At 68.6% G+C, this 54800-nt stretch carries 56 protein-coding genes (1 of these 56 running past the window's edge); 34 read left to right on the top strand and 22 right to left on the bottom strand.

What is annotated here, in order from left to right:
* Positions 1-173: the beginning of a recombination-associated protein RdgC gene (locus K0H49_RS18555; RefSeq protein WP_219215639.1), read on the bottom strand. It extends 802 nt beyond the left edge of the window; only the first 173 of its 975 coding nucleotides appear in the window; the start codon lies at positions 171-173; its stop codon lies off the left edge, out of view.
* Positions 174-290: 117 nt separating this feature from the next.
* Between K0H49_RS18555 and K0H49_RS18550 the strand changes: the two genes are divergently transcribed.
* From K0H49_RS18550 to K0H49_RS18540, 3 genes are read left to right on the top strand one after another with little or no spacing between them, the layout of a single operon-like run.
* Complete coding sequence (locus tag K0H49_RS18550) at positions 291-1229, top strand: branched-chain amino acid transaminase (RefSeq protein ID WP_219215637.1); 939 nt, start codon at positions 291-293, stop codon at positions 1227-1229.
* A gap of 2 nt (positions 1230-1231) precedes the next feature.
* Positions 1232-1441: a zinc-finger domain-containing protein gene (locus tag K0H49_RS18545; RefSeq protein ID WP_183029072.1), complete on the top strand. Its 210-nt coding sequence runs from the start codon at positions 1232-1234 to the stop codon at positions 1439-1441.
* 13 nt (positions 1442-1454) lie between these two features.
* Positions 1455-2255 (top strand): glycosyltransferase family 2 protein, encoded by an 801-nt coding sequence (locus K0H49_RS18540; protein ID WP_219215635.1) that lies wholly within the window; start codon positions 1455-1457, stop codon positions 2253-2255.
* 9 nt (positions 2256-2264) lie between these two features.
* On the opposite strand, the gene K0H49_RS18535 is transcribed toward K0H49_RS18540, so the two are convergent.
* The 6 genes from K0H49_RS18535 to K0H49_RS18510 all read right to left on the bottom strand — a co-directional run bounded on the left by K0H49_RS18535 (position 2265) and on the right by K0H49_RS18510 (position 9491).
* Positions 2265-3449 carry an ATP-binding protein gene (locus K0H49_RS18535; RefSeq protein ID WP_219215633.1) on the bottom strand — a complete coding sequence of 395 codons (1185 nt, stop codon included), beginning with the start codon at positions 3447-3449 and terminating at the stop codon, positions 2265-2267.
* Positions 3450-3468: 19 nt separating this feature from the next.
* Positions 3469-4191, bottom strand: coding sequence for a response regulator (locus tag K0H49_RS18530; protein WP_219215630.1), 723 nt, complete (start codon positions 4189-4191; stop codon positions 3469-3471).
* A gap of 126 nt (positions 4192-4317) precedes the next feature.
* Positions 4318-5991 (bottom strand): NAD(P)/FAD-dependent oxidoreductase, encoded by a 1674-nt coding sequence (locus K0H49_RS18525; protein ID WP_219215628.1) that lies wholly within the window; start codon positions 5989-5991, stop codon positions 4318-4320.
* 2 nt (positions 5992-5993) lie between these two features.
* Positions 5994-6797, bottom strand: coding sequence for a beta-ketoacyl synthase chain length factor (locus tag K0H49_RS18520; protein ID WP_219215626.1), 804 nt, complete (start codon positions 6795-6797; stop codon positions 5994-5996).
* Positions 6794-8020 (bottom strand): beta-ketoacyl-[acyl-carrier-protein] synthase family protein, encoded by a 1227-nt coding sequence (locus K0H49_RS18515; RefSeq protein WP_219215624.1) that lies wholly within the window; start codon positions 8018-8020, stop codon positions 6794-6796. The genes K0H49_RS18520 and K0H49_RS18515 overlap by 4 nt, the downstream gene beginning before the upstream one ends.
* Positions 8021-8123: 103 nt before the next feature.
* Complete coding sequence (locus K0H49_RS18510; RefSeq protein WP_219215622.1) at positions 8124-9491, bottom strand: AmpG family muropeptide MFS transporter; 1368 nt, start codon at positions 9489-9491, stop codon at positions 8124-8126.
* A gap of 37 nt (positions 9492-9528) precedes the next feature.
* Between K0H49_RS18510 and K0H49_RS18505 the strand changes: the two genes are divergently transcribed.
* Positions 9529-10380, top strand: a complete 852-nt coding sequence (locus K0H49_RS18505) for a M48 family metallopeptidase (RefSeq protein WP_219215620.1) — start codon at positions 9529-9531, stop codon at positions 10378-10380.
* 18 nt (positions 10381-10398) lie between these two features.
* Here the strand turns inward: K0H49_RS18505 and mntP are convergent, their stop codons facing one another.
* Both mntP and gcvA read right to left on the bottom strand, forming a co-directional pair.
* Positions 10399-10968, bottom strand: coding sequence for a manganese efflux pump MntP (gene mntP / locus K0H49_RS18500; protein ID WP_219215618.1), 570 nt, complete (start codon positions 10966-10968; stop codon positions 10399-10401).
* Between the two features lie 267 nt (positions 10969-11235).
* The gene (gene gcvA, locus K0H49_RS18495) at positions 11236-12132 is read right to left on the bottom strand and encodes a transcriptional regulator GcvA (RefSeq protein ID WP_219215616.1); all 897 of its coding nucleotides are present in this window, start codon (positions 12130-12132) and stop codon (positions 11236-11238) included.
* Positions 12133-12229: 97 nt separating this feature from the next.
* Here gcvA and K0H49_RS18490 point away from each other — a divergent pair, with 97 nt between their 5' ends.
* The 4 genes from K0H49_RS18490 to leuB are packed head-to-tail and all read left to right on the top strand — an operon-like array spanning position 12230 to position 16416.
* Positions 12230-13213, top strand: a complete 984-nt coding sequence (locus K0H49_RS18490) for a Bug family tripartite tricarboxylate transporter substrate binding protein (RefSeq protein WP_219215614.1) — start codon at positions 12230-12232, stop codon at positions 13211-13213.
* Between the two features lie 37 nt (positions 13214-13250).
* Positions 13251-14678, top strand: a complete 1428-nt coding sequence (leuC, locus tag K0H49_RS18485; RefSeq protein WP_374122379.1) for a 3-isopropylmalate dehydratase large subunit — start codon at positions 13251-13253, stop codon at positions 14676-14678.
* 34 nt (positions 14679-14712) lie between these two features.
* Positions 14713-15321, top strand: a complete 609-nt coding sequence (gene leuD, locus K0H49_RS18480; RefSeq protein WP_219215611.1) for a 3-isopropylmalate dehydratase small subunit — start codon at positions 14713-14715, stop codon at positions 15319-15321.
* A 21-nt stretch (positions 15322-15342) separates the two neighbouring features.
* Entirely contained in the window at positions 15343-16416 is a 1074-nt protein-coding gene (leuB, locus tag K0H49_RS18475; protein WP_219215609.1) for a 3-isopropylmalate dehydrogenase, read from the top strand.
* 68 nt (positions 16417-16484) lie between these two features.
* Here the strand turns inward: leuB and K0H49_RS18470 are convergent, their stop codons facing one another.
* Positions 16485-17288 (bottom strand): exodeoxyribonuclease III, encoded by an 804-nt coding sequence (locus K0H49_RS18470; protein WP_219215607.1) that lies wholly within the window; start codon positions 17286-17288, stop codon positions 16485-16487.
* A 13-nt stretch (positions 17289-17301) separates the two neighbouring features.
* Here K0H49_RS18470 and pyrE point away from each other — a divergent pair, with 13 nt between their 5' ends.
* Together pyrE and K0H49_RS18460 are read left to right on the top strand one after the other, a co-directional pair.
* Positions 17302-17982: an orotate phosphoribosyltransferase gene (gene pyrE / locus K0H49_RS18465; RefSeq protein WP_219215606.1), complete on the top strand. Its 681-nt coding sequence runs from the start codon at positions 17302-17304 to the stop codon at positions 17980-17982.
* 30 nt (positions 17983-18012) lie between these two features.
* Entirely contained in the window at positions 18013-18687 is a 675-nt protein-coding gene (locus K0H49_RS18460; protein ID WP_219215604.1) for a DUF4124 domain-containing protein, read from the top strand.
* Positions 18688-18705: 18 nt separating this feature from the next.
* On the opposite strand, the gene gatB is transcribed toward K0H49_RS18460, so the two are convergent.
* Genes gatB through gatC form a run of 3 tightly spaced genes read right to left on the bottom strand, consistent with a single transcriptional unit; the run spans position 18706 to position 21985 of the window.
* Complete coding sequence (gatB, locus tag K0H49_RS18455) at positions 18706-20196, bottom strand: Asp-tRNA(Asn)/Glu-tRNA(Gln) amidotransferase subunit GatB (protein ID WP_219215602.1); 1491 nt, start codon at positions 20194-20196, stop codon at positions 18706-18708.
* Positions 20197-20198: 2 nt separating this feature from the next.
* Positions 20199-21689: an Asp-tRNA(Asn)/Glu-tRNA(Gln) amidotransferase subunit GatA gene (gatA, locus tag K0H49_RS18450; protein ID WP_219215600.1), complete on the bottom strand. Its 1491-nt coding sequence runs from the start codon at positions 21687-21689 to the stop codon at positions 20199-20201.
* Positions 21686-21985 (bottom strand): Asp-tRNA(Asn)/Glu-tRNA(Gln) amidotransferase subunit GatC, encoded by a 300-nt coding sequence (gatC, locus tag K0H49_RS18445; protein WP_183029052.1) that lies wholly within the window; start codon positions 21983-21985, stop codon positions 21686-21688. Before gatC ends, gatA begins: the two co-directional genes overlap by 4 nt.
* A 222-nt stretch (positions 21986-22207) precedes the next feature.
* Between gatC and K0H49_RS18440 the strand changes: the two genes are divergently transcribed.
* The 4 genes from K0H49_RS18440 to mrdA all read left to right on the top strand — a co-directional run bounded on the left by K0H49_RS18440 (position 22208) and on the right by mrdA (position 26909).
* On the top strand, positions 22208-23251 hold the full coding sequence (locus K0H49_RS18440) for a rod shape-determining protein (protein WP_140844795.1): 1044 nt from the start codon (positions 22208-22210) through the stop codon (positions 23249-23251).
* A 118-nt stretch (positions 23252-23369) separates the two neighbouring features.
* Positions 23370-24353: a rod shape-determining protein MreC gene (gene mreC, locus K0H49_RS18435; RefSeq protein ID WP_219215598.1), complete on the top strand. Its 984-nt coding sequence runs from the start codon at positions 23370-23372 to the stop codon at positions 24351-24353.
* Positions 24350-24871 carry a rod shape-determining protein MreD gene (mreD, locus tag K0H49_RS18430; protein ID WP_219215595.1) on the top strand — a complete coding sequence of 174 codons (522 nt, stop codon included), beginning with the start codon at positions 24350-24352 and terminating at the stop codon, positions 24869-24871. The genes mreC and mreD overlap by 4 nt, the downstream gene beginning before the upstream one ends.
* A gap of 70 nt (positions 24872-24941) precedes the next feature.
* Entirely contained in the window at positions 24942-26909 is a 1968-nt protein-coding gene (mrdA, locus tag K0H49_RS18425; protein ID WP_219215593.1) for a penicillin-binding protein 2, read from the top strand.
* Positions 26910-26916: 7 nt separating this feature from the next.
* Here mrdA and K0H49_RS18420 read toward each other — a convergent pair whose 3' ends face one another.
* Positions 26917-27675, bottom strand: coding sequence for a TSUP family transporter (locus K0H49_RS18420; RefSeq protein WP_219215591.1), 759 nt, complete (start codon positions 27673-27675; stop codon positions 26917-26919).
* A gap of 370 nt (positions 27676-28045) precedes the next feature.
* On the opposite strand from K0H49_RS18420, the gene K0H49_RS18415 reads away from it, so the two are divergent.
* Both K0H49_RS18415 and K0H49_RS18410 read left to right on the top strand, forming a co-directional pair.
* Positions 28046-29347 carry an ammonium transporter gene (locus K0H49_RS18415; protein WP_374122378.1) on the top strand — a complete coding sequence of 434 codons (1302 nt, stop codon included), beginning with the start codon at positions 28046-28048 and terminating at the stop codon, positions 29345-29347.
* Positions 29348-29369: 22 nt separating this feature from the next.
* A complete protein-coding gene (locus K0H49_RS18410) occupies positions 29370-29672 on the top strand; it encodes a hypothetical protein (protein ID WP_219215587.1) in 303 nt (100 codons plus the stop codon).
* Between the two features lie 30 nt (positions 29673-29702).
* Here K0H49_RS18410 and K0H49_RS18405 read toward each other — a convergent pair whose 3' ends face one another.
* Entirely contained in the window at positions 29703-30608 is a 906-nt protein-coding gene (locus tag K0H49_RS18405) for an amino acid ABC transporter substrate-binding protein (protein ID WP_219215585.1), read from the bottom strand.
* A gap of 209 nt (positions 30609-30817) precedes the next feature.
* Between K0H49_RS18405 and K0H49_RS18400 the strand changes: the two genes are divergently transcribed.
* Entirely contained in the window at positions 30818-31717 is a 900-nt protein-coding gene (locus K0H49_RS18400) for a LysR family transcriptional regulator (RefSeq protein ID WP_219215583.1), read from the top strand.
* Between the two features lie 12 nt (positions 31718-31729).
* Here K0H49_RS18400 and K0H49_RS18395 read toward each other — a convergent pair whose 3' ends face one another.
* Both K0H49_RS18395 and K0H49_RS18390 read right to left on the bottom strand, forming a co-directional pair.
* A complete protein-coding gene (locus K0H49_RS18395; RefSeq protein ID WP_219215881.1) occupies positions 31730-33313 on the bottom strand; it encodes a GMC family oxidoreductase N-terminal domain-containing protein in 1584 nt (527 codons plus the stop codon).
* Between the two features lie 170 nt (positions 33314-33483).
* The gene (locus K0H49_RS18390) at positions 33484-34992 is read right to left on the bottom strand and encodes a CoA-acylating methylmalonate-semialdehyde dehydrogenase (RefSeq protein ID WP_219215581.1); all 1509 of its coding nucleotides are present in this window, start codon (positions 34990-34992) and stop codon (positions 33484-33486) included.
* A 123-nt stretch (positions 34993-35115) separates the two neighbouring features.
* Between K0H49_RS18390 and K0H49_RS18385 the strand changes: the two genes are divergently transcribed.
* The 5 genes from K0H49_RS18385 to K0H49_RS18365 all read left to right on the top strand — a co-directional run bounded on the left by K0H49_RS18385 (position 35116) and on the right by K0H49_RS18365 (position 39793).
* Positions 35116-36060: a LysR family transcriptional regulator gene (locus K0H49_RS18385; RefSeq protein WP_219215579.1), complete on the top strand. Its 945-nt coding sequence runs from the start codon at positions 35116-35118 to the stop codon at positions 36058-36060.
* Between the two features lie 80 nt (positions 36061-36140).
* Positions 36141-37316, top strand: coding sequence for an MlaE family ABC transporter permease (locus K0H49_RS18380; protein WP_219215578.1), 1176 nt, complete (start codon positions 36141-36143; stop codon positions 37314-37316).
* Entirely contained in the window at positions 37313-38140 is an 828-nt protein-coding gene (locus tag K0H49_RS18375) for an ABC transporter ATP-binding protein (RefSeq protein WP_219215576.1), read from the top strand. The genes K0H49_RS18380 and K0H49_RS18375 overlap by 4 nt, the downstream gene beginning before the upstream one ends.
* A 4-nt stretch (positions 38141-38144) precedes the next feature.
* Positions 38145-39125 carry an MlaD family protein gene (locus K0H49_RS18370; RefSeq protein ID WP_219215574.1) on the top strand — a complete coding sequence of 327 codons (981 nt, stop codon included), beginning with the start codon at positions 38145-38147 and terminating at the stop codon, positions 39123-39125.
* 14 nt (positions 39126-39139) lie between these two features.
* Positions 39140-39793 carry an ABC-type transport auxiliary lipoprotein family protein gene (locus K0H49_RS18365; protein ID WP_219215573.1) on the top strand — a complete coding sequence of 218 codons (654 nt, stop codon included), beginning with the start codon at positions 39140-39142 and terminating at the stop codon, positions 39791-39793.
* Positions 39794-39805: 12 nt separating this feature from the next.
* Here the strand turns inward: K0H49_RS18365 and K0H49_RS18360 are convergent, their stop codons facing one another.
* Together K0H49_RS18360 and K0H49_RS18355 are read right to left on the bottom strand one after the other, a co-directional pair.
* Positions 39806-40450, bottom strand: coding sequence for a MarC family protein (locus tag K0H49_RS18360; protein ID WP_219215879.1), 645 nt, complete (start codon positions 40448-40450; stop codon positions 39806-39808).
* Between the two features lie 16 nt (positions 40451-40466).
* A complete protein-coding gene (locus K0H49_RS18355; protein ID WP_219215571.1) occupies positions 40467-41216 on the bottom strand; it encodes an SDR family oxidoreductase in 750 nt (249 codons plus the stop codon).
* 85 nt (positions 41217-41301) lie between these two features.
* Here K0H49_RS18355 and K0H49_RS18350 point away from each other — a divergent pair, with 85 nt between their 5' ends.
* On the top strand, positions 41302-41907 hold the full coding sequence (locus K0H49_RS18350) for a 2-hydroxychromene-2-carboxylate isomerase (protein WP_219215569.1): 606 nt from the start codon (positions 41302-41304) through the stop codon (positions 41905-41907).
* Positions 41908-41953: 46 nt separating this feature from the next.
* Positions 41954-42637 carry a dienelactone hydrolase family protein gene (locus K0H49_RS18345; protein WP_219215567.1) on the top strand — a complete coding sequence of 228 codons (684 nt, stop codon included), beginning with the start codon at positions 41954-41956 and terminating at the stop codon, positions 42635-42637.
* 27 nt (positions 42638-42664) lie between these two features.
* On the opposite strand, the gene K0H49_RS18340 is transcribed toward K0H49_RS18345, so the two are convergent.
* Positions 42665-43603 (bottom strand): LysR family transcriptional regulator, encoded by a 939-nt coding sequence (locus tag K0H49_RS18340; protein WP_219215565.1) that lies wholly within the window; start codon positions 43601-43603, stop codon positions 42665-42667.
* A 278-nt stretch (positions 43604-43881) separates the two neighbouring features.
* Between K0H49_RS18340 and K0H49_RS18335 the strand changes: the two genes are divergently transcribed.
* Positions 43882-44232 carry an alpha/beta hydrolase gene (locus K0H49_RS18335; RefSeq protein ID WP_219215563.1) on the top strand — a complete coding sequence of 117 codons (351 nt, stop codon included), beginning with the start codon at positions 43882-43884 and terminating at the stop codon, positions 44230-44232.
* A gap of 93 nt (positions 44233-44325) precedes the next feature.
* Here K0H49_RS18335 and K0H49_RS18330 read toward each other — a convergent pair whose 3' ends face one another.
* The gene (locus tag K0H49_RS18330) at positions 44326-45462 is read right to left on the bottom strand and encodes a magnesium transporter CorA family protein (protein WP_219215561.1); all 1137 of its coding nucleotides are present in this window, start codon (positions 45460-45462) and stop codon (positions 44326-44328) included.
* A gap of 18 nt (positions 45463-45480) precedes the next feature.
* Complete coding sequence (hemB, locus tag K0H49_RS18325) at positions 45481-46488, bottom strand: porphobilinogen synthase (RefSeq protein ID WP_219215560.1); 1008 nt, start codon at positions 46486-46488, stop codon at positions 45481-45483.
* A gap of 378 nt (positions 46489-46866) precedes the next feature.
* Here hemB and K0H49_RS18320 point away from each other — a divergent pair, with 378 nt between their 5' ends.
* The 9 genes from K0H49_RS18320 to K0H49_RS18280 form a co-directional block, all read left to right on the top strand.
* Positions 46867-47295: a CopD family protein gene (locus K0H49_RS18320; RefSeq protein ID WP_219215559.1), complete on the top strand. Its 429-nt coding sequence runs from the start codon at positions 46867-46869 to the stop codon at positions 47293-47295.
* Positions 47296-47326: 31 nt separating this feature from the next.
* Positions 47327-48439: a VanZ family protein gene (locus K0H49_RS18315; protein ID WP_219215557.1), complete on the top strand. Its 1113-nt coding sequence runs from the start codon at positions 47327-47329 to the stop codon at positions 48437-48439.
* A gap of 9 nt (positions 48440-48448) precedes the next feature.
* Positions 48449-48820 carry a (2Fe-2S) ferredoxin domain-containing protein gene (locus K0H49_RS18310; protein ID WP_219215555.1) on the top strand — a complete coding sequence of 124 codons (372 nt, stop codon included), beginning with the start codon at positions 48449-48451 and terminating at the stop codon, positions 48818-48820.
* 16 nt (positions 48821-48836) lie between these two features.
* Entirely contained in the window at positions 48837-49472 is a 636-nt protein-coding gene (locus tag K0H49_RS18305) for an alpha/beta hydrolase (protein WP_219215553.1), read from the top strand.
* A gap of 16 nt (positions 49473-49488) precedes the next feature.
* The gene (locus K0H49_RS18300; RefSeq protein WP_219215551.1) at positions 49489-50658 is read left to right on the top strand and encodes a D-alanyl-D-alanine carboxypeptidase family protein; all 1170 of its coding nucleotides are present in this window, start codon (positions 49489-49491) and stop codon (positions 50656-50658) included.
* Between the two features lie 142 nt (positions 50659-50800).
* On the top strand, positions 50801-51178 hold the full coding sequence (rpsL, locus tag K0H49_RS18295) for a 30S ribosomal protein S12 (RefSeq protein ID WP_013543948.1): 378 nt from the start codon (positions 50801-50803) through the stop codon (positions 51176-51178).
* 146 nt (positions 51179-51324) lie between these two features.
* A complete protein-coding gene (rpsG, locus tag K0H49_RS18290; protein WP_007829591.1) occupies positions 51325-51798 on the top strand; it encodes a 30S ribosomal protein S7 in 474 nt (157 codons plus the stop codon).
* An 83-nt stretch (positions 51799-51881) separates the two neighbouring features.
* On the top strand, positions 51882-53981 hold the full coding sequence (fusA, locus tag K0H49_RS18285) for an elongation factor G (RefSeq protein WP_219215550.1): 2100 nt from the start codon (positions 51882-51884) through the stop codon (positions 53979-53981).
* A gap of 141 nt (positions 53982-54122) precedes the next feature.
* Positions 54123-54800, top strand: a 678-nt coding sequence (locus K0H49_RS18280) for a GTP-binding protein (protein ID WP_219215548.1), incomplete at its 3' end; no start/stop codon positions are given.

Below are 54800 nucleotides of genomic sequence, written 5' to 3'. Positions count from 1 at the left end.
TCGACCAGCGGTCCGTGCTCCTGGCCGCGGGGTTCGGTCCAGCCGGCCGACTTTTCCTGGGAGGGGGCGCAGGGCACGAAACGCTGTTCGGCCAGGGCGTTCTCGGCGTCGGTGAGCGACGGCGACCAGGGCGCTTCGATGCGATAGACGATGACGTTCTTGAATACGGACACTGAAACCTTCCTGGGGACTGATTGGCAAAACCGGCCATTGTGGGGGTGCCGGCTTCGGCCTCCATCGTAAAATCGAAAGCTTTTGCGACTTTCCGTTGCTTCAAAAGGACAAACAACATGAGCGTGCTCCCCCCCTCGCTGGATGACCGTGACGGCAAGATCTGGATGGACGGCCAATTGGTGGAATGGCGCGATGCCAAGATCCACGTGCTCAGCCACACCCTGCACTACGGCTGCGGCGCGTTCGAAGGCGTGCGTGCCTACAAGACCGTCGGCGGCACCGCGATCTTCCGCCTGCAGGAGCACACCGACCGGCTGTTCAACAGCGCCAAGATCCTGCGCATGAAGCTGCCCTTCACCAAGGAAGAGCTCAACGAGGCGCAGCTGCAGGTGGTGCGCGAGAACAAGCTCGAGAGCTGCTACCTGCGCCCGCTGGTCTGGATCGGCTCCGAGAAGCTGGGCGTGAACCCGCGCGGCAACACCATCCACGCGATGGTCGCAGCCTGGGCCTGGGGCGCCTACCTGGGCGAAGAGGGCATGAAGCGCGGCATCCGCGTGAAGACCTCGAGCTACACCCGCCACCACGTGAACATCACGATGACGCAGGCCAAGGCGGTCAGCAACTACAGCAACTCGATCCTGGCCAACATGGAAGCGCTGGACGACGGCTACGACGAGGCCCTGCTGCTCGACGCCAGCGGTTTCGTGTCCGAAGGTGCCGGCGAGAACGTGTTCGTGGTCAAGGACGGCGTGGTCTACACGCCCGACCTGTCGGCCGGCGCGCTCAACGGCATCACGCGCAACACCATCCTGCACATCTGCAAGGACCTGGGGATCGAGCTGGTGCAGAAGCGCATCACGCGCGACGAGGTCTACATCGCCGACGAGGCCTTCTTCACCGGCACGGCGGCCGAAGTCACGCCGATCCGCGAGCTCGACCGGGTCGAGATCGGCATCGGCTCGCGCGGCCCCGTCACCGAGAAGATCCAGGCGGCCTTCTTCGACATCGTGAACGGCAAGAATCCCAAGTACGCCCACTGGCTCACGAAAGTCTGAACATGGCCACCCAAGCTGTCGTCGAACTGCTCGCCACCGACCTGAACCACCAGGGCGGCGTCTTCTGCCCCAACCCCAAGGCCGACATGAAGCTCTGGAGCGGGCACCCCAAGGTCTACCTCGACGTGGCCCGCAACGGGGAAGCCAAGTGCCCGTACTGCGGCACCGTCTATCGCCTCAAAGCCGGCGAAACGGTGGCCCACGGCCACTGATCCGGTCCATCGCGTGACCCAGGCGCCTGCCGCAAGGCCCACGCTGACCATCGGCGTGCTCGCCAAGAACGAGGCGCATCGCATCGAGGCCTGCCTGCGCAGCGCCGCGTTCGCCGACCAGCTGCTGGTGATCGACAGCGGCAGCACCGACGCCACGGTCGCGCGTTCGCAGGCTGCGGGCGCCATCGTGGTGGACTACCCCGACTGGCAGGGCTTCGGCGTGCAGCGCAGCCGGCTGCTCGAACACGCCACCGGCGACTTCGTGTTCTTCCTCGACGCCGACGAGATCGTCACGCCCGTGCTGCAGGCGCAGATCGAGGCCGCGGTGCGCTCCAACGAGGCCGCGGTCTGGCGCGTCTGCTGGCGCATGGTGGCCTATGGGCACGAACTCAAGGCCTACCGTGCGGGCAAGGGTCCGGAGCGGCTGTTCCGGCGCGACATGCTCTCGGGCTACACCGGCGTGGTGCACGAAGAGGCGGTGTTCAGGCCCGGCTTTGCCGATGCGCCGCGCCATGTGCTGCGCGGCAAGCTGCTGCACCACTCGCGCGAGACGGTGCGTGGCAGCCTGGAAAAGCTCACCCAGTACGCGATGCTCGGGGCCGCCAAGCGGGCCGCGCTGGGCAAGCGCGGCGGGGTGCTTCGCGGCATGGCCGGCGGCACCGCGATGTTCCTGCGGCTCTACGTGTTCCGGCTCGGCTTCCTGTGCGGTGGCGCCGGTTTCCTGTACTGCTACTTCGTGGCGCTCGAGGCCTTCTTCCGCTACGCCGCGCTGCACTACGACCGCGCATCGCTGAGCAGCCAGGTCGGCCGCTAGGCTCGGATCTCAGTCAGCCGCGCGCATCGGCAGTTCGAGCACGAAGCTCGCGCCGCCGCCGGGCCGGTCTTCGCAATGCACGGTGCCGCCGTGGCGCTCGACGATCGACTTGACCAGCGCCAGGCCCAGGCCCACGCCGCCGTCGCGCTCGCTCGCGCCCGGCAACCGGTAGAAGGGTTCGAAGATCCGTTCACGCAAGGCCGGCGGCACACCCGGCCCGCGGTCGTTCACGCGCAGGCTCGCCTGGTCGCCATGCACCGCGAGCTGCAGGCTGATCTCGCCCGCGCCGTAGCGGCGCGCGTTCTCCAGCAGGTTGCGGATCGCCCGGCGCAGCAGGCGCGGCACACCGCGCACCTCCAGCGCCGCGCTGTCGGTGCCCTCGGCCAGGTCGAGCTCGGCCGTGGTGCGCGCGCATTCCTCGGCCGCCAAGCCCAGCAGGTCGACCGTCTCGACGGTGCCCATGTCGGCCTCGCTCGCATCGAGCCGGCTCGCCAGCAGGATTTCGTCGATCAGCTGGTCGAGTTCGCCGATGTTGCGCGAGATCTCGTCGCGTGCGGCAGGGCTGGCGCGTTCGCCGATCAGCTCCAGGCCCATGCGGATGCGGGTGAGCGGCGAGCGCAGTTCGTGCGAGGCATTGGCCAGCAGCGACTTGTGCGAGCGCACCAGCGTCTCGACCCGGGCCGCGGCGGCATTGAAGCGCTTCGACAGATCGGCCACTTCGTCCTTGCCGTCTTCGGGCACGCGCGCCGACAGGTCGCCTTCGCCCCAGCGTTGCACGCCGCGCTGCAGGGTCTCGAGCCGCTGCGTCAGGCGCCGCACGATCGGGAACAGACCGATCGCCACCGCCAGGCCGACCAGTCCCAGCAGCCAGAAGAATCCTTGCGGCCGAGACCAAGGCGGCGGGCCGCCCGCACGGTTCTGGCGCGGCCCGAACTGCATCTGGAAGTTCTGGCCGTCCTTGAGCGTGATGCTGAACTCCAGCCCTTCGCCCGGCCGGTTGGTGCGCAGCGACTGGCCGGTGCCGATCACCCGGTCCTGTTCGTCGCGCAGCACCACCTCGCGTGGCAGCGGTGCGCTGCGCTGCTCGTCGGCCATCTGCCAGGCCCAACCCGCGGCCAGCGTCACCACGGCCACGCCGGCCAGCACGGCCAGCCAGATGCGCACGTAGAGGTGGCGGGTGAAGAGCCGGATCATGGTCGTGGCAGCCTTCGCGTCAGTCCTGCTGCTTGGCGAACACGTAGCCCACGCCGCGCACCGTGAGGATGCGCTTGGGGTTCTTCGCGTCGACCTCGATCGCGGCCCGGATGCGGCCCATGTGCACGTCGATCGAGCGGTCGAAGGCCTCGAGTTCGCGGCCGCGCACGGCTTCCATGATCTGGTCGCGCGTGAGCACGCGGCCCGCGCGTTCGGCCATCGCGACCAGCAGGTCGAACTGGTAGGAGGTGAGGTCGGCCAGCACGCCGCCGACGGTCACGCTGCGCGCGTTGCGGTCGATCTCGAGCGTGCCGAAGCGCACCACCTCGGTCGCGGTCGCCTCGCTGGCGTTGTCGCTGCGCCGGCGCAGCACCGCGCGGATGCGCGCCAGCAGCTCGCGCGGCTCGAAGGGCTTGGGCAGGTAGTCGTCGGCACCGATCTCCAGGCCGATGATGCGGTCCATCGGATCGCCCTTGGCGGTGAGCATGAGGATCGACACCTTGGCCAGCGCGCCCGGCAGCGCCCGGATGCGGCGGCAGACCTCGAGCCCGTCGATGTCGGGCAGCATCAGGTCGAGGATCACCAGGTCGGGCGCATGCTCCTGCAACTGCGCCAGGCCGGCGCCGCCGTCCGCCGCGTGCCTGACGCCGAAACCCGATTGCGCCAGGTATTCGCTCACCATCTGCGCGAGGCGGGCGTCGTCTTCGATCATCAGGATCTGGGGTGTGCTCATGACAGCCATGATGTTCCGGTGCCGGCAAGCCGGCTTGAACGCTCCGTAAAGTTAAAGTAAACATGCTCACTCCCCGGTAGCGCGCACTCCGTGCCGCTTCGCCAACCCCCTGCCGGGGCACCGGTAACGGCCCGGCTAGGCCGGTTCCGCGCGGGTCCTGGAAGGGGACGATGGCGCGTCGAACAGCATGGCCGTCCCGGCGTTGGGACTGGTCTGCCTGTGCGGGGCGAGCAGGGCGCGCAGCGCGCTGTCGTCGATCGTCGGGTCGCAGGCCAGCGCGCGATCGCGGATCTCCTGCGCGAGCTGGTGCAGCTGGGCCACCGCGCCCTGGATGCGGGCCTTGAAGGCGGCGTCGTCGAGCGTGTCGTTCATGCTCCGGTTGAGCTCGGCGAACCAGGGCAACGAGGCCTGGTCGAGCATCACGGCCGCGTTGTGCTTGCCGCTGGCGGCCGACCAGGCGCGCATCAGCGCCTGCACTTCGATGTTGAGCGCCTGCGAGTGCTGCAGTTCGTCCTTGAGGCTGCCCAGCAGCGCCAGGTCGGTGAGCCGGTCGTGGAAGAAGATCTGCGCGAGCACGCCCCAGTAGTAGGTGTAGTCCCAGATCACCTTGACCGGCAGCACCTCGGGGTCGCCGAACAGCCCGTACTGGTCCTGGTAGAGCGCGAGCGTGCTCTCGTAGAACGAGTGGTAGAGCTGGTCGTAGAGCTGCGCGCGCGCGCTCAGCGAATGGCCGGCGCGGTCGTGGCCGATCAGGTCGGTGATGTAGGTGTTGCCGATGGCGATGAAGTCGCTGCCGGGCGAATAGAAGGGGTCGAGGAACAGGCCTGCCTCGCCCGTGAGCGCCCAGCGCCGCTCCGAGAACACCTGCTTGCAGCCGTACGAGAAGTTCTTGAAGAACGCGAAGTCCTGCAGCAGATGGCGCTTGCCGTCGAGTTCGTCGAACAGCCGTGGCTGGTAGCGCGCGAACCAGGCCATGGCCTTGTCGAAGCTGTCCATGGTGTCGAGCGGGTGGTACTTTGGGTCGGCCACGATGCCCACCGAATGCGAGCCCGAGGCCAGCGGGATCAGCCAGACCCAGTAGCCTGCGCCCACCAGGTGGTTGGTCGAGAGCCAGCGCGCCTGCGGCGTGCAGCGTGCGCGCCATTCGGGGTCGTCGCTCCAGTCGTCGAGCGTGATGCGATCGCTGATGCGGAACCACACGGCGTTGGCGTCGTGCGCGTTGGGCTCGGCCAGACCCAGCTTGCGCTTGAGCATGCCGGCGCGGCCGCAGGCGTCGATCAGCCAGCGGGCGGCGATGGTGTGGGTCTCGCCGTCGCGCGTCCAGCGCAGCGTGTGCGGCGTCTGCGTGTCCTCGGCCAGATCGATGCCGCGCACCAGCGCATGGTCGATGAACTTCACGCCGCGCCGTGCGGCCTCCTCGGCCAGGTAGTTCTCGAAGATGCCGCGGTCGATCTGGTAGCTGGGCACCGCCAGGTAGCGGCTGGCGCCGATCTCGGTCACCTGGTCGATGTCGCGCCGCCCCTCGCTGAAGAAGAAGCGGAAGCCGAACTTGCGCAACTGTGCGTCCTGCATGTGCGGCTTCAGGCCCAGCACCGTGTCGAAGTAGCGCGCGCCGATCTCCACCGACGACTCGCCCACCTTGTGTGCCGCATGGGGCACTGGGTGGGTCCGGCGTTCGAGCACCAGCACGTCGATGTCGGCAAAGCGCTGCTTAAGCTGCAGCGCCAGCGTGAGGCCGGCCAGGCCTCCGCCCATGATCACCACGTCGTGTTGTTGCGGCTGCTGCGAGCCGTTCGGCGTGGCGTTCATGGTCAGCCCTGCTGTCGAAGCTGCAGTTGCAGCGAGAGTTGCGCCGAGAGCGGCATCGAGACGGTTTCCGGGCGGCCGCCGGCCAGTGACTCGAACAGGGGCAGCGCATCGGCGATCGCATTGGCGCCGAGCGCCTGCGCCGCCTCGGAGCGCGGCGCCGCCAGCGCCGAGGGGCCGGTGGCCAGCGACCAGTCGAAGGCGGCCACCGTGCGCTCGGTGCGCGCGGGCGCGATCACCAGCGCCACCGCGAGCAGGCCGCGGCTGGTGGTCACCGAGGACAACGCGCCGACGGCGGGCATGTCGTAGCCCACCAGCAGCACGGCCTGGTCGTCGGCCGCGCACTGGGCCGAGGCTTCGAGCAGCGCCGAGGCGAAGGTGGCCTCGAAGGCCGAGACCGAGTTGCTCGCTTCCATGCAGCCGGTGCCGATGGTCCAGTAGCCCACCGCGGCGTTGTGCACCGAGTTGTGGAACTTGATCGGCGAGAGCATCGTCGGGTCAGCCGCCAGCGTGCCGCACATGTAGTCGTTGATGCCCAGGTCGCCGTGCGCCGAGGCGAACACGCAGGGCAGGTCCTTGGCTTCGCGCCCGGACGCGGCCACGGCCTGCGCCGCGACTTCGAGCGCCAGCGCCACGGTGTCGGGCGCGCGCCGGCGCTCGGCCGGTGCCAGCACCTGCGGCGCGGGCCGCTTGGCCGGCGGGTCGACCGGCGCGCCGGTGCCGGTGAAGGCCGCGCGGGCGATGTCCCAACCGGGCAGGGTGGGGGCCCAGAAGGCCGGGCCTTCGAGGTAGAGGGTGGGCGTGCTCATGCGGCGGCTCCCTTGCCGAAGATCAGCGCGCAGTTGTTGCCGCCGAAGCCGAAGGAATTGGACAGGGCGTACTTCACCGCGCCGCGCGCGGGCTGCAGCTTGATCTGCGGGCCGCAGTCGGTGTCGAGCACGGTGGTGTTCACGGTGCCCGGCATCAGGCCGGTCTCCAGTGCCAGCAGGCTGATGGCCGCCTCGACGATGCCTGCGGCGCCCAGCGTGTGGCCGGTGAAGCCCTTGGTCGAGCTCGCGTGGGTGCTCTCGGGGAAACGCCGCGTGATCAGCGCGCCTTCCACTTCGTCGTTCTTGGTGCTGGCCGTGCCGTGCATGTTGATGTAGTCGATGTCGTCGGTGCCGAGGCCGGAACGTGCCAGCGCGTCGTCGAGCGCGCGCTCGGCACCTGCGCCCTGCGGGTGCGGCGTCGACATGTGGTGGGCGTCGCTGGCTTCGCCGTAGCCCAGCAGGTAGAGCGCATCGGCGGACGATGCGTCGACCGGTGCACGTTCGACCAGCGCGAAGCCCGCGGCCTCGCCCAGGCTGATGCCGTCGCGCGCCGCGTCGAAGGGGCGGCAGGGCTGGGGCGACACCAGCTCCAGCGAGTTGAAGCCGTAGAGCACGCTGCCGCACAGCGTGTCGACGCCGCCGACCACGGCCGCGTCGACCAGGCCCAGGCGGATCAGCCGCTCGGCCGAGGCGAAGGCCTTGCCACTCGACGAGCAGGCGGTCGAGATGGTCTCGGACGGGCCCTCGAGCCCCAGCGCGGCCTGCACGAACATGGACAGCGAATGCGGCGTGTGGACCAGCGGGCGCTGCTGCGCGGGCGGGAACGTGCCGTCGGCCGTCAGCGCGGTATAGGCGTCTTCGGTCTCGCCGATGCTGGAGGTCGAGGTGCCGAGGATCACGGCCACGCGCGACGGGCCGTACTTGGCGCGGGCCGCGGCCACGGCCTCGGCGAAGCCGTCGGCCTGCAGGCCCAGCCAGGCCAGGCGGTTGTTGCGGCAGTCCCAGGCGGCCAGGGACTCGGGCAGTCTCAGTTCTTCGAGGCCGTCGACCCGGCCGATCCAGGTCGGCAGGCGCTGGCCGCTGGCCGGCAGTGCACCGAAATCGTTGGGCCGCAGCCCGCTGCGCGAGTTTTCGAGGGCGTCGAGCAGCGGCGTCTTGCCGACGCCGACGGCCGACGTCGCGGTGTACGCGCTGATCTGGAGGGGAGGGATGCGGGACGGCACGGTGGTGGGCTGGAAAGTGGCGAAGCGTGAACGATGCCACAGACTAGCAGCGGCCGGGTCGCCACCGCGTCGGCCAACGCCCCGTGCCCTGCGTGTCGGTGCCTCAACCGCCGTCGCCGACCCGCTGCCAGCGCGCGGCCAGGGCTACGAGCACCAGCACCGGCAGGCCCAGCGCCGCGGTCGCGACGAAGAAGGGCGCGTAGCCGTAGGCATCGACGAAGACGCCCGAATAGCCGGCCAGGAACTTGGGCAGCAGCAGCATCAGCGAGCTGAACAGCGCGTACTGCGTGGCCGAGTAGCTGATGTTGGTCAGGCTCGACAGGTAGGCGATGAAGGCGGCCGAGGCGATGCCGCCCGCGAGGTTGTCGGCCGACACCACGAAGACCAGCAGCCCGAGGTCGTGGCCGCGCATCGCCAGCCAGGCGAACAGCAGGTTGCTGCCCGCGCTGAGCACCGCGCCCAGCATCAGCACGCGCATCACGCCGAAGCGCATCGACAGCACGCCGCCGACGAAGGCGCCGACCAGCGTCATCACCACGCCGTAGATCTTGCTGACCGTGGCGACTTCGTCCTTGGTGAAGCCCATGTCCACGTAGAAGGGGTTGGCCATGATGCCCATCACCACGTCGCTGATGCGGTAGATCGCGATCAGCGAGAGGATCAGCGCGGCCTGCCACCTGTAGCGGCGGATGAAATCGGCGAAGGGCTCGATCAGCACGCTGTGCAGCCACTCGGCCGTGTTGCGGGCGGGCGGCAGCACGCGCCGGGCCGGCTCGGCCGACACCAGCACCGTCAGCATGCCCACGGCCATCGAGGCGGCCATGACGAAATAGGCGACGCGCCAGGCGCCGTTCTGGTAGCCGGCGGTGGCGGCCTCCGCCACCGACATTTCGGCCCAGGCCGCGATCCACAGCACGCCCGCGCCGGCCCAGATCATCGCCATGCGGTAGCCGGTCTGGTAGGCCGCGGCCAGCGCCGCCTGCTTGCGCGTCTCGGCCGATTCGATGCGGAAGGCGTCGAGCGCGATGTCCTGCGTGGCCGAGCCGAAGGCCACCAGCAGCGCGCACCACACCAGCGGCCGCAGCCCGGCGCGCGGATCGGCCATGGCCATGCCCACGAGGCCCGCGATCACCAGCACCTGCGCCAGCAGCAGCCAGCTGCGGCGCCGGCCCATGAGCCGGGTGAAGAGCGGGATCGGCAGCCGGTCGACCAGCGGCGCCCAGGCCCACTTGAAGGCATAGACCAGCCCGACCCAGCTCAGGTAGCCGATGTCGGTGCGCGCCACGCCGGCCTCGCGCAGCCGGAAGCTCAGCGTGCCCAGCACCAGCAGCAAGGGGAGCCCGGCGGAGAAGCCCAGCGCCAGCATGCGCAGCGTCGCGGGTTCGAGGTAGACCCGCAGCGAGTCGCGCCAGGACAGCGGTGCCTCGGGGGGTGCGGTGGAGGAAGCTTCGGCGGCCGTGGGTGGGGACATTGAGGGGGCGATCGGAATGGCTGCTTATTATTCCCGCATGTGTTCACGCTGCGAGTTTCTTCTGGGTCCCTGGCACGGCCGTCGCGCCTTTTTGCGGCTGGCCGGGGCCGGCGCCGCCGTATCGGCCGCGTCGGCCGTGCCGGCGCTGGCGCAGGTCGACGTGGGCGGCGCGTCGGTGGCGCGCAACCTGGTGCCGGCCGACACCATCGAGCAGGCCGGCGTGCAGCAGTACGGCGAGCTGCTGGCCAAGGCCAAGGCCCAGGGCGCGCTGGCACCCGACGGCCATCCGCAGCTGCAGCGCCTGCGCACGATCGCCGCGCGTCTGATCCCCTTCGTCGGCAGCTGGAACCCGCGGGCCGCGCAATGGAAGTGGCAGATCAACCTGATCGGCAGCAAGCAGATCAACGCCTTCTGCCTGCCCGGCGGCAAGATCGCCTTCTACACCGGCATCCTCGACCAGCTCAAGCTCAGCGACGACGAGGTCGCGATGGTGATGGGCCACGAGATGGCCCACGCGCTGCGCGAGCATGCCCGCGCCCGCATGGCCAAGAGCGCGGGCACGGGCGCGGCGCTGTCGATCGCCTCGCAGCTGTTCGGCCTGGGCGAGGTGGGCAACATGGTGGCGAAGGCCGGGACGCAGCTGCTCACCCTCAAGTTCAGCCGGGGCGACGAGACCGACGCCGACCTGGTCGGCCTCGAGCTCGCGGCACGCGCGGGCTACGACCCGCGGGCCTCGGTGTCGCTGTGGACCAAGATGGCCGCGGCCTCGAAGAACGAGGGCGGCCTGAACTTCCTCTCCACCCACCCCAGCGGCACCGACCGCATCCGGATCCTCGAAGCCAACGTGCCCAAGGTCGACGGACTGTACCGGGCGGCCAAGCGCGGCTGAACGACGCTGGGCTCGGCCTCAGCCCGCGGCCAGGTGCTCCCAGAGGATGGCCGTGCCGATGCCGAACAGCACCACGCCGCCGAAGATCTCGGCGCGCTTGCCGGCCACCGCGCCCAGCACCCGGCCCACCATCACGCCCAGCGTCACCATGAGGAAGGTGGTGAAGCCGATGGCAGCGGCCACCGGCAGGATGTCGACATTCAGGAAGGCCAGTCCCACGCCGACCGCCATCGCGTCGATGCTGGTGGCGAAGCCGGTCACGGCCAGCAGCCAGAAGCCGTGGCGGGTCGGCTTCTCGGGTTCCACGGCCTCCGGTGCAGCGAAGCCGGCCCACACCATGCGCAGGCCCAGCACGCCCAGCAGCACGAAGGCGATCCAGTGGTCCCAGGCTTTCACGTAATTGGCGGCGCTCAGGGCCAGGGCCCAGCCGGCGATGGGCGTCAGCGCCTCGATCACGCCGAAGATCGCGCCGGTGCGAAGGGCTTCGCTCCAGCGGGGTTTTTGAAGCGCAGTGCCTTTGCCGACGGCCGCGGCAAAGGCGTCGGTGGACATCGCCAGCGAGAGCAGCGAGATGGAAACAAAATTCATCGGGGGTCTTTTCCCGGCCGGGCGAACGCAACGGCGCGCCACCACTGCCCGACCTGTTGTCGTGCTGACGCGCCGATGGTCTCGCCAACCCGAAAGGTTGCCGGCGCCACAGCCCGCGAGGCGGGCCGAGTGTGTTGACGCAGGCGCTTCCACCAGGAGGCGGAAGCCGGCTACTCCCCATAGGAGAGCTGCGAGTCTAAGGCCTGGTCACGGCCGAGACGGAGATGGCCTTGGTGAAGCGGGGCCACCCCGCCGGGCGAAGACGCCTCAGGCCTCTGCCGCCGCCGCCTCGTCCGCGATCCATTGCTCGAAACAGCGCACCCGTTGCGGCACCGGCCGATCGGCGCGCCAGGCCATGAAGTACCCCCCTTGCGTGGGGACGCGCAGATCGAAGGGTGCCACCAGCCGGCCGCTCGCCAGGTCATCGCGTACGAAGGCAAGCAGGCCCACCATGACCCCCAACTCTTCGGCGGCAGCCTGATAGGCCATGGCGGCATTCTCGAATTTCAGGCCACGGTTGATGTCGATGTCGCGCGCGTTCGCGGCCTCCAGCCACACCGGCCAGTCCTGCGGCCGATTCAGCGAACTCAGCAGCGCGTGGTGCGCGAGGTCGGAGGGCCGAGCCAGAGGCGGGTCGCGTCGCAGCAGCGCCGGTGCGCACACCGGAAGCAGCGTTTCGCGGAACAGCAGCCGGTAGCCGGGGCCCTCGGGCGGCACCGCTTCGGAATGGATGCTCACGTCCACGTCGTCGCGCGTGAAGTCCGTGGGTTTGTGCGACGTCGTGATCTGGACGTCGATGCGCGGATACAGCGCATGGAAGCGCGCCAGCCGCGGGATCAGCCAGCGAATGGCAAAGGTGGGCGGCAGCTTGATGCGCAGCAGCCATTCGTCGGGACTTTGCTGCAGCTGGCGCGTCCCGTGTTCGATCTGGTCGAAGGCCATCCGCATGCTCGCGTAGTAGCTCTGGCCCGCGGGCGTGAGCCGGATGCCATGGTGTTCGCGATCGAACAACGTCACTTTCAGCCAGGCTTCGAGCGCGGAGACGTGCCGGCTGACGGCCCCCTGGGTGACGAACAGTTCCTGCGCGGCCCGCGTGAAATTGCCGCAGCGGGCGGCGGTCTCGAAAGCGCGCAGGGCGTTCAGGGGCGGGAGTCGGCGTGTCATTGGGCTGAATTTAACTCATGGCTCCATGCGTTAATTGTGATTGCTGCATGGCTTCTTCAGGCTCTAGCATGCGCTCTATAAGTACAGGAGACACGCAATGATGATGAAGAAAATGCATGCCTTGGTCGTGGCTGCGGTGATGCTGGGAGCGCAGGCCACCGGCTTTGCCCAGGACGCGGCAACGACCTACCCCAACCAGCCCATCAAGCTCATGGTGCCGTGGCCCCCGGGCGGCGGCGTGGACACCACCGCGCGCATCCTGTCCGACATGCTCGGCCACCGGCTGGGCCGGCCGCTGGTGATCGACAACCGCGGCGGCGCCGGAGGCAACATCGGCACCGAGGTCGCGGCGCGCCAGAAGGCCGACGGCTACAACCTGCTGATGTCCTCGATCAGCCCGAACGCGGTCAACATCAGCCTCTACGGCAAGCTGGGTTTCGATCCGGTGGAGGATTTCGAGCCGATCATCTACGTCTCGGCCGTTCCCAACATCCTCGTGGTACCGGCCGATTCGCCGTTCAAGACCGCGCAGGACGTGATCGATGCGGCGCGCGCCAACCCGGGCAAGCTCAACTACGCTTCCGGCGGGATCGGTTCGTCGCAGCACCTGGCGGCGGTGCAGTTCTCGGTCGCGGCCAAGATCGACATCGTGCATGTGCCCTACAAGGGCACCGCGCCCGCCGAGTCCGACCTTGCCGCAGGCCATGTCTCGCTCATGCTCGACACCACCACCTGCCTTCCGTTCATCGCGGGCGGCAAGATGCGCGCACTCGCGGTGGCATCGAAGAAGCGCAATCCGGCGCTGCCCGACGTCCCCACCTTCGACGAAGTCGGGCTGCCCGGCGTTTACGCGTCGTCGTGGTACGGCCTGTCGGCGCCGGCGGGCACCCCCAAACCCATCATCGCCAAGCTCAATGCCGAGGCCAATGCGGTCCTCCAGTCGCCGGAGTTCCAGAAGCGGATGCTGGCCTTCGGCGCCGAGGTCGGCGGCGGTACGCCCGAGGACTACGGACGCTTCATGGCCAGCGAAACCAGGCGCTACGCGGAGATCGTCCGGATCTCCGGCGTAAAGCTCGACTGATTCCTTTCCAACGACCGCCCCACGCCCCATGCAGTCCGTGACCTCCGCCACCCCCACCCCCCGCACGCTCTTCGACAAGATCTGGGCGCAGCACGTCGTCACGCAGCGCGACGACGGCCAGAGCCTGCTCTACATCGACCGCCATCTGGTGCAGGACGGCTCCGCGCCGGCCTTCGAAATGCTGCGCCAGCGTGGCCTGCCGGTGCGCAGGCCGGAGCGCGCCTTCGCCACGCCCGACCACTACGTGCCGACGAACTCGCGGGTGCTGGCCGACATCGACGATGCCGAGAAGCGGGCCATGGCCCAGGCCTTGCGCGACGACAGCCTGTCGGCAGGCATCCGCTTCATCGGCATCGAGGACATCCGCCAGGGCATCGTGCACGTGGTCGGGCCGGAACAGGGGTTGAGCCTTCCGGGCAGCGTGATCGTCTGCGGCGACAGCCACACCGCCACGCACGGCGCCTTCGGTGCGCTGGCCTTCGGCGTCGGCGCCTCCGAGGTGGCCCATGTGCTGGCCACGCAGACGCTGTGGCAGCGCAAGCCAGGCACGCTGCGCGTGACCATCGACGGTCGCCTGGCGGACGGCGTCGGCGCCAAGGACATCATCCTGGCCGTGATTGCCCGCATCGGTGCCGCCGGCGGCACCGGCCACGTCATCGAGTACGCGGGCGAGACCATCCGCGCGCTCTCGATGGCCGGGCGCATGACGGTGTGCAACATGACGATCGAGGCCGGCGCGCGCGCGGGCATGGTGGCCCCCGACGACACCACCTTCGAATGGCTGGCCGGACGGCCGAGCGCGCCGCAAGGCGCCGCGTGGGACCAGGCGGTGGCGCAATGGCGTCGCTTGCCGAGCGATGCGGGCGCCGTCTTCGACAAGGAGGTTCGGCTGCACGCCGACGAGATCGTCCCCATGGTCACCTGGGGCAACAGCCCCGAGGAGGCCTTGCCCATCACGGGCCGCGTGCCCGATCCGTCTGCCGCCGCGAGCGGCGAGCGGCGCGAGTCGATGCTGCGCACGCTGGCCTACATGGGCCTGCGCCCGGGCCAGGCGCTGACCGACCTGAGCGTGGACCGCGTGTTCATCGGCTCCTGCACCAACGGCCGCATCGAGGACATGCGCAGCGCGGCCGAGGTGCTGCGCGGCCGCCGCGTGGCCGCCGGCGTGGAAGCCTGGGTGGTCCCCGGCTCCGGGCTGGTGAAGCAGCAGGCCGAGGCCGAGGGCCTCGACACGGTGTTCCGCGAGGCCGGGCTGCAATGGCGGCACGCAGGCTGCTCGATGTGCCTGGGCACCAACGGCGACCAGGTGCCCGCGGGCCAACGCTGCGCCTCGACCTCCAACCGCAATTTCGTCGGCCGCCAGGGCCCGGGCTCGCGCACCCATCTGATGAGCCCGGCGATGGCCGCTGCCGCCGCCGTCACCGGCCGTTTGACCGACGTGCGCAGCCTGCCGCCCGCGCGTTGAAACGCATTTCCCGCAGAACACCGACGACCACTCCATGGAAGCCTTCACCCTACTCGAGGCCGTTGCCGCGCCGCTGGCGCGCATCAACGTCGACACCGACCAGATCGTGCCCGCGCTGTACCTGCAGAAGCCGCGCTCCGACGACTTCGGCAACTACCTCTTCCACGACGTTCGACACGACGCCGCCGGTGCGCGCCGAGCCGACTTTCCGCTCAACGAGCCGGTGTACGCGCAGGCGCGCATTCTTGTCGCGGGACGCAACTTCGGCTGCGGTTCTTCGCGCGAGCACGCGGTCTGGGCGCTGTACGACGGCGGATTCCGCGCCGTGATCGCGCCGAGCTTCGGCGACATCTTCCAGTCGAATGCGCTCAAGAACGGCCTGCTGCCGGTGCGTCTGCCCGAGGACGTGGTGCAGTCGATGCTGGCCGAACTGCAGGCCGCACCCGGCAGCCGCATCCGTGTGGACCTCGAGGCGCAGACCGTGTTGCGGCCCGGTGGCGGCATCGAGCACTTCGCCATCGACCCCTTCCCACGGCACTGCCTGCTGAAGGGGCTCGACGAGATCGACTACACGCTGGCCCAGCGCCAGCGCATCGAGGACTTCGAGCGACGCCGCGAGGCGGACCCCGCTCTTTTCATCTGACCCAAGGAAAGGCTTTTCGACATGAAGATCACAGTGATGCCGGGCGACGGCATTGGACCCGAGGTGACGGCCCAGGCCGTCAAGGTGCTTCAGGCGGTGGTGGGAGGCGGCCAGGCGATGGAGCTGGCCTACGCCGACATCGGCGCCGCCGGCATCGAAGCCGCTGGCGACCCCTTGCCCGTGGCCACCCGCGAGATCGCGCGCAAGGCCGATGCGATCCTGTTCGGCGCGGCCGGCATGCCTGGCGACGAGGCCATTCCCTTCATGATGCGCCCGGGCGCCAGCCTGCTGCGGCTGCGCAAGGAACTCGGCCTGTTCGCCAACTTCCGGCCGGCCTTCCTGTTCCCAGAGCTCATCGGCGCCTCGACCCTCAAGCCCGAAGTCATCGAGGGCCTCGACCTGCTCATCCTGCGCGAACTGACCGGCGACGTGTATTTCGGCGAGCCGCGTGGCACCGGCGTCAATGCGGCGGGCGAGCGCGAGGCCTTCAACACCATGCGCTACTCCGAGCCCGAAGTGGAGCGCATTGCACACGTCGCGTTCCGCACGGCCCGGATGCGCCATCGCAAGCTGTGCTCGGTCGACAAGGCCAACGTGCTCGAGGTGATGCAGCTGTGGCGCGAGGTGGTCACGCGCGTGGGTGCCGAGTACCCCGACGTCGAGCTGACCCATCTGTTCGTCGATGCCGCCGCCATGCAGCTGATGCGCGCGCCCAAGCAGTTCGACGTGATCGTGACCGGGAACATCTTCGGCGACATCCTCTCCGATGCCGCCGCCATGCTCACCGGCTCCATCGGCATGCTGCCCTCGGCCTCCATGGCCGCCGGCACCTTCGGGCTGTACGAGCCGGTGCACGGCACCGCGCCGGACATCGCCGGCAAGAACCTCGCCAACCCGCTCGCTGCGATCCTGTCGATGGCCATGATGCTGCGCTTCTCCTTCGGCCAGGCCGCCAACGCCGAACGGGTGGAGCAAGCGGTGCGCCGCGTGCTTGCCGACGGCCTGCGCACCGGCGACATCTTCCAGCCGGGCTCCACGCGTGTGGGAACCGAGGAAATGGGCGCCGCAGTGGTGGCGGCGCTGGACAAGGCGTAGCCGGGGGAATCGGCTTCACGCCGCGGCGCGGGCGCCGTCGAGCGCCTGGCCGCTGCAGCTGCGGCCGCTCAGAGCGTGAAGTCGTAGTCGATCGTGATCGGCGCGTGGTCGCTGAACTTCACCGTCTTGTAGATCGCTTCGTGCTGCGCCAGCGCGCCCAGCGCCGGCGTGGCCAGGTGGTAGTCCAGCCGCCAGCCCACGTTCTTCGCATAGGCCTGGCCGCGGTTGCTCCACCAGGTGTAGGCGTCGCCGGTGGTGTCGGGCTTGAGCTTGCGGTAGACGTCGACCAGGCCCGCGCCCTCGGCACCGGCGTCGAGCAGGCGCGTCATCCAGGCGCGTTCCTCGGGCAGGAAGCCGCTGTTCTTCATGTTGCCCTTGAAGTTCTTCAGGTCGATCTCCTGGTGCGCGATGTTGATGTCGCCGCAGAGGATGAACTCGCGTTCCTTCTTCAACGCCAGCAGGTGCGGGAAGAAGCCCTTGAGGAAGCGGAACTTGGCCGCCTGGCGCTCCTCGCCCGAGGAGCCGCTGGGGAAGTAGCAGCTGATGATCGAGAGCTTGCGTTTCGGCGTGTCGAAGCGCAGCTCGAGGTAGCGGCCTTCGGCGTCGAACTCGGCGTCGCCCCAGCCCACCACCACCGCGCTGGGCGCATGCTTGGTGTAGATCGCGGTGCCCGCGTAGCCCTTCTTCTCCGCGAAGTGGAAGTGGCCCTGCAGGCCCGCCATCTGCTCGAAGCGGCCTTCGATGTCGCTGGCCTGGACGCGGATTTCCTGCATGCAAATACAATCCGGCGCCAGTTCGGCCACCCAGTCGGCCACGCCCTTGGTGGTCGCCGAACGCAGGCCGTTGAGGTTGAGACTGGTCAGTTTGAACAAAGAAGGATTCCTGATGGCTGAGGTGAATGAGGCGGGCGCTGCGGTGGCTCTGGATTTCGTGCAATTCGCGATCGAGTCCGGCGTGCTGCGGTTCGGCGAGTTCAAGACCAAGGCCGGCCGGCTGAGCCCTTATTTCTTCAACGCCGGTCTGTTCGACGACGGCGCGAAGATGCTGCGCTTGGCCGAATTCTATGCAGAGCGGCTGATCGCCAGCGGACTCGAGTTCGACATGATCCTCGGCCCGGCCTACAAGGGCATCCCGCTGGGCGCCACGGTCGCGACCGAACTCGCGCGGCGTGGCCGCAACGTGCCCTTCGCCTACAACCGCAAGGAAGCCAAGGACCACGGCGAGGGCGGCACGCTGGTCGGCGCGCCGCTGCGCGGGCGGGTGCTGATCGTCGACGACGTGATGTCCGCCGGCACCGCGGTGCGCGAATCGATCGCGCTGATCCGCGCCGCGGGCGCCACGCCCCATGCGGTGGCCATCGCACTCGATCGACAGGAACGCGCCACCGAGAACGGTGTCGACGTGCCCCACAGCGCCGTGCAATATGTCCGCGATCAGCTCGGCATGCAGGTGCTGGCGATCGCCACGCTGGACGACTTGTTACAGTACCTCACGACGCAAGGCACGGGAGACCTCGAAGTCCACCGTGCGGGCGTACTGGCTTACAGGGAGCGTTACGGCGCCTGAGGCGCGACTCTGCAACTGGAGAGAGAACGAATGGCACTGCAAGATCGAACCCGCTGCGGGGCCTGGTCGATGCTGCTGCCGCTGCTCGCGGCCGGCACCGTCGCCGCGCAGCCTGCATCGCCCTCCGGCAGCAGCATCTACAGCTGCACCGATGCGCGCGGCCGCACCCTGACGGCCGATCGCCCGATTCCCGACTGCAGCGACCGCGAGCAGCGCGCCCTGAGCCCCAGCGGTGCCCGCCGCATCGTCGAACCCAGCTACACCGCCCAAGAGCAGGCCGAACGCGACGAGCGCGCGCGCCAGGCGGCACAGCAGGCCTCCCGGCTCAACGAGGAACGCCGCCGCGAACGCGCGCTGCTCGTGCGCTACCCCAACCTCGCCACGCACGAGCGCGAACGTGTCGAGGCCATGCAGCAGATCGACACCGTGATCGATGCCGCGCGCAAACGGCTGGGCGAATTGGCCAAGGAGCGCCAGTCGGTCGACGACGAGATGGAGTTCTACAAGAAGGACGTCAGCAAGGCGCCGCCGTCGCTGCGCCGCAAGCTCGACGACAACGAGCAGAGCGTGGCGGTCCAGAACCGTTTCATCGCCGCGCAGGACGACGAGAAGAAGCGCGTGAACGCGCGCTTCGACGAGGAGCGCGTGCGGCTGCGGCCGCTGTGGGCCGCCACCGCGCCCGCGGGGGCCGGCGCCGGGCGCTGAGCGCCCGGTCCCGCGGCCTCAGCCCAGCTTCGTCTTCAGCAGCGCATTGACCTGCGCCGGGTTGGCCTTGCCCTGGCTGGCCTTCATCACCTGGCCGACCAGCGCATTGAAGGCCTTGTCCTTGCCCGCGCGGTACTCGGCGATGTTCTTCTCGTTGGTCGCGAGCACGCCGTCGATGATGGCTTCGAGCGCGCCGGAGTCGCTCATCTGCTTCAGGCCCTTGGCCTCGATCACCGCGTCGACCTCGCTGGCTTCGCCGGTCCACAGGGCCTCGAAGACCTGGCGCGCGGCGTTGTTCGACACCGTGCCGTCGCCGATGCGCACGATCAGCTTCGCGAGCTGCGTGGCGCTGACCGGCGCCTCGGTGATCGCGATGTCCTGCGTGTTCAGGCGCCGCGCGATCTCGCCGGTGATCCAGTTGCTGGCCAGCTTGGGCGCGGCACCCGCGGCCACGGCGGCATCGAAGTAGCCCGCCAGCGCGGTGCTCTGCGTGAGCTGCGCCGCGTCGTAGGCCGACAGGCCATGGCTCGCGACATAGCGCTCGGCCATCGCGCGCGGCAGCTCGGGCATTTCGCCCCGCACCCGCTCCACCCATTCGGGCGCGATCGCCAGCGGCGGCAGGTCGGGGTCGGGGAAGTAGCGGTAGTCGGCCGCGTCCTCCTTGGTGCGCATCGCGCGCGTCTCGCCGGTGTCGGGGTCGAACAGCACCGTGGCCTGCTGCACCTTGCGGCCGTCCTCGATCTCCTCGATCTGCCAGCGGATCTCGTAGTCGATCGCCTGCTGCATGAACTTGAAGCTGTTCAGGTTCTTGATCTCGCGCCGCGTGCCCAGCTTGTCGCCGGGCTTGCGCACCGACACGTTGGCGTCGCAGCGGAAGCTGCCTTCCTGCATGTTGCCGTCGCAGATGCCGATCCAGGTCACGATCTTGTGCAGCTCGCGCGCATAGGCCACGGCCTCGGCGGTGGAGCGCATGTCGGGCTCGGTCACGATCTCCAGCAGCGGCGTGCCGGCGCGGTTCAGGTCGATGCCCGACTGGCCGATGAAGTCCTCGTGCAGCGACTTGCCCGCGTCTTCCTCGAGGTGGGCGCGCACCAGGCGCACGGTCTTGGTCTCCTCGCCCAGCAGGAAGGACACCGAGCCGCCCTGCACGACCGGAATCTCGAACTGGCTGATCTGGTAGCCCTTGGGCAGGTCGGGGTAGAAGTAGTTCTTGCGCGCGAACACGCTGCGCGGCGCGATGGTCGAGCCCAGCGCCAGGCCGAGCTTGATCGCGCGTTCGACCGCGCCCCTGTTCATCACCGGCAGCGTGCCCGGCAGCGCCATGTCGACCGCGCAGGCCTGGGTGTTGGCTTCGGCGCCGAAGGCGGTCGAGGCACGGCTGAAGATCTTCGACGCGGTCGAGAGCTGCGCATGGGTCTCGAAGCCGATGATGACCTCATAGCCCTGCACCAGCGGGCCGGTCGGGCGGCCCTGTTGTTGTTCTTCGAAGGAGTTCACGGGTTCGCTCATCGTCAAATGCCCTGGGGTGCGCGGGAATGCCAGTCGGTGGCCTGCTGGAAGCGGTGCGCCGCATTGAGCAGCTTCGCTTCGGCGAAGTAGTTGCCGATCAGCTGCAGGCCCACGGGCATCGCGTGTTCGCCGAAGCCCGCGGGCAGGCTCATGCCGGGCAGGCCGGCCAGCGAGGCGGGCAGGGTGAAGATGTCGGCCAGGTAGTCGGCCACCGGATCGTCGCCGTGCTCGCCGAGCTTCCAGGCGACGGTGGGCGCCACCGGGCCGGCGATCAGGTCGCACTGCGCGAAGGCCTGCTGGAAGTCGTCGGCGATCATGCGGCGCACCTTCTGCGCCTGCAGGTAGTAGGCGTCGTAGTAGCCGTGCGAGAGCACATAGGTGCCGATCATGATGCGGCGCTTGACCTCGTCGCCGAAGCCTTCGGCGCGCGTCCTGCCGTACATGTCGGCCAGGTCCTTGTAGTCCTTGGCGCGGTGGCCGAACTTCACGCCGTCGAAGCGGCTCAGGTTGCTCGACGCTTCCGCGGCCGCGAGGATGTAGTAGACGGGGATCGACAGCTCGGTGCGCGGCAGCGTGATGGCCACGCGCTTCGCGCCCAGCTTCTCGTACTCGGCCAGCGCCGCGTCGACCGCGGCGCGCACGCCGGGCGCCACGCCGTCGCCCAGGAACTCTTTCGGCACGCCGATGCGCAGGCCTTCGAGCGAAGCGTTCAGCGTGCGCGCATAGTCCTCGGCCGGACGGTCGATCGAGGTCGAGTCGCGGTCGAGGTCGGGGCCGCACAGCGCCGACAGCAGCAGCGCGCAGTCCTCGGCCGAGCGGGCCATCGGGCCGGCCTGGTCGAGGCTGGAGGCGAAGGCCACCATGCCGTAGCGCGAGGCGCGGCCGTAGGTGGGCTTGATGCCGGTCACGCCGCAGAAGGAGGCCGGCTGGCGGATCGAGCCGCCGGTGTCGGTGCCGGTGGCGGCGGGCGCCAGGCGCGCGGCCACGGCCGCGGCGCTGCCGCCCGAGGAGCCGCCGGGGATGCGGCTGGTGTCCCAGGGATTGCGCACCGGCACCACGGCGTCGCCGCCCACGGCCGGCACGGCCACGTTCTCGTTGGCCGAGCCCATGGCGAACTCGTCGCAGCTGAGCTTGCCCAGGGTCACCGCGCCGGCGTCGGCCAGGCGCTGCACCACGGTCGCGTTGAAGGGCGAGCGGTAGCCCGCCAGCATGCGCGAACCGGCGGTGGTCGGGAAGTCGGTGGTGACGAAGATGTCCTTGTGCGCGATCGGCACGCCGGCCAGCGCGGGCGCGTTGCCGGTGGCGATCAGGGCGTCGGCGGCGCGGGCCTGGGCCAGCGTGGCGTCGGCATCGACCGCGACGAAGGCGCCGAGCGCGGGCTGGGCCTGGATGCGGTCCAGGAAATGCTGGGCCGTTTCGACGGCCGACACGTCACGTGCGGCCAGTGCCTTGGCCAGGCCGGCCACGCCGAGTTGGTGCAATTCGGCGCTCATTCGATCACCTTGGGGACGAGGAACAGGCCGCGTTCGACCGCGGGCGCACTCTTCTGGTTGGCCTCTCGGGCGTTCGGTTCGCTCGCCACGTCGTCGCGCAGGCGCAGCGTGATGTCCTCTATGGCGGCCACCGGATGGGCCAGCGGCTCGACGCCGGTGGTGTCGACCGCGCGCATGGTTTCGACGAGGTCGAAGAAGCCGTTGATCTGGCCCAGCATCCGCGTGCTTTCGTCGGGCGCCAGTTGCAGGCGCGCGAGCGTCGCGATGCGGGCGATATCGGAAGAGGTGAGTGACATGAGAAATCGAGCTGAAATCGAGCGAAACGGCAGCTAAACCGGCCCTGCAAAGGGGGCGAAGGCGGGGGAAACCCAGGGGATTCGGGTATTATCCCGCCTTTGCCGCAACCCCCGCGAACGCGCTGGCTTTTGCTGCAAAAACAGATCAATCCACCCCGTCAGACGACCACAAAATAAGCGACGACATGCCGATGCGCATGCCGTGCTTCAGAGGAATTCCACATGTTTGGAGCTTTCCGTCGGTACTTTTCGACCGACCTCGCGATCGATCTCGGCACCGCCAACACCCTCATCTTCGCCCGTAACAAGGGCATCGTGCTGGACGAGCCATCGGTCGTAGCCATCCGCCATGAAGGCGGCCCCCACGGCAAGAAGGTGATCCAGGCCGTCGGCCGCGAAGCCAAGGCCATGCTGGGCAAGGTGCCCGGCAACATCGAGGCGATCCGCCCGATGAAGGACGGCGTGATTGCCGACTTCGTGATCACCGAGCAGATGATCAAGCAGTTCATCAAGATGGTGCATCCGCGCTCGCTGCTCGCACCGAGCCCGCGCATCATCATCTGCGTGCCCTGCGGCTCGACCCAGGTCGAGCGCCGCGCCATCAAGGACGCGGCCGAAGCGGCCGGCGCCACCAAGGTCTACCTGATCGAGGAACCCATGGCCGCGGCCATCGGTGCCGGCCTGCCGGTGTCCGAAGCCAGCGGCTCGATGGTGGTCGACATCGGCGGCGGCACCACCGAAGTCGGCGTGATCTCGCTGGGCGGCATGGTCTACAAGGGCAGCGTCCGCGTCGGCGGCGACCGCTTCGACGAGGCCATCATCAACTACATCCGCCGCAACTACGGCATGCTGATCGGCGAGCCGACGGCCGAAGTCATCAAGAAGACCATCGGCTCGGCCTTCCCGGGCTCCGAGGTCAAGGAGATGGAAGTCAAGGGCCGCAACCTGTCCGAAGGCGTGCCGCGCAGCTTCACCATCAGCAGCAACGAAGTGCTGGAAGCGCTGACCGACCCGCTCAACAACATCGTCTCGGCCGTCAAGAACGCGCTTGAGCAGACGCCGCCCGAACTGGGCGCCGACATCGCCGAGCGCGGCATGATGCTGACCGGCGGCGGTGCGCTGCTGCGCGACCTGGACCGTCTGCTGGCCGAGGAAACCGGCCTGCCGGTGCTGGTGGCCGAGGACCCGCTGACCTGCGTGGTGCGCGGCTGCGGCATCGCCCTCGAACGCATGGACCGTCTGGGCAGCATCTTCACCAGCGAATAAGCTCGACCCCCGGCTGCCTGCCCGCCCGTGGCGGCGCCGGCAGCCCGGCCGAGCCGGTTTCGCGCCCGTCCTGAAACAAGCCACAGCCAGGCCCCCGCCACTCGTGGCATAAAGCGCCATGCCACTCGGCACCCTCGACCGCTCCGCGCCGCCCCTGTTCAGCCAGGGGCCGTCGGCGCTGAGCAAGCTGATCGTCTTCAGCGCGCTGGCGCTGTTCCTGATGGTGGCCGACGCACGCTTCCATCTGATGCGCCCGCTGCGCGCGAGCATCGGCGCGGTGCTCTACCCGGCCCAGTGGCTGGCGCTCAAGCCGGTGCAGCTGTTCGCCCAGGGCGGCCTCTACATGGAAGACCTGCAGGTCGCGCAGCGCAACGAGGCCGAGGCGCGCCGCGCGCTGGCGCTGCAGGCCGAGCGCGCGAGCCAGGCCGACACGCTGTCCATCGACAACGAACGCCTGCGCGCGCTGCTGGAGCTGCGCCAGACCACCCGCACCCCCGGCCGCGCGGCCGAGGTGCTCTACGACGCGGCCGACCCCTACACCCGCAAGATCGTGATCGACCAGGGCCTGTCGCAGGGCATCGAGCCCGGCTCGCCGGTGATCGACGAACACGGCGTGCTGGGCCAGGTCACCCAGGTGCAGCCTTTCACCAGCGAGGTCACCCTGGTGATCGATCGCGACCTCGCCATCCCGGTCCAGAACGCCCGCACCGGCGCGCGCAGCGTGGCCTTCGGTGACGCCAGCGCCCATGGCAGCGGGCTGGAGCTGCGCTTCATGGCCGCCAATGCCGACCTGCAGGAGGGCGACCTGCTCGCGACCAGCGGCGTCGACGGCGTCTATCCGGCCGGCCTGCCGGTGGCGAAGATCGAGCGCATCGAGCGGCGCGCCGACTCCGGCTTCGCACGCATCTACTGCCTGCCGCTCGCCCGGGTGACGGCGGCGCGCTATGTGCTGGTGCTGACGCCTGTGGGCACGCCCAGCGCGGCGCCACCCGCCGCGGCCGCTGCCACGGCCAAGAAGAACGACAAGCCGCCGAAGGCCACGGCCTCCGCGGCGGCCGCGGCCGAGACCCGGCCGGCGCGCAGGGAAAGGCGCACACCATGATCATGCGTCCCGGGCAACAACAGCTGCTGCTGCCGGTCAACCCGATCTTCATCTGGGGCAGCCTGATCGTGGCGTTCCTGATCACCATGGTGCCGCTGGGCCGCGGCGCCTGGGCGCCCGACCTGCTGGCGGTGGTGATCGTGTTCTGGAGCGTGCACCAGCCCGCGCGCATCGGCATCGGCGCGGCCTTCGCGTTCGGCCTGTGCATGGACGTGCACCAGTCGGCGCTGCTGGGCCAGCACGCGCTGTCGTACACCACGCTGAGCTTCCTGGCGATCATGGGCCACCGGCGCATCCTCTGGTACTCGGTGGTCTCGCAGTCGCTGCAGGTGCTGCCGCTGTTCGCGCTGTCGCACCTGATCGAACTCGTGATCCGCATGATCGGCGGCGGCGTGTTCCCGGGCTGGACGCTGCTGATCGCGCCGGCCCTCGAGGCGCTGCTGTGGCCCCTGGTCAGCGTGATCCTGCTGGCGCCGCAGCGGCGCACGCCGGACCCGGACGCCAATCGGCCGCTATGAGTGCTTTCGGCCTCGTGGATGCCGTGCATGCCTTGATGCCTGCGCAGGCGGCGCGTAGCCTGTACGCCGCATGACCGAGATCCGCAACGTCGTCGCCGACCTCGCCCGCTTCAAGCGGCGCGTGATCGTGATCGGGCTGGTGGTGCTGGGCGCCTTCGGCCTGCTGTGTTCGCGGCTGGTCTACCTGCAGATCGTGCGCCACGCCGACCTGGCCGAGCAGGCCGAGAGCAACCGCACCGCGATCGTGCCGGTGGTGCCCAACCGTGGCCTGATCCTCGACCGCAACGGCATCGTGCTGGCCTCCAACTACTCGGCCTACACGCTGGAGATCACGCCCTCGAAGGCCGGCAAGGTCGACGAGACCATCGACGCGCTGGCCGAGGTGGTCGAGGTCACGCCGCGCGACCGGCGCCGTTTCAAGCGGCTGCGCGAGGACTCGCGCAGCTTCGACTCGGTACCGATCCGCACCCGCCTGTCGGACGAGGAGGTGGCCCGCTTCGCCGCGCAGCGCTACCGCTTCCCGGGCGTCGAGATCAAGGCGCGGCTGTTCCGCAACTACCCCAACGGCGACGTCGCGAGCCATGTGCTGGGCTACATCGGCCGCATCAACCAGCGCGAAAAAGAAGCGATGGAAGACTGGGACGAGGAAGAGATCGCCAACTACAAGGGCACCGACCACATCGGCAAGCTCGGCGTCGAGCAGAGCTACGAGAAGACGCTGCACGGCCAGACCGGCGTCGAGCAGATGGAGACCTCGGCCGGCGGGCGCGCGGTGCGTCGGCTCGCCAGCCACCCGTCGACGCCGGGCGACACGGTCATGCTGTCGCTCGACATCAAGCTGCAGAAGCTGATCGAGGACATGTTCGGCGACCGGCGCGGTGCGCTGGTCGCGATCGATCCCAAGACCGGCGAGGTGCTGGCCTTCGTGAGCAAGCCGACCTTCGACCCGAACCTGTTCGTCGAGGGCATCGACACCGAGAGCTGGAAGGAGCTGAGCGAGTCGCTCGACAAGCCGCTGCTCAACCGGGCTCTGCGCGGGACCTATCCGCCGGGCTCCACCTACAAGCCCTTCATGGCGCTGGCCGCGCTCGAGACCGGCTCGCGCGGGCCCAGCGTGGTGGTCAACGATCCCGGTTTCTTCAACTTCGGCGGCCACCGCTTCGGCAGCCCCGAAGGCAACCTGGGCAACCTCGACATGCGGCGCGCGATCCAGGTCTCGAGCAACGTCTACTTCTACACGCTGGCCAACGAGATGGGCGTGGACCGCATCCACGACTTCATGAAGCCGCTGGGCTTCGGCCAGATCACCGGCATCGACCTGGGTGGCGAGGTGCGCGGCGTGCTGCCCAGCACCGAGTGGAAGCGCAACGCCTACAAGCGGCCCGAGCAGAAGAAGTGGTTCGCGGGCGAGACCATCTCGCTGGGCATCGGCCAGGGCTACAACAACTTCACCATGCTGCAGCTGGCGCAGGCCGCCTCGATCGTGGCCGACGGCGGCGTGCGGCATCGGCCGCACCTGGCGCTGGCGGTGCGCGACACGGTCACCGGCCAGATCAAGTCGGTGATCCAGCCGCCTGCGGAAAACCTGGGCTTCTCGGCCGCCAACGTGGCGGTGGTGCGCGAAGGCCTGGTCAGCGTGGTCACCAGCGGCACCGCGCGCGGCGTGTTCGCCGGTGCCGGCTACGGCGCGGCCGGCAAGACCGGCACCGCGCAGGCCGTGACGCAGGCCCAGAACACCAAGTACAACGCCCGTGCACTCGAGGAGCACCAGCGCGATCACGCCCTGTTCATGGGCTTCGCGCCGGCCAACGATCCGAAGATCGCATTGGCGGTGATCGTGGAGAACGCCGGCTGGGGCGCAGGCGCCGCCGCGCCGATCGCGCGCCGCGTGTTCGACTACTGGCTGATGAACCAGTACCCCAGCGAGGCCGACATGGCGGCCGTGCGCATCGGCAAGGCCACGGCGCCGATCGGCAAGCCGCGCGTGGCCAGCGAGATCGCCTGGCCGGCCCCGTCGGGCCCGGCCACGGCCCCCTGACCGGCGCCTAACGCAGGAAGGCGTCGTAGCCGGTCTTGAGGATCAGCGCGCTCACCACGAACAGGAACACGCCGCGCACGAAGCCCGCGCCGTGCCGCAGCGCCACGCGCGCGCCGACCAGGCTGCCCACCACGTTGGCCACCGCCATCACCAGGCCGTAGTGCCACCAGACATGGCCCTTGGCCGCGAACAGCAGCAGCGCGCCCAGGTTGGTCATGGTGTTGAGCAGCTTGGCCGAGGCCGAGGCGTTGAGGAAGTCGTAGCCCAGCCAGCGCACGAACAGGAACACGAAGAAGCTGCCGGTGCCGGGCCCGAAGAAGCCGTCGTAGAAGCCCAGCATCAGCCCGACCGCGCCGGTGGCCGCCAGTTCGGCCCGGCCGCTGAAGCGCGGCGTGTGGTGGCGGCCCATGTCCTTGCGTGCCAGCGTATAGGCCAGCAGCGCGAGCAGGATGAAGGGCAGCAGCTTGCGCAGGAAATCGGGCGAGATCTGGGTGACGGTCCAGGCGCCGGCCAGCGAGCCCCCGAAGGCCAGCACAGCGGCCCCGGCCAGCGCGCGCCAGCGCAGCTCGACCTTGCGCGCGAACTGGGCCGTGGCCGCGGCCGTGCCCCAGACCGAGGCGCTCTTGTTGGTGCCGAACAGCGTGGCGGGCGCGGCGCCCGGGAACACGCTGAAGAGCACCGGCACCAGGATCAGTCCGCCGCCTCCCACGATCGAATCGATGAAGCCCGCGAACAGCGAGCCGAGCGTGAGCACCAGCATTTCCATGGGGCGGCATTGTCGCAGGGGCCTGCGGCGCTCCTGGCGCGGCAGCTTGCGGCGCCCAAAAGAAAAGGCGCCGACCAGCGGCGCCTTTTCCATTTCTTCAACGGCATTTCTAGTGAATGCCTGGACTTGTCTCTGTTCTTGTTGTCGGCGTTCGTGCGCCTGGAAAAATTGTCTCCTCGGTACCCCCGCGCTACGGGCGTGCCGTCTGCGAGTGGCGCAACTGTAGGGCGTGCACCGCGCCAGTGCATCGGGAATTACCCGCTGGTGCGCACGCACCGCCTGATGTTTCGAGATGTCGCCGGTGGCACGGCTCGTGCAAGACGCCTGTCGTCCCCACAACGAAGGCGAGAGGCACATGAAGCACCGGAACATGGCGGTTGTCCTGCCGACCCTGCTGGCGGGGACCTGCGCCTTGGCGGGAGCGGAGGCGCCCGGCCCGGCGATCGTCGCCCAGGGCACGGTCAACGCGGCCGACACCGCCTGGATGCTGACGGCCACCGTGCTGGTGCTGCTGATGACCCTGCCCGGCATCGCGCTGTTCTACGCCGGCATGGTGCGGCGCCGGAACGTGCTCAACACCATGGCCGCGGTGGTCGGCATCACGGCGGTGGTGTCGCTGGTGTGGTTCGCGCTGGGCTACTCGCTGGCGTTCACGCCGGGCTCGCCCTGGCTGGGCGGCAGCTCGCGCTTCGGTTTTGCGGGCTTCGACTACCTCCATGACGCCGGCACGCTGGCGGTGAGCCATATCGCGCCCCACATCCCGGAATCGGTCTACGCGATGTTCCAGCTCAGCTTCGCGGTCATCACCGCGGCCCTGGTCATCGGCGCCTTCGTCGAGCGCATGCGCTTCGCCGCGGTGCTGTGGTTCGCGGCGCTCTGGAGCCTGGTGGTCTACGTGCCGATCGCGCACTGGGTCTGGGAGCCGGGCGGCTGGCTGGCGCGGCTGGGCGCGCTCGATTTCGCGGGCGGCTCGGTGGTGCACGTCAATGCGGGCATCGCGGGCCTGGTCTGCGCCTATGTGCTGGGCCCGCGCCGCGGCTACGGCCGCGAGCCTTTCGAGCCCTACAGCCTGGCCTTCACCATGGTCGGCGCGGGACTGCTGTGGGTCGGCTGGTTCGGCTTCAACGCCGGCTCGGCCCTGGCCGCGGACGGCCGCGCCGGCCTGGCCATGGTCTGCACCCACATCGCGGCCTCGGCCGGCGCGCTGACCTGGATGCTGGGCGAATGGGCGGTGCGGCGCAGCCCCTCGCTGCTCGGCCTGTGCTCGGGGCTGGTGGCCGGCCTGGTGGCGATCACGCCGGCGGCCGGCTTCGTCACGCCGGGCGCGGCGGCGCTGATCGGCGCCATCGCCGGGCTGGCCTGCTACTGGGGCGCGACCGCGCTCAAGCGGCTGCTGCGCGCCGACGACTCGCTCGACGTGTTCGGCGTGCATGGCATCGGCGGGCTGGTCGGCTCGCTGCTGACCGGCGTGTTCGCCGATGCGCGCCTGTCGGGCGTGAGCGGCAGCGTGGGGACGCAGGCGCTGGCGGTGGGCGCGGTGGCGCTCTACAGCGCCGTGGCCACCGCGCTGGTGCTGGGGCTGGTGCGCGTGCTCGTGGGCCTGCGCGTGAGCGAGGACACCGAAGCCCTCGGGCTGGACCTGGGCGTGCACCGCGAGCGCCTCGGCGGATGAACCATCACATGGGAGGCCGTCAATGACCGAGAACGAACGGATCGCGATCGCGGCGCGGCTGCACGTGGCGCTGCGGCGCAAGACCGGCCGCGTGACCGATACCGAGTGGATGGCGGCCAACGCCGACTACGCCATCGAGGTGGTGCGCTTCGCGCGCGCCCATGCGACCGAGCACAACGATGCCGAGCTCGCGGCCATCGCCGACCGGCTCGAGCTGGCGATGGCGCCCATCGTGGCCGCGGCGCGCCTGCGCGAGACGCTGCTGCGCCAGGCGGCCGGCGCGCCGGGCGGCCCGGCGCCGCGCTACGTCGGCGGATTGCGCTGAGGGCTCAGGCCGCCAGCGGCGTCGGACGCCTTACTTGGCGTAGCTTTCCAGCGGCTTGTCGTTGGGTTCGGCGATCAGCTGCTTGAGCGCCGGGCTCATCGGCAGGTTGAGGCTGGTGTTGCGCGGCGGGATCGGCGCGACGAACCACTTGGTGTAGATCTTCTCCAGCTCGCCGCTCTTCATGAGCTTGCGCAGCGCGTCGTCCACCGCGGTCTTGAAGGCCGGGTCGTCCTTGCGGAACAGCAGCGCGATCGGCTCGGCGCCCAGGGCCTCGCCCACGATGCGGTAGGCCGTCGGGTTCTTGGCGTTGGCGATGATGCCGGCCAGCAGGTTGTCGTCGAGTACGAAGGCGTCGGCGCGGCCCGATTCCAGCATCAGGAAGCTCTCGAGGTGGTCCTTGCCGAGCATCGTGTTGTAGGTGGCGTTGGTCGCGCGCTCGCGCTTGCGCAGCAGCTGCACGGCGGTGGTGCCGGTCGAGGCCGACACGTTGCGGCCCGCGAGCTGGTCGAGCGAGGTGATGCCCGAGTCGACCTTGGTCGCCATGCGCACTTCGCTCACGTAGGTGGTGAGCGCGAAGGCGACCTGCTGCTGGCGCGCCAGGTTGTTGGTGGTCGGGCCGCAGCCGATGTCCAGCGTGCCGTTCTGCACCAGCGGGATCGTGTTCTGCGCGGTCACCGCCATGTAGTCGAGCTTGGCGTTGGGCGCGATGTCTTTCAGCACGCGTTCGCACAGCTCGACGTGGTAGCCCACGTACTTCTCGCCGGCACCCAGCATGTAGGCCATCGGCGGTGAGGCTTCGCGCACGCCCAGCACGGCCTTGCCGCTGGCCTTGATCTTGTCGAGCGTGCCGCCGGTCGGGGCCTGCTGCGCCGTGGCGCCAGCGCAGGCCAGCGCGAACAGCGCCGCCGCGGCGAGGGTCTTGAGGGGCTTCTTCATGTCTTGTTGTCTCCGGGGGGTGAAGGGTCGGCCCTGGATGGCGCGAAGGCCATCGGGCGCGAGCGCCACTGTCGGTCAGCCGGACCCGATTGCATAGCAAAAAGGTGGAAGAACTTGATGCTGATGGAGAATGAAGTACTGTCGATCGCCCGGATCTTTTCTGGCGGCAATCGACGAAGTGCAGGCTTTCATTCCCCCCTCGAATGATCATGTTCAGAAAATCCTTCCTGCCGCCGGTCGCCGACCTGCTGGCCTTCGAGGCCGCCGCGCGGCACCACAGCATCTCGCGCGCGGCCGACGAGCTGCACCTCACGCAGAGCGCGGTCTCGCGCCAGATCCGCCAGCTCGAGGAGCAGCTCGGCGTGGCCCTGTTCCACCGCGTGCGCCAGCGCATCGTGCTGACCGACGTCGGCCGCGTCTACGAGGCCGACGTGCGCGCGGCGCTGCAGCAGATGTCTGCGGCCACGCAGAAGGTCATGGCCTCGGCCGGCGGCGGCGGGCTGCTCAACCTGGCGGTGCTGCCCACGCTGGGCACGCGCTGGCTGATCCCGCGGCTGGGCGGCTTCGTCGCGCTGCATCCGGAGGTCACGGTGAACTTCGCGGCCCGCTCCGAGCCCTTCGACTTCGCGCAGGAGCCCTTCGACGCGGCGATCCACTTCGGCGCCCCGCACTGGGCCGGCGCGGCCTGCGAGTACCTGATGCACGAGGCGGTGGTGCCGGTGTGCAGCCCGGCCTTCGCCGAGCGCCATGCGGTCCGCAGCCCGGAGGACCTGGCGGCGGTGGTGCTGCTGCAGCAGAGCACCCGGCCGATGCAGTGGGCCGAATGGTTCGAGCAGGTCGGCGTGGCTGGCGCGCCGGCGCTGCGCGGGCCGCGCTTCGAGCAGTTTTCGATGATCGCGCAGGCGGCGGTGTCGGGGCTGGGCGCGGCCCTGCTGCCCAGCTTCCTGGTCGAGGCGGAGATCGCGGCCGGCACGCTCACCGTGCTGTTCCCGCAGGCGCTCACCAGTTCCGACGCCTACTACCTGGTGTACGCCGAGTCGCGCGCGCAGGCGCCGCTGCTGCGCGCCTTCAGGGACTGGATCGTGGCCGAGGCGCGGCGCGGCGAATAAGCCGCCGTGGCCTCAGTCGCCGCGCACGATCCATTCCGCGGCCCGCTCCGCCATCATCAGCGTCGGGCTGTTGGTGTTGCCGCTGGTGATGGTCGGCATTGCGCTGGCATCGACCACGCGCAGGCCCGCGATCAGGCCGCCCTTGCCGTCGCGCACGCGCAAGTGCGAGTCGAGCACGGCCATCGGGTCGTGGTCGGCGCCCATCTTGGCGGTGCCCACCGGATGGAAGATGGTGGTCGCGATGTCGCCGGCCAGGCGTGCGAGTTCCTCGTCGGTCTGGTACTGCAGGCCGGGCTTCCATTCTTCGGGCTTGTACTGGGCCAGCGCCGGCTGCGCCACGATGCGCCGCGTCACCCGCAGCGAATCGGCGGCGACCTGGCGGTCCTCGGCGGTGCTCAGGTAGTTGGGCGCGATCGCGGGTGCGTCGCCGAAGCGCGCGCTCTTGATGCGCACCGTGCCGCGGCTCGTCGGGTTGAGGTTGCACACGCTGGCGGTGAAGGCCGGGAAGGCGTGCAGCGGGTCGCCGAAGGCATCGAGCGACAGCGGCTGCACGTGGTACTCGAGGTTCGGCCACTCGTGTTCGGGCGAACTGCGCGTGAAGGCGCCCAGCTGCGAAGGCGCCATGCTCATCGGCCCGGTGCGCTTGAGCGCGTACTCGAGGCCGATCTTCGCCTTGCCCAGCAACGACGAGGCCAGCACGTTGAGCGTGGGCGCGCCCTCGATCTTGAACACCGCGCGGATCTGCAGGTGGTCCTGCAGGTTGGCGCCCACACCCGGCAGGTCGGCCACCACCGGGATGCCGTGCTGGCGCGAGAGTTCGGCCGGGCCGATGCCCGACAGCTGCAGGATCTGCGGCGAGCCGATGGCGCCGCCGCACAGCACCACCTCCTGGGTCGCGTGCGCAGTGACCATGTCCCTGCCGTCCCAGACCTCGACGCCGGTGCAGCGCTGGCTGCCGTCGGCCTGGGTCTCGACGATCAGTCGGGTCACCTGTGCGTTGGTCCACATCTCGAAATTGGGCCGGCCGTAGCAGACCGGCCGCAGGAAGGCCTTGGCCGTGTTCCAGCGCCAGCCGTTCTTCTGGTTGACCTGGAAGTAGCCCACGCCTTCGTTGCTGCCGCGGTTGAAGTCGCTCGAATGCGGAATGCCGGCTTCCTGCGCCGCCAGCGCGAAGGCGTCGAGGATGTCCCAGCGCAGCCGCTGCTTCTCGACCCGCCACTCGCCACCCGCGCCGTGCATCTCGTCGGCGCCGAGGTAGTGGTCCTCGTGCTTCTTGAAGGCCGGCAGCACCTCGCTCCAGCGCCAGGCGTCGTCGCCGGTGAGCGCGGCCCACTGGTCGTAGTCGCGCGCCTGGCCGCGCATGTAGATCATCCCGTTGATCGAGGACGAACCGCCCAGCGTCTTGCCGCGCGGATACCGCAGCGCGCGGCCGTTGAGGCCCGGGTTGGGCTCGGTGTTGTAGAGCCAGTCGGTGCGCGGGTTGCCGATGCAGTAGAGGTAACCCACCGGGATGTGGATCCAGTGGTAGTCGTCGCGGCGGCCGGCTTCGATCAGCAGGGTGCGCTTCTGCGCCTGCCGGGTGAGCCGGTTGCACATCAGGGCGCCGGCCGTGCCGCCGCCGATCACGATGTAGTCGAAGGTGCTTTCGCTGTCACTGTCGCTCTTGCTCACGCGTTGTCTCCAGATCAAAAAAAAGCCCGGGCCGGTGTGTCCGTGCCTCGGGCTGGTCAGTGTAGGTGTCGATTCCCGCCGGAATGCTTACGGGCTTACTTCGCCGTCGGCATCACGAACTCGGCGCCCTTGCCGATGCTTTCCGGCCAGCGCTGCATGATGCTCTTCTGCTTGGTGTAGAAGCGCACGCCTTCCTCGCCGTAGGCATGCATGTCGCCGAACAGCGAGCGCTTCCAGCCGCCGAAGCCGTGCCAGGCCATGGGCACCGGGATCGGCACGTTGATGCCGACCATGCCGACCTGGATGCGGCGGCCGAACTCGCGCGCCACGTTGCCGTCGCGGGTGAAGCAGGAGACGCCGTTGCCGAACTCGTGGGCGTTGATCAGGTCGACCGCGGCCGCCAGGTCGTCCACGCGCACGCAGCCCAGCACCGGGCCGAAGATCTCTTCCTTGTAGATGCGCATCTCGGGCGTGACGTGGTCGAACAGCGTGCCGCCCATCCAGAAGCCGTCGGCGCAGCCCGCGCCGGCCTTGGCGCCGTCGAAGCCGCGGCCGTCGACCAGCAGCTTGGCGCCTTCCTTGACGCCCAGGTCGATGTAGCCGGTGATGCGTTCGTGCGCGGCGCGCGTGACGATCGGGCCCATCTCGGCCGCCAGGTTCTCGCCGTCGAGCACCTGCAGCGTCTTGGTGCGTTCGATCAGCTTGGGCAGCAGCCGGTCGGCCACATCGCCCACCAGCACTGCCACCGAGATCGCCATGCAGCGCTCGCCGGCCGAGCCGTAGCCCGCGCCGATCAGCGCGTCGACGGCCTGGTCGATGTCGGCGTCGGGCATCACCACCATGTGGTTCTTCGCGCCGCCCAGGGCCTGCACGCGCTTGCCGTGGCGGGCGCCGGTCTCGTAGATGTAGTTGGCGATCGGCGTCGAGCCGACGAAGCTGATGGCCTTGACGTCGGGGTTCTCGAGCAGCGCATCGACCGCGACCTTGTCGCCCTGCACCACGTTGAACACGCCGTCGGGCAGGCCGGCTTCCGTGAGCAGCTCGGCCATGCGCAGCGACGCGCTCGGGTCGGTCGGGCTGGGCTTGAGCACGAAGGTGTTGCCCGCGGCGATCGCCACCGGGAACATCCACATCGGCACCATCACCGGGAAGTTGAAGGGCGTGATGCCCGCCACCACGCCCAGCGGCTGGCGCAGCGTCCAGTTGTCGATGCCGGTCGAGACCTGTTCGGTGAAGTCGCCCTTGAGCAGCTGCGGAATGCCGCAGGCGAACTCGACGATGTCGATGCCGCGGCTGACCTCGCCCTGGGCGTCGGTGAACACCTTGCCGTGCTCGGCGGTGATCAGGTGGGCCAGCTCGTCCTTGTGGCGGTTGAGCAGTTCGAGGAACTTGAACATCACGCGGGCGCGGCGGATCGGCGGTGTGTCGGCCCACTTCGGGAACGCGGCCTGCGCGGCGGCCACCGCGGCGTTGACCTGGTCGACGCCGGCCAGGCCGACCTGGGCCGTGACGGCACCGGTGGCCGGGTTGGTCACGTCCTGGGCGCGGCCCGAGGTGTTGGCGACCGGCTGGCCTTGGATGTAGTGGGCGATGGCTGTGGACATGGGCGGTCTTTCGCTGAATGTGGGTGTCCGGGGAGGGACGATGGCCGCAGTTTAGGCAGCGGGTCGGGGCGCGCCTAGGCGTGAAAACTGAATTGATTGTTCGCATTGGTGAACAATGCAGGGATGGAAGACCAAAAGATCGAGTCGCTCTGGACCCACCTGCACTGGCTCACGGTGCTGAGCCAGCAGGGCAGCTTCACCGCCGCCGCGCAGCGCCTGGGCGTGAGCAAGGCGGCGATGAGCCAGCGCATCGCCGAGCTCGAGCGCGCGGCCGGCGTGCCCCTGGTGCAGCGCACCACGCGCAGCGTGCGGCTCACCGAGGCCGGGCAGCGGCTGGTCGAGGACATGCGCGCGCCCTTCGAGCAGATCGCCCACAGTTTTTCCGGCGTGCGCGACCTGGCGGGCGTGCCGCGTGGCCGGGTGCGCGTGACGGCGCCGGTGGCCTTCGCGCGCCAGCAGCTGGTGCCGCGGCTGGCCGACTTCCTGCGCGCGCAGCCCGAGGTGCGCATCGAGCTCGAGCTGTCGGACCGGCTCAGCTCGCTGGCGATGGAGGGCTTCGACCTGGCGGTCCGTCACACCGCCGCGCCGCCCGACACCCACGTGGCGTGGACGCTCTGCGAAACCCGTTCGGTGCTGGTGGCCAGCCGCGCCTACCTGCGCCGGCGCGGCCTGCCCGAGGCGCCGGCCGACCTGGGCGCGCACGACTGCCTGCACTACCCGCGCGCGCAGGACACGCCGGCCTGGCATTTCGAGACACGCAAACCCTCGGCCGCGCCGCGCGTCACGGTGCCGGTGTCAGGGCCGCTGGCCGCCAACAACAGCGAGGCGCTGCGCGACGCCGCGATCGCCGGCCTGGGCATCGCGCTGCTGCCCGACTTCAGCGCGCAGGCCGCGCTGCAGGCGGGCAAGCTGGTCGAGGTGCTGCCCAAATGGCAGCCGGTCGGCGCCTTCGGCGACCGGCTCTATGCGATCCGGCCCTATGCCACGCACGTGCCGCGCGCGGTGACGGCCTTCGTCAGCTGGTTGCGGGATGAACTGGCCGAGGGTTTCTCGGCGGACGCGCGCTGAGTGGGCGGGTCGTTTCGACACCCCCTGCGGTTAGGATGATGCGGCCGTCACAAAGAGCCTTTCCGGAACAGATCGCGCCCATGCCACCTTCCGCGCCGCACACCGCGCCCACCCCCGTCGCCGCTGCGCCGAGCGGGGTGGTGCACGCGTCGCCGCGTCTCGTGGCCGACGGTGCCGATGCGGTCGTGGCGCAGGGCCGATGGACCGCGCTGGCCTTTTCGTCGCGCGATGACTGGAACGCGCTCGCGCAGAGCCTGCGCGACGCGCCGAAGAAGACCGATCTGGCCTGGGACCTGCGCCCGATCGAACAGCTCGACCACATCGGCGCGCAGGTGCTCTGGAAGCATTGGGGAGGCGCCTGGCCGCAGCGGCTGGAGCTCGATCCGCAGCACAAGGCGGTGCTCGAGCATGTCGCGCGCTTCACCTGCAGCCTGCCGACCGAAGCCTCGCCCACATGGGCGGACCGCTTCAAGTCCTTCGCGCACAACGGCCCGCGCGGGCTGGCGGTGGCGCGCGACTTCCTGCAGATGATCGGCCAGCTGGTGCTCGACATCGGCACACTGATCCGCGCGCCGCACCGCGGCCCCTGGCGCGATCTCTCGGGCCAGCTCTACCAGTTCGGCACCACGGCGCTGCCGATCACCGCGCTGGTCGGCCTGCTGATCGGCGTGGTGCTGGCCTACCTGACCTCGAACCAGCTGCGCAACTACGGCGCCGAGACCTTCATGGTCAACATCCTGGGCCTCTCGCTGATCCGCGAGCTCGGGCCGGTGCTGGCCGCGGTGCTGGTGGCGGGCCGCTCGGGCTCGGCCATCACCGCGCAGATCGGCGTGATGCGCGTGACCGAGGAGCTCGACGCGATGCGCGTCATGGGCATTCCGCCCGGCTTCCGGCTGGTGATGCCGCGCGTGCTGGCGCTGGCCATCGCGATGCCGCTGATCAGCATGTGGACCTCGATGGCGGCATTGTTCGGCGGCATGATCGCGGCCGACCTCGCGCTCGACCTGTCGCCGGCCTATTTCATGCAGGCGCTGCCGCGCGCGGTGCCGCTGTCGAACCTGTGGCTCGCGCTGGGCAAGTCGGCGGTGTTCGGCATCCTGATCGCACTGGTGGCCTGCTACTTCGGCATGAAGGTCAAGCCCAACACCGAGAGCCTGGGCCGCGGCACCACCTCGTCGGTCGTGACCTCGATCACCGTGGTGATCCTGGTCGATGCGCTGTTCGCGGTGCTGTTCAAGGGCGTGGGCTTCCGATGATCGATGCACCCGCCGCCGATGCGCCCGTGGTGGTCGAGATCCGCCAGCTCTGGACGAGCTTCCCGTCGGCCGGCGGCGAGCAGGTGGTGCACCGCGACCTCGACCTGACGATCCGGCGCGGCGAGGTGCTGTCGCTGGTCGGCGGTTCGGGCACCGGCAAGACGGTGCTGCTGCGCCAGATCCTGGGGCTCGAGCATCCGTCGCGCGGCGAGGTCACGGTGCTGGGCCAGCACCCGGGCCAGCTCGGCGCCAAGGGTGCGGCCAAGGTCGGCATGCTGTTCCAGCACGGCGCGCTGTTCTCGGCCTTCAGCGTGCTGGACAACATCGCGTTGCCGCTGCGCGAACTCAAGCTGCTGCCCGACGACCTGATCCGCGATGCGGCGCTGGTGAAGCTGCAGATGGTCGGCCTCGATCCGCAGCAGGCGAACAAGAGCCCTTCGGCCCTGTCGGGCGGCATGATCAAGCGCGTGGCGCTGGCGCGCGCGCTGATCATGGACCCGCCGCTGCTGCTGCTCGACGAGCCCACGGCCGGCCTCGACCCCGAGAGCGCCGACGGTTTCTGCGACCTGCTGCGCAGCCTGCACCGCGAGCTCGGGCTCACGGTGGTGATGGTCACGCACGACCTCGACACACTGTTCGACCTGAGCACCCGCATCGCGGTGCTGGCCGATCAGCACGTGATCGTCTCGGGCCTGCCGCGCGAAGTGATCGCCTGCGAGCATCCCTTCATCCGCAACTACTTCCTCGGCGGGCGCGGCCTGCGCGCGATGGAAGCCCTGCATGACGTGCCGGCCGTCGCCGCCGCCGCCGATCCGGAAAGATAAGACCATGGAAAACAAGTCCCATGCCCTCGCCGCCGGCGCCTTCGTGCTCGGCCTGGTCGCCGTGCTGGTGGCGCTGGTGGTCTGGCTCACGCGCGACAACACCGTGCGCCACACCTACGAGCTCTCCACGCGCGACGCGGTCAGCGGCCTGCAGCCGCAGGCCATGGTGCGCTACCGCGGCATCGCGGTCGGCAAGGTCACGGCGATCGATTTCGACCCCAAGGTCAAGGGCAACGTGCGGCTGCGCATCGCGGTCGACGAGCGCGTGCCGCTCACCACCTCGAGCTTCGCGACGCTGAGCTACCAGGGCGTGACCGGCCTGGCCTTCCTCGCGATCGACGACAAGGGCGAGTCGCAGGTGGTGCTGGCGCCCGACGACGACAATCCGCCGCGCATCCCGCTCAAGCCCTCGGTGCTGGCGCAGCTGCAGGACCGCGGCGAGGCCATCCTCAACCAGGTGGAAGAGGTCACGAAGCGCGCCAACACGCTGCTCGGCGACACCAACCAGAAGCGCATCGCCGACGCGCTGGAGAACATCGCGCAGGCCGCGGCCAGCGCCAACCAGCTCACGCGCCAGATCGACAGCACGGTCAAGACCGGGCTCAACCCGGCGCTGCAGGCGCTGCCGCCGCTGATCGACCGCACGCGCGACGCCATGGGCACCGTCAAGACCGCGGCCGGCGACATCTCGCGCGTGGCGAACAACCTCAATGCGACCGCCACCCGGCTCAACGCGCCCGACGGCCCGATCGACCGGCTGGGCGACGGCACCAAGGCGCTGTCGCAGGCCGTCGACAGCTTCAACGGCGCGACGCTGCCACGCCTGAACCGCGTGGCCGACGACACCTCGCACGCGGTGCGTCGCCTCGGCCGCGCGGCCGACGGCATCAACGACAACCCGCAGTCGCTGCTGTTCGGCAACGGCGGCACGGCCGCCGGCCCGGGCGAGCCGGGCTTCTCGGCGCCTGCCGCCGCACGTCCCTGATGAAGGCGATGACCATGAACCACGCATCTTTCCTCCCCAGCGGCCGGCGCGCCGGCGCGTTGCTGCTCGCGGCCCTGCTGGCCGGCTGCGGTGCGCTGCCCGATCGGCCGGCGCGCGCCATGCTCTACGACTTCGGCCCGGTGCTGTCGCTGCCCGCGGCGCCGGCCGATGCGGCCCGCCTGCCGACGCTGGCGCTGGCCGAGATCGATGCCGGGGCGCGGCTCGAAAGCCCGCAGATCCTCTACCGCCTGGCCTACGCCGATGCCAACGAGCTGCGGCCCTATGGCCAATCGCGCTGGAGCATGGCGCCCAACCAGCTGATCTACCAGCGGCTGCGCGATGCGCTGGCCGTGCAGCGCACGGTGCTCAACCGAGAAGAGAGCGCGACCATGGCCCGCAGCGCGGGACGCGTGCCGCGCACCTTGCGCATCTCGCTCGACGAGTTCAGCCACTACTTCGAATCGCCGACGCAGAGCGTCGGCCTGGTGCGGCTGCGCGCCACGCTGATCCAGAGCGCGGCCGGCGGCGACAGCGTGCTGGCGCAGCGCAGCTTCGTGGTGCAGCGTCCGGCGCCCAGCGCCGATGCGCCGGGCGGCGTGAAGGCGCTCACCGCGGCCAGCGACGCCGCCATCGCGGAGGTGGTGGCCTGGGTCGATCAGGCGCGCTGACGCGCCCCTGCTTCAAAGCGCGCCGCGTCCCAGCACCGGGAACAGCTTGCCCAGGCCATCGGCCATGACTTCCACGGCCAGCGCGGCGAGGATCAGGCCCATGAGCCGCGTCATCACGTTGATGCCGGTCTTGCCCAGCGCGCGCGCGATCGGCTCGGCCAGCGAGAAGGCGATGCCGGTCGCCAACCCGATCACCACGCCGTAGCCCACGAGCACGGCCAGTTCCCAGATGTGCTGCGTCTTCTCGGCATAGATCACCATGGTCGACATGGTGGCCGGGCCGGTCAGCAGCGGGATGGTCAGCGGCACCACGGCGATCGACGCCCCCAGCGAGGCCTTGACCTCGGTGGCGCGGATCTCCTCCTCGTTGGTTTTCGATTCCGCCGGCTGCGCGTTCAGCATGTTGAGCGAGCTGATCAGCAGCAGCATGCCGCCGCCGACCTGGAAGCTGGCGATCGAGATGTTGAAGAAGCCCAGCAGCTGCAGTCCGACCAGCGCGCTGGCGGCGATCACCAGGAAGGCACTGAAGGCCGCGACCCAGGCCGTGCGGCGGCGCTGGCCTTCGGAGTAGCCCTGCGTGTAGTGGATGAAGAAGGGCACGATCGCCAGCGGGTTGACGATCGCCAGCAGCGTGATCAGCGGCTTGATCAGGTCCATGGTGGGGCTGGCCATCTCAGCGTCCCCCGGTCACGTCGAGCAGCGCCATGGTCGTGTAGCTGGCCTCGGCGGACAGCAGCCACAGGATCGCGCCGGCGATCTCCTCGGCGCTGCCGGTGCGTTTCATCGGCACCGTGGGCGCCAGCGCCGCGGCGCGTTCGGGCATGCCGCCGGACGCATGGATCTCGGTCTCGATCAGGCCGGGGCGCACCGCGTTCACGCGGATGCCTTCGTCGGCCACCTCCTTCGCCAGCCCGATGGTGAAGGTGTCGATGGCGCCCTTGCTGGCCGCGTAGTCGACGTACTGGCCGGGCGAGCCCAGCCGGGACGCGCCGCTGGAGACGTTGACGATCGCACCGCCGCTGCCGCCGTGCTTCGTGCTCATGCGCCGCACGGCCTCGCGCGCGCAGACGAAGCTGCCGATCACGTTGATGCGGAACATGCGTTCGAGCCGCGCCACGCTCATCTCGTCGACCCGCGCCTGCCGGTCGACCACGCCCGCGTTGTTGACCAGCGCATCGAGCCGGCCGAAGCGGGCGTCGAGCTTGCGGAACATGGCCAGCACTTGGGCCTCGTCGCCCACGTCGGCCTGCACCGCGATGGCGTTGCCGCCGTCGGCGCGGATGCGGCGCACCACCTCGTCCGCCGCCAGCGAGTTGCTGGCATAGTTGACGGCGACGGCATAACCGCGCCGGGCTGCGAGCAGGGCGGTGGCGGCACCGATGCCGCGACCGCCGCCGGTGATCAGAAGCACTTGCTGGTCCAAATCCCGCCTCCTGCACAAAAGCTGTGCCTCGGTTAAAAAAGCTGCCGAGCCGGATTACAGCACCGCACACACCCCGAGGACCGCCATGCCCCGCACGATCGACTATTTCTTCACCCCGCAAAGTCCCTGGACCTACCTCGGCCATGCGCGCTTCGTGGCGATGGCGCAGGCCGCCGGCGCGACGGTCCGGCTGCGGCCGGTCGACTTCGGCGCGGTGTTCCCGGTGTCGGGCGGTCTGCCGCTGGGCAAGCGCGCACCGCAGCGCCAGGCCTATCGGCTGGTCGAGATGGCGCGCTTCTCGCGTCACCTGGGCCTGCCGATCAACCTCAAGCCCAAGTTCTTCCCGGTGTCCGGCGACGACGCGGCCAAGTTCCTGATCGCCATCGACCTGCACGACGGCACCGAGACCGCATTGCGGGTCGGCAGCGCGGTGTTCGCCGCGGTCTGGCTGCAGGAGCGCAACATCGCCGACCCGACCGTGCTCGAGGCGCTGGCCGTCGAATGCGGCCTGCCGGCCAAGCGGGTCGAGCAGTCCCAGAGCCAGGCCGTGCAGGAGCGCTACGACGACTACACGCAGCAGGCCATCGACGCCCAGGTCTTCGGCGCGCCCACCTATGTGGTCGACGGCGAACTCTTCTGGGGCCAGGACCGCCTCGATTTCGTCGAGCGCGCATTGAACGAAGCCGGCTGAGCCGGCCCCAAGACATTCCCCTCGCAACCTTGAAGGAGCACCGACCATGGGTCAATTCATCGATCTCACCGCCAAAGACGGCTTCACCTTTCCCGCCTACGTGGCCGAGCCCGCGGGCCAGCCCAAGGGCGCGGTCGTCGTGGTGCAGGAGATCTTCGGCGTCAATTCGCACATCCGCTCGGTGGCCGACGGCTATGCGGCCGAGGGCTACCTGGCCGTCGCGCCGGCGACCTTCCAGCGCGTGAAGCCGGATGTCGAACTGGGCTACACCACCGAAGACATGAACGCCGGCTTCGCACTGAAGACGGCGGTCGAGGCGCTGCCAGCGCCCGGCGTGCTGCAGGACCTGCAGGCGGCCGTCGAGTACGCGGCGCGCGGCGGCAAGGTCGGCATCGTCGGCTACTGCTGGGGCGGCCTGCTGACCTGGCGTGCGGCGGCAGGCGTGAGCGGGTTGTCGGCGGCGGCGCCGTACTACGGCGGCGGCGTGACCACGCCCGAAGAGATCGCCCGCCAGCCCAAGGTGCCGGTGCTGGCACACTTCGCCACCGAAGACCACTGGATCCCGCTCGACAGCGTCGAGGCTTTCAAGAAGGCCCATCCCGAAGTCGAGGTGCACCTGTACGAGGCGCATCACGGCTTCAACTGCGACCAGCGCGGCGCGTACAACGCCGAAGCCGCCAAGGTGGCACGCGAGCGCACGCTCAAATTCTTCGCGCAGCACCTGGCCTGACGCGCCGGGCCAGGGCCGCGCCGGCGATCAGGTCGCTGCGGCGGCCTTGGCCTTCGCCTTGGCCGTGGCGTCGGACTTGGCGCGCGTGCCGATGCGGGTCTGCAGGAAGTCGACCAGCGCCCGCAGTGCCGCGCTGTTATGGCGCCGCTGCAGGTAGGCCGCCGACAGCCACATGTCGACGCGCACGTAGTCCTGCAGCACCGGCACCAGCTCGCCTCGGTCGAGGTAGGGCTGCACCAGCAGCGCCGGCATGTAGGTCACGCCGAAGCCCTGCAGCGCCACTTCGATCAGCGGCGCCCCTTCGGTCGAGTCCATGCGGCTCTTCACGTGCACGTCCAGCGGCTTGCCGTCGACCTCGAAGCGCCACTGCGGATGCGGGCCCAAGCGCGAATGCGTGAGCGTGTCGTGGGTGGCCAGCTCCGCGGGATGTTCGGGCTTGCCGTGCTTCTTCCAGTAGATCGGCGAGGCGCAGACCACCAGCGGCATCTGCAGCAGCTTGCGCACGATCAGGTTGTCGTCCTCGATCGGGCCGAAGCGCAGCGCCAGGTCGACCGCTTCCTCGGCCATGTCCACCGTGCGGTTGGTCAGATGCAGGCTGATGCTGACCTCGGGGTAGTAGCCCATGAACTGCGCCAGCAGCAGGGGCAGGTCGCCCTGGCCCATGCCGTGCGGCGCCGTGATGCGCAGCCGCCCGGTGGGCCGGCTCGCATGCTCCTGCAGCTCGGCCTGGGTCAGCGCCACCATCTCCATCACCGGCTTGCTGCGCTCGAGCAGCAGGGCGCCGGCGTCGGTGAGGCTGACCGAACGCGTCGAGCGGTTCAGCAGGCGCACACCGAAGCGCGACTCGAGCTCGGCCACGTACTTGCTGACCGTGGCCTTGGACATGTCCAGGCGCTTGGCAGCACCCGAGAAGCTGCCGAGTGCAGCGACCTCGCGAAAGGTCTTGAGTAGGTCTAGGCTGTCCATGGTCTTCCGTGTTGGGGCCGGGGAGGGCCGAAGCGCTGTGAAAAACGAGACAAAGGCCTGGGTGAAGGCCAGGGAATGCCCCATTGTTTCGTTTTCGTGAACACCGTGGTTCCGTTTTCTGCGGGTTTACCCCATATTTTCGCAGCACAATTCATCCCACGGGCCAGCCTTCCAAGCAAGCCCGAGTGAACAGGGCCTCGAGGGTGCCGCGTGTCGTCAAGGACCGCCACCACTCCCGACCGGTTCGATAGCTCTCTTGAACACTGAAGGAAATGAAAATGAAGACCACCCAAATCATCGCTGCTGCTGCCCTGTCGTTCCTCGCCGTTGCCGGCGCCCACGCTGAAAACTACCAAGGCGTGCAACAAGTCAACTCGGTGAACAGCCGCGCCACCATCGAAGCCCAAGGCGTCGCTGCTGCCCACGCTCCGAACCAGAACGTGACCAACGGTTCGCGCGTCACCCCGGCGCTGGTCTCGTCGACCAGCCGCGCTGCCGTGGCCGAGCAAGCGGTTGCCGCTGCCCACGCGCCGAACCAGAACCTGGACCGCAAGGCTTTCGTGAACAGCAACATCCCCGCTGCCTACACGAACGGCTCGCTGGCTCGCACCAACCAAGCCGGCCTCTGATCGACGCTTCGGACCGCCCATGAGGCGGTCCCGGTGAGATCCCGAACCGGGCGATGCGCAAGCGTCGTCCGGTTTTTTCATGGGCGCCCGGTTTCAGCGCCCGGTGCGCGCGAGGTAGCGCTTGCGCCAGAACACGACCACCAGCGACAGCGCGATCACGCCCATCGAGGCCATCGCGATCCAGAAGCCGTCGGCCTTGTGCACCAGCGGGATGAACTCGAAGTTCATGCCGAAGATGCCGGCGATCAGGTTGAGCGGCAGGAAGATGGCGGTCAGCACCGTCAGCACCCGCATGATGTCGTTGGCCCGGTGGCTCTGCACGCTGAAGTGCATCTGCACCGCGGTTTCGGCGTTCTGCTCGAGCCGGCGCACGTGGTGCACCACGCGCTCGATGTGCTCGAGCACGTCGCGGCTGCGCACCATGAGCAGTTCGCGCTCGCGCAGTTCGGGCGCGGTGTCGGGCGTCGGCAGCGTTTCCATGGCGTCGATCCAGTCCTGCACCGCCGCGCGCTGGTCCTCGCAGATCTCGTCGAGATGGTGCAGCGACTGGCGTGCTTCCATCAGCGCGCTCCAGTTGGTGAAGCGGCTCTTGGGATCGATCAGTTCGGCCTGCCAGTGGTCGAGCTGGCGGGTGAGCTCGCGGCGCAGGTCGAGGTAGGCATCGACGATCTGGTTGACCACGCGCAGCATCAGGTCGGCCGGGCTGGTGGGGACGCGGGCGCTGGTGGCGCGCACGTCGATCGCCGGTGCCGTGCCTTCGGGCCGGTCGTTGCGCGCGGCGGCCAGCAGCTTGGCCGCATAGGCGTCGCGCACGGCGCCGTCGTCGGGGTGGACCGACAGCAGCACGCGGTCGAACACCGCGAAGCCGACCGGCCGGGTGTCGACGCGGCGCAGCACCGGCGGCCCGCCGCGCGCCAGCCGCGGCTCGCCCTCGGCGTGCGGCGCGGCGGCACCGGCCGCCAGGCGCCGGAACACCAGCACGTCGTAGAGCGAGGTGTAGTCGTAGTGTGACGGCAGCTGGTCGTTGAGCAGGTCGCTCACGTGCAGGTCGACCAGCTGCGTGCCGCACAGCGACTGAAGGATGCCCTGTACCTCCGCCAGCGAGGCACGGAATTCCTCGCGCGTGAGCGAGATCCAGAGGTAGCCCAGGCGGCAGGCGCCCGGCAGGGCGAGCGGTGCCAGCGCGTCGTGCTCGTCAACCTGGGAACCGGTGATCTCGAAGAGGCGCATGCAGGGAGGGCCGTGAGCTCAGCGCTGCTGTTTCAGCAGCCGGGCGGCGTCGAGCGCGAAATAGGTGAGCACGCCGTCGGCGCCGGCGCGCTTGAAGGCCAGCAGGCTTTCCAGCACCACGGCGTCGTGGTCGAGCCACCCGTTCTGGGCGGCCGCCTTGAGCATCGCGTACTCGCCGCTCACCTGGTAGGCGAAGGTGGGCACGCGGAACTCGTCCTTCACGCGGCGCACGATGTCCAGGTAGGGCATGCCGGGCTTGACCATCACCATGTCGGCGCCTTCGGCGATGTCCAGGCCGACCTCGCGCAGCGCCTCGTCGCTGTTGCCCGGGTCCATCTGGTAGACCTTCTTGTTGCTCTTGCCCAGGTTCGTGGCGGAGCCGACGGCATCGCGGAAGGGGCCGTAGAAGGCGCTGGCGTACTTGGCGCTGTAGGCCATGATCCGCGTGTGGATGTCGCCGTTGGCCTCGAGCGCGGCGCGCACCGCGCCGATGCGGCCGTCCATCATGTCGCTCGGTGCCACGATGTCGACGCCGGCCGCAGCCTGCACCAGCGCCTGCTTGACCAGCACCTCGACGGTCGGGTCGTTGAGCACATAGCCGTCGTCGTCCAGCAGGCCGTCCTGGCCATGGCTGGTGTAGGGGTCGAGCGCCACGTCGGTCATCACGCCGAGATCGGGAAAGCGCGCTTTGAGCGCGGCCACGACGCGCGGGATCAGGCCGTCGGGATTGAAGGCCTCATCACCGGCGGGTGTTTTGAGGCCCGAATCGATGACCGGAAACAGCGCCATCACGGGAATTCCCAGGGCCACGCATTGCTCCGCGACCGGCAACAAGGTATCGAGGCTGAAGCGTTCGACGCCGGGCATGGAGCCCACGGGATCGCGTTTGCGTTCGCCTTCCTGCACGAAGACGGGATAGATCAAATCGTATGAAGTGAGCGCGTGCTCTCTAACCAGGTTCCGTGTGAAGGCATCTCGGCGAAGGCGGCGCGGCCGGCCGGCGGGGAAGGGGGCGTGCAACGTCATGTCGAAAATTGTGCCTGATGTGCCACCGCGTGCCCTCGCTGCCCTTTCGTAGACCTTGTGTGTCGCTGCGTGGGCTGCATAGAACGAGTATTTTGGAATTCAATGCCGACTGTTAATTGTTAAAAAATAGTGGTTCACGCGCTTGATACGTTCTTGCTGCTTTGTTAAATTACTTCCGGGCGGCTTGCCGCTCCCCGCTTTTCCTCCCTGAGCGGGTGCCTTGATGTGTGACAGCAAAAGGGCTTCCCAGCCCGGCGTTCGACGCCGGGCTTTTTTTTGGACTTTTTCAGGCACCTCGCGCGTCGTGCACCCTGACAGCCGCGGTTTGCCGGTGCGCGCCGTCCGTCCCGGGGGAGCTGGCGCACTAAACTGCCCGCCATGCTCTGGATCAAGTCGCTGCACATCGTTTTCATCGCCAGCTGGTTCGCCGGCCTGTTCTATCTGCCGCGGATCTTCGTGAACCTGGCCATGGTGCCGCCCGGCTCCGAAGCCGAGCGAGCCCGGCTGCTGCTCATGGCGCGCAAGCTGATGCGCTTCACCACCTTCCTGGCCGTGCCGGCGCTGGTCTTCGGCCTCTGGCTGTGGATGGGCTACGGCATCGGCCGCGGCCCGGGCAATGGCTGGATGCACGCCAAGCTGGCGCTGGTGTTGCTGGTGCTGGGCTACCACCATGGCTGCGGCGTGCTGCTGCGCAAGTTCGTGGCGGGCGCGCCGATGCGCAGCCACCGCTGGTACCGCTGGTTCAACGAGGTGCCGGTGCTGCTGCTGCTGGCCATCGTGGTGCTGGTGGTCGTCAAGCCCTTCTAGGGCGCGGCGCACCGTTCCGCCTGCCTGCACGGTGACTGCCCCGCACAAGTCCGCCGCGCTGCCGTTGACGCTGGCCTATGCGGCGCTGATCGTCTACGCCAGCCTCTACCCCTTCGCCGACTGGCGCGACCAGGGCCTGGCGCCCTGGTCCTACCTCTCGGCTCCCTGGCCGCGCTACTGGACCGGCTTCGATCTCGGGATCAACGTGGCGGGCTACGTGCCCTTCGGCTTCCTGGCCGCGCTGGCGGTGCTGCGCACGCAATCGGGTGCGGGCGTCTTCCAGGCGGTGCTGCGCGCCACGCTGGCCGGCGCCGCGATCGCCTTCGCCATGGAGACGCTGCAGAGCTACCTGCCGATGCGCATTCCCTCCAACCTCGACCTGGGCCTGAACGCGCTGGGCGCTTTGATCGGCGCGGTGATGGCCGCCGCGCTGGAGCGCCTGGGCGTGGTGGCGCACTGGGGTCGCGCACGCACGCAATGGTTCGTCGACGACGCGCGCTACGGCCTGGTGCTGCTGGCGCTGTGGCCCGTGGCCCTGCTGTTTCCGGCCGCCGTGCCCTTCGGCCTGGGGCAGGTCTTCGAGCGATTGGAAAACGCGATTGCCGAATGGCTGGCCGACACACCCTTCCTCGACTGGATGCCGCTGCGGGAGTTCGAGCTGCAGCCGCTGGTGCCCGGCATCGAACTGCTGTGCGTGATGCTGGGGGCGCTGGTGCCGTTCCTGCTGGGCTTCATGGTGACGCGCTCGGTGCCGCGCCGCGCGATGCTGCTGGCCGCGCTGCTGTGCGCGGGCCTGGCCGGCAGCGCGTTGTCGGCGGCGCTGAGCTGGGGGCCCGGGCATGCCTGGGCCTGGTTCAGCCTGCCGGTGCAGGTCGGCACGGTGGCCGCGGTCGTCTTCGGGGCGTTGTTGCTGGCCGCGCCGCGCCGGCTGTGCGCGGCCCTGCTGCTGATCGCGCTGGTGCTGCAGCTGAGCCTGCTGAACCAGGCGCCCGAGAGCGCCTACTTCGCCCAGACGCTGGCGACCTGGGAGCAGGGGCGCTTCATCCGCTTCCATGGCCTGGTGCAATGGCTGGGCTGGCTGTGGCCCTTCGCGACGCTCGGCTACGTGCTCGTGGCGCTGTCCCGGCGCAGACGCCAAACCTAGAATGGGCCGATGCCCCGTTCCCCGACTCCAGCCGCCTCCGCCGTGCCCGCCGTATCCGGCTATTACGAGCGCCACATCTTTTTCTGTCTCAACGAACGCAAGGGCGGCGAGGACGCCTGCGCCCTGCATGGCGCGCAGCAGGGCTTCGACCACTGCAAGGCCAGCGTGAAGGCGGCCGGCCTGTCCGGTGTCGGCAAGGTGCGGGTCAACAAGGCCGGCTGCCTGGACCGCTGCGCGGGCGGCCCGGTGGCCGTGGTCTACCCCGAGGCGGTCTGGTACACCTTCGTCGACCAGGCCGACATCGACGAGATCGTCGAGTCGCACCTGAAGAACGGCCAGGTGGTCGAGCGCCTCGTGCTGCCGCCCGACGTCGGTCGCTGAGCGGAGCGAAAGCCCTATGAATTCGCAAACGGAGAAGCTTCGGCTCGAAGGTGCCGCCGGCGTCATCGAGGCGCAGCGCGACCTGCCGGCCGACGGCCAGGCCTCGCGTGGCGTGGCCGTGATCGCGCACCCGCACCCGCTGTTCGGCGGCACCATGGACAACAAGGTGGTGCAGACGCTGGCGCGCGCCTTCGTCGCCAGCGGCTGGACCGCGGTGCGCTTCAATTTCCGCGGCGTCGGCGCCAGCGAGGGGGTGCACGACGAAGGCCGCGGCGAGAGCGAGGACTACCGCGCGGTGGTCGCGCAGCTCGCGCCTTCGGGCCCGCTGGCCGTGGCCGGCTTTTCCTTCGGCGCCTTCGTCGCGATCAACGCATTGCAGGAACTCTGGGCCGGGCGCGAGGTCGCACACCTGACGCTGGTCGGTGCCAGCGTTGCGCGCGTGGTGCCGCCGGTGCTGCCCGAAGGGGCGGTCGAACGTACGTTGATCGTGCATGGCGAAGCCGACGACACCGTTGCGCTCTCGGCCGTGATGGATTGGGCTCGCCCACAGTCACTTCCTGTCACAGTCGTCCCCGGAGGCGGTCATTTCTTTCACGGACAATTGCCGCTCTTGAAAAATCTTGTCGTTCGCCACCTGCGCGCCGACCTGTAGCTGGTTTCCCATCCCCATGAATCGTCTGTCTGTCGCGCTCCGCGCGCTGGTGCTGTTTTTTTCGGCATCCTTCTGCATCCTGGCTGCCGCGCAGTTGCCCGTTCCCCCTGAAGTCGCCGCGCGCAGCTACCTGCTGCTCGACGTCACGGCCAACCAGCTGCTCGCGCAGAAGGACATCGACAGCCCGGTCGAGCCAGCTTCGCTGACCAAGCTGATGTCGGCCTATCTGGTGTTCGACGCCCTCAAGGCCAAGAAGATCTCGCTGACGCAGACGCTGCCGGTGAGCCCGCGCGCCTGGAAGATGCCCGGCTCGCGCATGTTCATCGACCCGAAGATGCAGGTGCCGGTGGAAGACCTGATCAAGGGCCTGATCGTGCAGTCGGGCAACGACGCCACGGTGGCGCTGGCCGAAGGCGTGGGCGGCACGGTCGAGCACTTCGTCCAGCTCATGAACGAGCAGGCCAAGGTGCTCGGCATGAAGAACACCAGCTACAAGAACCCCGAAGGCCTGACGGCGCCGGGCCACACCACGACGGCGCGCGACCTGAGCATCCTCGCCACCCGGCTGATGCACGACTTCCCCGAGTACGTCCAGTACTACGCGATCAAGAAGTACCGCTACCCCGGCACGCCGTCGACCAACGACACCAACCGCAACCTGCTGCTGTTCCGCGACCCGACCGTCGATGGCCTGAAGACCGGCCACACCGATGCCGCCGGCTACTGCATGATCGTCACGGCCAAGCGCGACTTCCCGAACCTCAACGGCGGCCGCCGCCTGCTGTCGATCGTGCTCGGCGCCGCCAGCGAGAACGCGCGCGCCAACGAGTCGCAGAAGCTGCTGAACTGGGGCTACACGGCTTTCGACGCGGTCAAGCTCTTCGACGCCGACCAGCCGGCCGCCACGCCTGCGGTCTGGAAGGGCAAGTCGAACACGCTCAAGCTGGGCCGTCCCGAAGCCATCGTGGTGTCGGTGCCCGCGGGCTCGGCGAGCAAGATCAAGACGCAGGTCGCGCGGCCCGAACCGCTGGTCGCGCCCTTCACCAAGAACCAGCAGGTCGGTACGCTCAAGGTCACGCTGGGCGACGAACCCGTCGCCGAAGTGCCGCTGGTCGCGCTCGAGGCCGTCGAGCAGGCCGGCATCCTGGGCCGTGCCTGGGACGCCGTCCGCCTCTGGATCAAGTAACAGGGCTGGTCACGCGGCCGGCCCGCCTGCTATACTCGCGGGCTTTTCGGAAATTTCCGAAGGGTTTCACGTTTTCGTCAATTCCCGGCTTCCCATGTCACGGTGGGGTTTCAGGTCGGGATGTTTTGGGATTCATTCATTCATGCCAACCATCAATCAACTGGTGCGTCAGGGTCGAACGGTCGAAAAGATCAATTCGAAGAGCCCTGCCATGCAGAACTCGCCGCAACGCCGCGGTGTCTGCACCCGCGTCTACACCACGACGCCTAAGAAGCCCAACTCGGCACTCCGCAAGGTGGCCAAGGTTCGTCTGACGAACGGCTTCGAAGTCATCTCCTACATCGGCGGCGAAGGCCACAACCTGCAAGAACACAGCGTCGTGCTGGTTCGCGGCGGTCGTGTCAAGGACTTGCCCGGTGTTCGCTACCACATCGTGCGCGGTTCGCTCGACTTGCAAGGCGTGAAAGACCGCAAGCAGTCGCGTTCCAAGTACGGCGCGAAGCGCCCGAAGAAGGCTTAAGCCTTTCTGTTTTCATTCAGCGGTGTTCGGCGTGCCTTGGCGGCGCATCGAACGAAGTGACCCAGATTCGGGTCGAGTAAGTGAGAGTTTTTGTTGGCTCTCGCGGTACCTGAAACGGTGCCAACTGAAGCAAAGAGGTTAGTAACATGCCACGTCGTCGCGAAGTCCCCAAACGTGAAATCCTGCCGGATCCCAAGTACGGCAATGTCGAGCTGTCGAAGTTCATGAACGTGATCATGGAAGGCGGCAAGAAGGCTGTCGCCGAGCGCATCATTTACGGTGCCCTCGACTTCATCGAAAAGAAGAACCCGGACAAGGACCCTCTCGAAGCGTTCACCGTTGCCATCAACAACGTGAAGCCGATGGTCGAAGTGAAGTCGCGCCGCGTGGGCGGTGCGAACTATCAAGTGCCGGTCGAAGTCCGCCCTGTCCGTCGCCTCGCCCTGTCGATGCGCTGGATCAAGGAAGCCGCTCGCAAGCGCGGCGAAAAGTCGATGGCCCTGCGTCTGGCCAACGAACTGATGGAAGCCACGGAAGGCCGTGGCGGTGCCATGAAGAAGCGCGACGAAGTGCACCGCATGGCAGAAGCCAACCGGGCCTTCAGCCACTTCCGCTTCTAAGACCGTCCCTCAAATCAGACTGGCTGGAAGCCCGACTCGCCGTGTGGTGAGCGGGCTTTCATCCGTTAATGGAGTAAATTTTCATGGCACGCAATACACCCATCGAGCGCTACCGCAACATCGGTATCTCGGCGCACATCGACGCTGGCAAGACCACGACGACGGAGCGCATCCTGTTCTACACCGGCGTGAACCACAAGATCGGCGAAGTGCACGACGGCGCCGCCACCATGGACTGGATGGAGCAGGAACAAGAGCGTGGCATCACGATCACGTCCGCTGCGACCACCTGCTTCTGGAAGGGCATGGCCGGCACGTTCGACGAACACCGCATCAACATCATCGACACCCCGGGCCACGTGGACTTCACGATTGAAGTCGAGCGCTCGATGCGCGTGCTCGACGGCGCCGTGATGGTGTACGACGCCGTTGGCGGCGTGCAGCCGCAGTCGGAAACCGTCTGGCGCCAGGCCAACAAGTACAAGGTGCCCCGTCTCGCGTTCGTCAACAAGATGGACCGTACCGGCGCCGACTTCCTGCGCGTGCGCCAGATGATGGTGGACCGCCTGAAGGCCAACCCCGTCGTGATCCAGATCCCGATCGGTGCGGAAGATCGCTTCCAGGGCATCGTCGATCTGGTCAAGATGAAGGCGATCTACTGGGACGAAGACAAGGGTGTCACCTTCACCTACAAGGACATCCCGGCCGACCTGGTCGACGTGTGTGCCGAGTACCACGAGAAGCTGGTCGAGGCTGCGGCCGAAGCCAGCGAAGAGCTGATGAACAAGTACCTCGAAGGTACGGCCCTCACCGAGCTCGAGATCAAGGCCGCGATTCGCCAGCGCACCATTGCCGGCGAAATCCAGCCGATGCTGTGCGGCTCCGCGTTCAAGAACAAGGGCGTGCAGGCCATGCTCGACGCCGTCGTCGAGTACATGCCCGCCCCGACCGACATTCCGCCGGTCAACGGCATGGACGAAGATGAAACGCCCGTCACCCGCAAGGCTGACGACAGCGAGAAGTTCTCCGCGCTGGCATTCAAGCTCATGACCGACCCGTTCGTGGGCCAGCTGACCTTCGTTCGCGTCTATTCGGGCGTGCTGACCAAGGGCGACAGCGTCTACAACCCGGTGCGCGGCAAGAAGGAGCGTATCGGCCGGATCGTGCAGATGCACGCCAACAACCGCGTCGAAGTGAGCGAAATCCGTGCCGGCGACATCGCTGCCTGCATCGGCTTGAAGGAAGTGACCACGGGCGAAACGCTGTGCGATCCGACCGCCATCCTGACGCTCGAGCGCATGGTGTTCCCGGAATCGGTGATCTCGCAGGCTGTCGAGCCCAAGACCAAGGTCGACCAGGAAAAGATGGGCATCGCCCTGCAACGCCTGGCTCAGGAAGATCCTTCGTTCCGCGTCAAGACCGACGAAGAATCGGGCCAGACCATCATCGCCGGCATGGGCGAGCTGCATCTGGAAATCATCGTGGACCGGATGAAGCGCGAATTCGGCGTGGAAGCCAACGTGGGCAAGCCGCAAGTGGCCTACCGCGAAACCATCCGCAAGACCGTCGAGGATGCCGAAGGCAAGTTCGTGCGTCAGTCGGGCGGCAAGGGCCAGTACGGCCACGTGGTGCTCAAGGTCGAGCCGCAAGAGCCGGGCAAGGGCTTCGAGTTCGTCGACGCGATCAAGGGTGGTGTGGTTCCTCGCGAATACATCCCCGCGGTCGAAAAGGGCGTGATCGAAGCACTGGGCCAGGGCGTGCTCGCCGGCTACCCGGTGGTCGACGTCAAGGTGACGCTGCACTTCGGTTCGTACCACGACGTGGACTCGAACGAAATGGCGTTCAAGATGGCGGCGATCTTCGGTTTCAAGGAAGGCTGCCGCAAGGCCAGCCCGGTGATCCTCGAGCCCATGATGGCCGTGGAAGTCGAGACCCCGGAAGACTACGCCGGCAACGTGATGGGCGATCTGTCCTCGCGTCGCGGCATGGTCCAGGGCATGGAAGACATGATGGGTGGCGGCAAGGCCATCAAGGCCGAAGTGCCGCTGTCGGAAATGTTCGGCTACTCGACCACGCTGCGTTCGATGTCGCAAGGCCGCGCCACGTACACGATGGAGTTCAAGCACTACGCTGAAGCTCCGCGCAACGTCGCCGAAGCCATCGTGGCCGCTCGCGCCAAGTAAGTTTTCAAGAATGCGGGGCCGCGCAGTGCGCGGCCCTCGTTGTCTGCGATCCGGTGCCGCCTTGTTTCCGTGCGAGGCGAACCAGCAATCGGGTGCAGACATAAAACCACTACACGGAAATGCTCTTTCAAGGATTGAAAAATGGCAAAAGGTAAGTTCACCCGCACCAAGCCCCACGTCAACGTGGGCACGATCGGTCACGTCGACCATGGCAAGACCACGCTGACCGCTGCGATCGCAACGGTTCTGTCGGCCAAGTTCGGCGGCGAAGCCAAGGCTTACGACCAGATCGACGCAGCGCCCGAAGAAAAGGCCCGCGGCATCACGATCAACACCGCGCACGTCGAGTACGAAACGGCCAACCGCCACTACGCACACGTCGACTGCCCCGGTCACGCCGACTATGTGAAGAACATGATCACCGGCGCTGCCCAGATGGACGGCGCGATCCTGGTGTGCTCGGCTGCCGACGGCCCGATGCCCCAGACCCGTGAACACATCCTGCTGGCTCGCCAGGTGGGCGTGGGCTACATCATCGTGTTCCTGAACAAGTGCGACATGGTCGACGACGCCGAGCTGCTCGAGCTGGTCGAGATGGAAGTGCGCGAGCTGCTGGACAAGTACGACTTCCCGGGCGACGCAACCCCCATCATCCACGGCTCGGCCAAGCTCGCTCTCGAAGGCGACAAGGGTCCCCTGGGCGAAGAAGCAATCATGAAGCTGGCCGACGCGCTGGACACGTACATCCCGACGCCTGAGCGCGCCATCGACGGTGCGTTCCTGATGCCCGTGGAAGACGTGTTCTCGATCTCGGGTCGC

The sequence above is a fragment of the Variovorax boronicumulans genome, from assembly GCF_019352895.1.
In the GTDB taxonomy this organism is placed as follows: Bacteria; Pseudomonadota; Gammaproteobacteria; order Burkholderiales; family Burkholderiaceae_C; genus Variovorax; species Variovorax boronicumulans_A.
The sequence above is the reverse complement of the archived record's forward strand: the minus strand, read 5'-3'. Positions and strand labels throughout refer to the sequence as shown.

Bases quoted from the DNA above. Each gene is read 5' to 3' on its own strand.
- K0H49_RS18490 (WP_219215614.1), top strand. From the start codon at position 12,230: ATGATGATGAAGAAAATGCATGCCTTGGTCGTGGCTGCGGTGATGCTG.
- fusA (WP_219215550.1), top strand. From the start codon at position 51,882: ATGGCACGCAATACACCCATCGAGCGCTACCGCAACATCGGTATCTCG.
- K0H49_RS18350 (WP_219215569.1), top strand. From the start codon at position 41,302: ATGCCCCGCACGATCGACTATTTCTTCACCCCGCAAAGTCCCTGGACC.
- mntP (WP_219215618.1), bottom strand. From the start codon at position 10,968: ATGAATTTTGTTTCCATCTCGCTGCTCTCGCTGGCGATGTCCACCGAC.
- K0H49_RS18420 (WP_219215591.1), bottom strand. From the start codon at position 27,675: ATGGAAATGCTGGTGCTCACGCTCGGCTCGCTGTTCGCGGGCTTCATC.
- K0H49_RS18395 (WP_219215881.1), bottom strand. From the start codon at position 33,313: ATGTGCAACCGGCTCACCCGGCAGGCGCAGAAGCGCACCCTGCTGATC.
- K0H49_RS18390 (WP_219215581.1), bottom strand. From the start codon at position 34,992: ATGTCCACAGCCATCGCCCACTACATCCAAGGCCAGCCGGTCGCCAAC.
- gatB (WP_219215602.1), bottom strand. From the start codon at position 20,196: ATGAGCGAACCCGTGAACTCCTTCGAAGAACAACAACAGGGCCGCCCG.
- K0H49_RS18405 (WP_219215585.1), bottom strand. From the start codon at position 30,608: ATGAAGAAGCCCCTCAAGACCCTCGCCGCGGCGGCGCTGTTCGCGCTG.
- K0H49_RS18345 (WP_219215567.1), top strand. From the start codon at position 41,954: ATGGGTCAATTCATCGATCTCACCGCCAAAGACGGCTTCACCTTTCCC.
- K0H49_RS18525 (WP_219215628.1), bottom strand. From the start codon at position 5,991: ATGAACGCCACGCCGAACGGCTCGCAGCAGCCGCAACAACACGACGTG.
- K0H49_RS18510 (WP_219215622.1), bottom strand. From the start codon at position 9,491: ATGTCCCCACCCACGGCCGCCGAAGCTTCCTCCACCGCACCCCCCGAG.
- K0H49_RS18410 (WP_219215587.1), top strand. From the start codon at position 29,370: ATGACCGAGAACGAACGGATCGCGATCGCGGCGCGGCTGCACGTGGCG.
- K0H49_RS18520 (WP_219215626.1), bottom strand. From the start codon at position 6,797: ATGAGCACGCCCACCCTCTACCTCGAAGGCCCGGCCTTCTGGGCCCCC.
- K0H49_RS18400 (WP_219215583.1), top strand. From the start codon at position 30,818: ATGTTCAGAAAATCCTTCCTGCCGCCGGTCGCCGACCTGCTGGCCTTC.
- K0H49_RS18535 (WP_219215633.1), bottom strand. From the start codon at position 3,449: ATGATCCGGCTCTTCACCCGCCACCTCTACGTGCGCATCTGGCTGGCC.
- K0H49_RS18320 (WP_219215559.1), top strand. From the start codon at position 46,867: ATGCTCTGGATCAAGTCGCTGCACATCGTTTTCATCGCCAGCTGGTTC.
- K0H49_RS18505 (WP_219215620.1), top strand. From the start codon at position 9,529: ATGTGTTCACGCTGCGAGTTTCTTCTGGGTCCCTGGCACGGCCGTCGC.
- gatC (WP_183029052.1), bottom strand. From the start codon at position 21,985: ATGTCACTCACCTCTTCCGATATCGCCCGCATCGCGACGCTCGCGCGC.
- K0H49_RS18385 (WP_219215579.1), top strand. From the start codon at position 35,116: ATGGAAGACCAAAAGATCGAGTCGCTCTGGACCCACCTGCACTGGCTC.
- K0H49_RS18310 (WP_219215555.1), top strand. From the start codon at position 48,449: ATGCCCCGTTCCCCGACTCCAGCCGCCTCCGCCGTGCCCGCCGTATCC.
- K0H49_RS18365 (WP_219215573.1), top strand. From the start codon at position 39,140: ATGAACCACGCATCTTTCCTCCCCAGCGGCCGGCGCGCCGGCGCGTTG.
- K0H49_RS18545 (WP_183029072.1), top strand. From the start codon at position 1,232: ATGGCCACCCAAGCTGTCGTCGAACTGCTCGCCACCGACCTGAACCAC.
- K0H49_RS18530 (WP_219215630.1), bottom strand. From the start codon at position 4,191: ATGGCTGTCATGAGCACACCCCAGATCCTGATGATCGAAGACGACGCC.
- leuB (WP_219215609.1), top strand. From the start codon at position 15,343: ATGAAGATCACAGTGATGCCGGGCGACGGCATTGGACCCGAGGTGACG.
- rpsL (WP_013543948.1), top strand. From the start codon at position 50,801: ATGCCAACCATCAATCAACTGGTGCGTCAGGGTCGAACGGTCGAAAAG.
- mreC (WP_219215598.1), top strand. From the start codon at position 23,370: ATGCCACTCGGCACCCTCGACCGCTCCGCGCCGCCCCTGTTCAGCCAG.
- K0H49_RS18415 (WP_374122378.1), top strand. From the start codon at position 28,046: ATGGCGGTTGTCCTGCCGACCCTGCTGGCGGGGACCTGCGCCTTGGCG.
- K0H49_RS18375 (WP_219215576.1), top strand. From the start codon at position 37,313: ATGATCGATGCACCCGCCGCCGATGCGCCCGTGGTGGTCGAGATCCGC.
- mrdA (WP_219215593.1), top strand. From the start codon at position 24,942: ATGACCGAGATCCGCAACGTCGTCGCCGACCTCGCCCGCTTCAAGCGG.
- hemB (WP_219215560.1), bottom strand. From the start codon at position 46,488: ATGACGTTGCACGCCCCCTTCCCCGCCGGCCGGCCGCGCCGCCTTCGC.
- K0H49_RS18330 (WP_219215561.1), bottom strand. From the start codon at position 45,462: ATGCGCCTCTTCGAGATCACCGGTTCCCAGGTTGACGAGCACGACGCG.
- K0H49_RS18550 (WP_219215637.1), top strand. From the start codon at position 291: ATGAGCGTGCTCCCCCCCTCGCTGGATGACCGTGACGGCAAGATCTGG.
- K0H49_RS18360 (WP_219215879.1), bottom strand. From the start codon at position 40,450: ATGGACCTGATCAAGCCGCTGATCACGCTGCTGGCGATCGTCAACCCG.
- K0H49_RS18335 (WP_219215563.1), top strand. From the start codon at position 43,882: ATGAAGACCACCCAAATCATCGCTGCTGCTGCCCTGTCGTTCCTCGCC.
- K0H49_RS18380 (WP_219215578.1), top strand. From the start codon at position 36,141: ATGCCACCTTCCGCGCCGCACACCGCGCCCACCCCCGTCGCCGCTGCG.
- K0H49_RS18460 (WP_219215604.1), top strand. From the start codon at position 18,013: ATGGCACTGCAAGATCGAACCCGCTGCGGGGCCTGGTCGATGCTGCTG.
- K0H49_RS18340 (WP_219215565.1), bottom strand. From the start codon at position 43,603: ATGGACAGCCTAGACCTACTCAAGACCTTTCGCGAGGTCGCTGCACTC.
- K0H49_RS18305 (WP_219215553.1), top strand. From the start codon at position 48,837: ATGAATTCGCAAACGGAGAAGCTTCGGCTCGAAGGTGCCGCCGGCGTC.
- K0H49_RS18300 (WP_219215551.1), top strand. From the start codon at position 49,489: ATGAATCGTCTGTCTGTCGCGCTCCGCGCGCTGGTGCTGTTTTTTTCG.
- leuD (WP_219215611.1), top strand. From the start codon at position 14,713: ATGGAAGCCTTCACCCTACTCGAGGCCGTTGCCGCGCCGCTGGCGCGC.
- gatA (WP_219215600.1), bottom strand. From the start codon at position 21,689: ATGAGCGCCGAATTGCACCAACTCGGCGTGGCCGGCCTGGCCAAGGCA.
- rpsG (WP_007829591.1), top strand. From the start codon at position 51,325: ATGCCACGTCGTCGCGAAGTCCCCAAACGTGAAATCCTGCCGGATCCC.
- K0H49_RS18370 (WP_219215574.1), top strand. From the start codon at position 38,145: ATGGAAAACAAGTCCCATGCCCTCGCCGCCGGCGCCTTCGTGCTCGGC.
- K0H49_RS18440 (WP_140844795.1), top strand. From the start codon at position 22,208: ATGTTTGGAGCTTTCCGTCGGTACTTTTCGACCGACCTCGCGATCGAT.
- mreD (WP_219215595.1), top strand. From the start codon at position 24,350: ATGATCATGCGTCCCGGGCAACAACAGCTGCTGCTGCCGGTCAACCCG.
- pyrE (WP_219215606.1), top strand. From the start codon at position 17,302: ATGGCTGAGGTGAATGAGGCGGGCGCTGCGGTGGCTCTGGATTTCGTG.
- gcvA (WP_219215616.1), bottom strand. From the start codon at position 12,132: ATGACACGCCGACTCCCGCCCCTGAACGCCCTGCGCGCTTTCGAGACC.